Origin of the sequence: Terrabacter sp. NPDC080008 (assembly GCF_040702505.1) — a bacterium.
Classification (GTDB): Bacteria; Actinomycetota; Actinomycetes; order Actinomycetales; family Dermatophilaceae; genus Terrabacter.
This window is the reverse complement of the sequence record NZ_JBFBLC010000002.1, coordinates 55,734-111,736: the sequence shown is the minus strand read 5'-3', so window position 1 is coordinate 111,736 and position 56,003 is coordinate 55,734. Positions and strand designations below refer to the sequence as shown.

Annotated in this window: 51 protein-coding genes, 2 tRNA genes, 1 other RNA gene and 2 pseudogenes (2 of these 56 cut by a window edge); 27 read left to right on the top strand and 29 right to left on the bottom strand. The window is 70.9% G+C overall.

Translation table 11 applies throughout. The annotated features are described in order from the left end of the window. The 3 genes from AB0316_RS06390 to AB0316_RS06380 form a co-directional block, all read right to left on the bottom strand. Positions 1-246: the 5' end (the start) of a pyridoxamine 5'-phosphate oxidase family protein gene (locus AB0316_RS06390; RefSeq protein WP_366271496.1), read on the bottom strand. It extends 246 nt beyond the left edge of the window; the window shows 246 of its 492 coding nt (coding positions 1-246); its start codon is at positions 244-246; its stop codon lies off the left edge, out of view. Between the two features lie 450 nt (positions 247-696). Next, a complete protein-coding gene (locus AB0316_RS06385) occupies positions 697-1,428 on the bottom strand; it encodes a cache domain-containing protein (protein WP_366271494.1) in 732 nt (243 codons plus the stop codon). A 5-nt stretch (positions 1,429-1,433) separates the two neighbouring features. Next, the gene (locus AB0316_RS06380) at positions 1,434-2,186 is read right to left on the bottom strand and encodes a GntR family transcriptional regulator (protein WP_366271492.1); all 753 of its coding nucleotides are present in this window, start codon (positions 2,184-2,186) and stop codon (positions 1,434-1,436) included. Between the two features lie 100 nt (positions 2,187-2,286). On the opposite strand from AB0316_RS06380, the gene AB0316_RS06375 reads away from it, so the two are divergent. The 5 genes from AB0316_RS06375 (at position 2,287) to AB0316_RS06355 (ending at position 6,434) form a co-directional block, all read left to right on the top strand. Then, on the top strand, positions 2,287-3,399 hold the full coding sequence (locus AB0316_RS06375) for an ABC transporter ATP-binding protein (protein ID WP_366271490.1): 1,113 nt from the start codon (positions 2,287-2,289) through the stop codon (positions 3,397-3,399). A gap of 11 nt (positions 3,400-3,410) precedes the next feature. Beyond that, the gene (locus AB0316_RS06370; RefSeq protein WP_366271488.1) at positions 3,411-3,932 is read left to right on the top strand and encodes a hypothetical protein; all 522 of its coding nucleotides are present in this window, start codon (positions 3,411-3,413) and stop codon (positions 3,930-3,932) included. Next, positions 3,932-4,633, top strand: a complete 702-nt coding sequence (locus tag AB0316_RS06365; protein WP_366271486.1) for an extracellular solute-binding protein — start codon at positions 3,932-3,934, stop codon at positions 4,631-4,633. Before AB0316_RS06370 ends, AB0316_RS06365 begins: the two co-directional genes overlap by 1 nt. 132 nt (positions 4,634-4,765) lie before the next feature. Beyond that, the gene (locus AB0316_RS06360) at positions 4,766-5,578 is read left to right on the top strand and encodes an ABC transporter permease (RefSeq protein ID WP_366271484.1); all 813 of its coding nucleotides are present in this window, start codon (positions 4,766-4,768) and stop codon (positions 5,576-5,578) included. Between the two features lie 37 nt (positions 5,579-5,615). Further along, positions 5,616-6,434: an ABC transporter permease gene (locus tag AB0316_RS06355; RefSeq protein ID WP_366271483.1), complete on the top strand. Its 819-nt coding sequence runs from the start codon at positions 5,616-5,618 to the stop codon at positions 6,432-6,434. A gap of 108 nt (positions 6,435-6,542) precedes the next feature. Here AB0316_RS06355 and AB0316_RS06350 read toward each other — a convergent pair whose 3' ends face one another. After that, positions 6,543-6,971, bottom strand: coding sequence for a hypothetical protein (locus tag AB0316_RS06350; RefSeq protein WP_366271481.1), 429 nt, complete (start codon positions 6,969-6,971; stop codon positions 6,543-6,545). Positions 6,972-7,259: 288 nt separating this feature from the next. Between AB0316_RS06350 and AB0316_RS06345 the strand changes: the two genes are divergently transcribed. Further along, positions 7,260-8,144: a PAS domain S-box protein gene (locus AB0316_RS06345; RefSeq protein WP_366271479.1), complete on the top strand. Its 885-nt coding sequence runs from the start codon at positions 7,260-7,262 to the stop codon at positions 8,142-8,144. Between the two features lie 280 nt (positions 8,145-8,424). Here AB0316_RS06345 and AB0316_RS06340 read toward each other — a convergent pair whose 3' ends face one another. Both AB0316_RS06340 and AB0316_RS06335 read right to left on the bottom strand, forming a co-directional pair. Next, positions 8,425-8,994, bottom strand: a complete 570-nt coding sequence (locus tag AB0316_RS06340; protein ID WP_366271478.1) for an IS110 family transposase — start codon at positions 8,992-8,994, stop codon at positions 8,425-8,427. 367 nt (positions 8,995-9,361) lie between these two features. Beyond that, positions 9,362-10,633 carry a hypothetical protein gene (locus AB0316_RS06335; protein WP_366271476.1) on the bottom strand — a complete coding sequence of 424 codons (1,272 nt, stop codon included), beginning with the start codon at positions 10,631-10,633 and terminating at the stop codon, positions 9,362-9,364. Between the two features lie 1,293 nt (positions 10,634-11,926). Here AB0316_RS06335 and AB0316_RS06330 point away from each other — a divergent pair. Continuing rightward, on the top strand, positions 11,927-13,051 hold the full coding sequence (locus AB0316_RS06330) for a PP2C family protein-serine/threonine phosphatase (RefSeq protein WP_366271475.1): 1,125 nt from the start codon (positions 11,927-11,929) through the stop codon (positions 13,049-13,051). Between the two features lie 113 nt (positions 13,052-13,164). Further along, positions 13,165-13,533, top strand: a complete 369-nt coding sequence (locus AB0316_RS06325) for a hypothetical protein (protein ID WP_366271474.1) — start codon at positions 13,165-13,167, stop codon at positions 13,531-13,533. A 136-nt stretch (positions 13,534-13,669) separates the two neighbouring features. Here the strand turns inward: AB0316_RS06325 and AB0316_RS06320 are convergent, their stop codons facing one another. Beyond that, on the bottom strand, positions 13,670-14,851 hold the full coding sequence (locus AB0316_RS06320) for an IS110 family transposase (protein ID WP_366271471.1): 1,182 nt from the start codon (positions 14,849-14,851) through the stop codon (positions 13,670-13,672). A 259-nt stretch (positions 14,852-15,110) separates the two neighbouring features. After that, on the bottom strand, positions 15,111-15,305 hold the full coding sequence (locus AB0316_RS06315; RefSeq protein ID WP_366271470.1) for a hypothetical protein: 195 nt from the start codon (positions 15,303-15,305) through the stop codon (positions 15,111-15,113). A 204-nt stretch (positions 15,306-15,509) separates the two neighbouring features. Between AB0316_RS06315 and AB0316_RS06310 the strand changes: the two are divergent. Continuing rightward, a pseudogene (locus AB0316_RS06310) lies at positions 15,510-15,725 on the top strand (site-specific integrase); the annotation flags it as partial. A 25-nt stretch (positions 15,726-15,750) separates the two neighbouring features. Here AB0316_RS06310 and rnpB read toward each other — a convergent pair. Next, an RNA gene (gene rnpB / locus AB0316_RS06305) (RNase P RNA component class A) lies at positions 15,751-16,146 on the bottom strand. A 119-nt stretch (positions 16,147-16,265) separates the two neighbouring features. Continuing rightward, a complete protein-coding gene (locus tag AB0316_RS06300; RefSeq protein ID WP_366271467.1) occupies positions 16,266-18,065 on the bottom strand; it encodes a SpoIIE family protein phosphatase in 1,800 nt (599 codons plus the stop codon). 66 nt (positions 18,066-18,131) lie between these two features. Between AB0316_RS06300 and AB0316_RS06295 the strand changes: the two genes are divergently transcribed. Beyond that, the gene (locus tag AB0316_RS06295) at positions 18,132-18,530 is read left to right on the top strand and encodes an ATP-binding protein (RefSeq protein ID WP_366271465.1); all 399 of its coding nucleotides are present in this window, start codon (positions 18,132-18,134) and stop codon (positions 18,528-18,530) included. 20 nt (positions 18,531-18,550) lie between these two features. On the opposite strand, the gene AB0316_RS06290 is transcribed toward AB0316_RS06295, so the two are convergent. Next, positions 18,551-18,886: an STAS domain-containing protein gene (locus AB0316_RS06290; RefSeq protein ID WP_366271462.1), complete on the bottom strand. Its 336-nt coding sequence runs from the start codon at positions 18,884-18,886 to the stop codon at positions 18,551-18,553. Positions 18,887-18,975: 89 nt separating this feature from the next. Next, entirely contained in the window at positions 18,976-20,586 is a 1,611-nt protein-coding gene (locus AB0316_RS06285; RefSeq protein ID WP_366271460.1) for a peptide chain release factor 3, read from the bottom strand. 171 nt (positions 20,587-20,757) lie between these two features. Between AB0316_RS06285 and AB0316_RS06280 the strand changes: the two genes are divergently transcribed. Beyond that, the gene (locus AB0316_RS06280) at positions 20,758-21,666 is read left to right on the top strand and encodes a hypothetical protein (protein WP_366271458.1); all 909 of its coding nucleotides are present in this window, start codon (positions 20,758-20,760) and stop codon (positions 21,664-21,666) included. An 87-nt stretch (positions 21,667-21,753) separates the two neighbouring features. Here AB0316_RS06280 and AB0316_RS06275 read toward each other — a convergent pair whose 3' ends face one another. Beyond that, entirely contained in the window at positions 21,754-23,190 is a 1,437-nt protein-coding gene (locus tag AB0316_RS06275; RefSeq protein WP_366271456.1) for an RNB domain-containing ribonuclease, read from the bottom strand. Positions 23,191-23,338: 148 nt separating this feature from the next. On the opposite strand from AB0316_RS06275, the gene yaaA reads away from it, so the two are divergent. Both yaaA and AB0316_RS06265 read left to right on the top strand, forming a co-directional pair. Next, positions 23,339-24,088: a peroxide stress protein YaaA gene (gene yaaA / locus AB0316_RS06270; RefSeq protein ID WP_366271454.1), complete on the top strand. Its 750-nt coding sequence runs from the start codon at positions 23,339-23,341 to the stop codon at positions 24,086-24,088. A gap of 1 nt (position 24,089) precedes the next feature. Next, a complete protein-coding gene (locus tag AB0316_RS06265) occupies positions 24,090-25,184 on the top strand; it encodes an SLC13 family permease (RefSeq protein ID WP_366271452.1) in 1,095 nt (364 codons plus the stop codon). A gap of 181 nt (positions 25,185-25,365) precedes the next feature. On the opposite strand, the gene AB0316_RS06260 is transcribed toward AB0316_RS06265, so the two are convergent. From AB0316_RS06260 to AB0316_RS06225, 8 genes are all read right to left on the bottom strand, one after another. Next, positions 25,366-26,541, bottom strand: a complete 1,176-nt coding sequence (locus AB0316_RS06260) for an O-succinylhomoserine sulfhydrylase (RefSeq protein WP_366271451.1) — start codon at positions 26,539-26,541, stop codon at positions 25,366-25,368. Continuing rightward, complete coding sequence (locus tag AB0316_RS06255) at positions 26,538-26,951, bottom strand: rhodanese-like domain-containing protein (protein ID WP_366271450.1); 414 nt, start codon at positions 26,949-26,951, stop codon at positions 26,538-26,540. Before AB0316_RS06255 ends, AB0316_RS06260 begins: the two co-directional genes overlap by 4 nt. Positions 26,952-26,976: 25 nt before the next feature. Then, entirely contained in the window at positions 26,977-28,014 is a 1,038-nt protein-coding gene (locus AB0316_RS06250) for a reverse transcriptase-like protein (RefSeq protein ID WP_366271448.1), read from the bottom strand. 18 nt (positions 28,015-28,032) lie between these two features. After that, a complete protein-coding gene (locus AB0316_RS06245; protein ID WP_366271446.1) occupies positions 28,033-28,842 on the bottom strand; it encodes a C4-type zinc ribbon domain-containing protein in 810 nt (269 codons plus the stop codon). Further along, positions 28,770-29,666, bottom strand: coding sequence for a Nif3-like dinuclear metal center hexameric protein (locus AB0316_RS06240; RefSeq protein WP_366271444.1), 897 nt, complete (start codon positions 29,664-29,666; stop codon positions 28,770-28,772). The genes AB0316_RS06245 and AB0316_RS06240 overlap by 73 nt, the downstream gene beginning before the upstream one ends. 1 nt (position 29,667) lies before the next feature. Further along, positions 29,668-29,740: transfer RNA gene (locus AB0316_RS06235), tRNA-Val, on the bottom strand. Between the two features lie 43 nt (positions 29,741-29,783). Next, positions 29,784-30,320 carry a peroxiredoxin gene (locus AB0316_RS06230; RefSeq protein WP_366271443.1) on the bottom strand — a complete coding sequence of 179 codons (537 nt, stop codon included), beginning with the start codon at positions 30,318-30,320 and terminating at the stop codon, positions 29,784-29,786. 81 nt (positions 30,321-30,401) lie between these two features. Next, positions 30,402-30,818: a DUF3052 domain-containing protein gene (locus tag AB0316_RS06225; RefSeq protein ID WP_366271442.1), complete on the bottom strand. Its 417-nt coding sequence runs from the start codon at positions 30,816-30,818 to the stop codon at positions 30,402-30,404. A gap of 330 nt (positions 30,819-31,148) precedes the next feature. Here AB0316_RS06225 and aceE point away from each other — a divergent pair, with 330 nt between their 5' ends. The 11 genes from aceE to fabF all read left to right on the top strand — a co-directional run bounded on the left by aceE (position 31,149) and on the right by fabF (position 44,430). Continuing rightward, positions 31,149-33,920: a pyruvate dehydrogenase (acetyl-transferring), homodimeric type gene (gene aceE / locus AB0316_RS06220; RefSeq protein WP_366271440.1), complete on the top strand. Its 2,772-nt coding sequence runs from the start codon at positions 31,149-31,151 to the stop codon at positions 33,918-33,920. A gap of 215 nt (positions 33,921-34,135) precedes the next feature. Continuing rightward, on the top strand, positions 34,136-35,560 hold the full coding sequence (argG, locus tag AB0316_RS06215) for an argininosuccinate synthase (protein ID WP_366271438.1): 1,425 nt from the start codon (positions 34,136-34,138) through the stop codon (positions 35,558-35,560). Positions 35,561-35,597: 37 nt separating this feature from the next. Then, positions 35,598-36,062 (top strand): polyketide cyclase, encoded by a 465-nt coding sequence (locus AB0316_RS06210; protein WP_366271436.1) that lies wholly within the window; start codon positions 35,598-35,600, stop codon positions 36,060-36,062. 61 nt (positions 36,063-36,123) lie between these two features. Beyond that, complete coding sequence (locus tag AB0316_RS06205; protein WP_366271434.1) at positions 36,124-37,098, top strand: ATP-binding cassette domain-containing protein; 975 nt, start codon at positions 36,124-36,126, stop codon at positions 37,096-37,098. Continuing rightward, positions 37,095-38,291, top strand: coding sequence for an ABC transporter permease (locus AB0316_RS06200; protein WP_366271432.1), 1,197 nt, complete (start codon positions 37,095-37,097; stop codon positions 38,289-38,291). The genes AB0316_RS06205 and AB0316_RS06200 overlap by 4 nt, the downstream gene beginning before the upstream one ends. A 9-nt stretch (positions 38,292-38,300) precedes the next feature. Beyond that, on the top strand, positions 38,301-39,008 hold the full coding sequence (locus AB0316_RS06195; RefSeq protein WP_366271431.1) for a class I SAM-dependent methyltransferase: 708 nt from the start codon (positions 38,301-38,303) through the stop codon (positions 39,006-39,008). Between the two features lie 215 nt (positions 39,009-39,223). Next, positions 39,224-40,528: a helix-turn-helix domain-containing protein gene (locus tag AB0316_RS06190; RefSeq protein WP_366271430.1), complete on the top strand. Its 1,305-nt coding sequence runs from the start codon at positions 39,224-39,226 to the stop codon at positions 40,526-40,528. A gap of 46 nt (positions 40,529-40,574) precedes the next feature. Beyond that, complete coding sequence (locus tag AB0316_RS06185; protein ID WP_366271429.1) at positions 40,575-41,504, top strand: ACP S-malonyltransferase; 930 nt, start codon at positions 40,575-40,577, stop codon at positions 41,502-41,504. Between the two features lie 219 nt (positions 41,505-41,723). Further along, a complete protein-coding gene (locus AB0316_RS06180; RefSeq protein ID WP_366272801.1) occupies positions 41,724-42,695 on the top strand; it encodes a beta-ketoacyl-ACP synthase III in 972 nt (323 codons plus the stop codon). Positions 42,696-42,816: 121 nt separating this feature from the next. Beyond that, entirely contained in the window at positions 42,817-43,065 is a 249-nt protein-coding gene (locus AB0316_RS06175; protein WP_142183856.1) for an acyl carrier protein, read from the top strand. A gap of 114 nt (positions 43,066-43,179) precedes the next feature. After that, positions 43,180-44,430 carry a beta-ketoacyl-ACP synthase II gene (gene fabF / locus AB0316_RS06170; RefSeq protein ID WP_366271427.1) on the top strand — a complete coding sequence of 417 codons (1,251 nt, stop codon included), beginning with the start codon at positions 43,180-43,182 and terminating at the stop codon, positions 44,428-44,430. Positions 44,431-44,517: 87 nt separating this feature from the next. On the opposite strand, the gene AB0316_RS06165 is transcribed toward fabF, so the two are convergent. From AB0316_RS06165 to AB0316_RS06155, 3 genes are all read right to left on the bottom strand, one after another. Beyond that, a complete protein-coding gene (locus tag AB0316_RS06165; protein ID WP_366271426.1) occupies positions 44,518-45,735 on the bottom strand; it encodes an RtcB family protein in 1,218 nt (405 codons plus the stop codon). 485 nt (positions 45,736-46,220) lie between these two features. Beyond that, complete coding sequence (locus tag AB0316_RS06160; protein ID WP_366271425.1) at positions 46,221-46,736, bottom strand: DUF3145 domain-containing protein; 516 nt, start codon at positions 46,734-46,736, stop codon at positions 46,221-46,223. A gap of 223 nt (positions 46,737-46,959) precedes the next feature. Beyond that, a complete protein-coding gene (locus AB0316_RS06155; protein WP_366271424.1) occupies positions 46,960-47,301 on the bottom strand; it encodes a non-heme iron oxygenase ferredoxin subunit in 342 nt (113 codons plus the stop codon). Positions 47,302-47,458: 157 nt separating this feature from the next. Between AB0316_RS06155 and AB0316_RS06150 the strand changes: the two genes are divergently transcribed. After that, positions 47,459-47,535 (top strand) — tRNA-Ile (locus tag AB0316_RS06150). Between the two features lie 111 nt (positions 47,536-47,646). On the opposite strand, the pseudogene AB0316_RS06145 reads toward AB0316_RS06150, so the two are convergent. Together AB0316_RS06145 and AB0316_RS06140 are read right to left on the bottom strand one after the other, a co-directional pair. Further along, a pseudogene (locus AB0316_RS06145) lies at positions 47,647-47,763 on the bottom strand (site-specific integrase); the annotation flags it as partial. A 204-nt stretch (positions 47,764-47,967) separates the two neighbouring features. Beyond that, the gene (locus AB0316_RS06140) at positions 47,968-48,903 is read right to left on the bottom strand and encodes a DMT family transporter (protein ID WP_366271422.1); all 936 of its coding nucleotides are present in this window, start codon (positions 48,901-48,903) and stop codon (positions 47,968-47,970) included. On the opposite strand from AB0316_RS06140, the gene AB0316_RS06135 reads away from it, so the two are divergent. After that, a complete protein-coding gene (locus AB0316_RS06135) occupies positions 48,902-50,311 on the top strand; it encodes a PLP-dependent aminotransferase family protein (RefSeq protein ID WP_366271420.1) in 1,410 nt (469 codons plus the stop codon). The two genes, AB0316_RS06140 and AB0316_RS06135, sit on opposite strands and share 2 nt — an antisense overlap. A gap of 80 nt (positions 50,312-50,391) precedes the next feature. Here the strand turns inward: AB0316_RS06135 and AB0316_RS06130 are convergent, their stop codons facing one another. The 3 genes from AB0316_RS06130 to AB0316_RS06120 all read right to left on the bottom strand — a co-directional run bounded on the left by AB0316_RS06130 (position 50,392) and on the right by AB0316_RS06120 (position 52,857). After that, positions 50,392-51,177: a PhzF family phenazine biosynthesis protein gene (locus AB0316_RS06130; RefSeq protein ID WP_366271418.1), complete on the bottom strand. Its 786-nt coding sequence runs from the start codon at positions 51,175-51,177 to the stop codon at positions 50,392-50,394. A 79-nt stretch (positions 51,178-51,256) separates the two neighbouring features. Then, positions 51,257-51,505, bottom strand: a complete 249-nt coding sequence (locus AB0316_RS06125) for a hypothetical protein (RefSeq protein ID WP_366271417.1) — start codon at positions 51,503-51,505, stop codon at positions 51,257-51,259. A 320-nt stretch (positions 51,506-51,825) separates the two neighbouring features. Beyond that, positions 51,826-52,857 (bottom strand): AraC family transcriptional regulator, encoded by a 1,032-nt coding sequence (locus tag AB0316_RS06120; RefSeq protein WP_366271415.1) that lies wholly within the window; start codon positions 52,855-52,857, stop codon positions 51,826-51,828. A 1,965-nt stretch (positions 52,858-54,822) separates the two neighbouring features. Between AB0316_RS06120 and AB0316_RS06115 the strand changes: the two genes are divergently transcribed. Beyond that, positions 54,823-56,003, top strand: partial view of a M23 family metallopeptidase gene (locus tag AB0316_RS06115; protein WP_366271412.1) — the 5' portion only. Its footprint extends 205 nt past the window's final position; only the first 1,181 of its 1,386 coding nucleotides appear in the window; the start codon lies at positions 54,823-54,825; the stop codon falls past the right edge of the window.

Genomic DNA, 56,003 nt, shown 5'->3' with positions numbered 1-56,003 from the left:
GTAGGGCATCTCGTCCGTGTCGATCGACACGGCGACCCGGGCGCCGTCGTGCAGGGCCTTCACCTTCGGCGAGTCGGGCGGCGTGCCGAAGACGATCTCGGTCCCGTTCCAGTGGAATCCGATGGGGACCACCCGGGGCGTCCCATCCGTCCACTGGTAGGCAAGGCGTGCGGGTCCCGGGGACTGGAGCAGCCGTTGTGCGACCTCGTCATTCAGGAGGGCGAGGCTTCCTTGGTGCGTGGTCATGACGACCACTCCTCTCGGTCGGCACGGACGCCTGTTCCCTTCAGGGTCCTACTCAGCAGTGATCGTTGCGAGCGAATCGGCAAAGGAGCCAGGGCCAGAGGGGCGGGTCTGGATGCAGCCGTGACGGGCCGGACAGCTCGCTCAGCTCGACGGCATACGTGCGTGCCGCTCGTAGTGCCGCGTCGAGGCCGGGACTGCCTGTCATGCCTTCGAGCGGTGATGGGGGAAGCTGCTCCCGAGCCGTGACCGTGGGTGGGTCGAAGGGCATGTCCGGCATCATGAGCGGCATGAGGCCCTGGGCGGACCAGGGCACGGCCGGTGAGGACGCCACATCACTTGAGCCCGAATCTCGCCATCTGACGGAGAGTGTCCATGCGGCGAGCCCGCCACGCCGTCCGAGACCGCGCCCGCCGGCGGCGGTTCACGGAAGGGCGGCGCTTCACCCGGGAATCAACGTGGTGTGAGGACGACGAACGGCAGGCCCTCGCACCGGGCGGCACTCCAGTCCGGGTGGTCCAGCGCCTTCGCCTCCAGCCAGGCTTCGATCGGGAGGTCGCGGATCAGGTCACCCGTGACCCATGTCGGATCGGACGACGTGACGACACGACCGGCGGCGTTCACGAGGACGCAGGTTCGGTCGACCGTCGCCATCACGTCGAGCAAGCGCTCCTCTAGCCAGGCAACCAGGACGTCCACGCCGACAACCCCGGCGAACGACCCAGCGACGAAAAGGGGACAGGTGAAGGTGAGGGTGTACTGGTCGGTGCAGAGGTAGTCGACGTAGGGCCCCGTGACGTGCCGACTTCCAGTTTCGAACGGCTTTGCATACCAAGGCAGCTCGGTGTAATCACGAAACCCAACCGCGCGGGGGTCGGTCTCGGCGGCGAGCTTGGTGACGGCGTGCGCCCCCTCCCTGGACTCCACGGTCCACCACTCGAGCCAGTAGGGAGCGTCAGACAGGACGCCCGGAGCGAAGACGGCGCCGGCGCCGGCGACCGGGGTCTGCGGATCAGCGAGCAGTTCGTGACACCGTTGCTCGATGCAGAGGTCGGCGCGTCTCGGGGAGGTGAGCGACAGCGGGGCCTCGAGCAGGACCGCGATGTCGTCGAGCTGGTCGAAGGCCCAGCGTCCGAAGCCCGAGACCCACTGGGCAACGTCCTCGGCATCCTTCGTGGTCTTCATGCGGGTCACCTGGTCCTTCGCGATCGGGTATCGCGGTGCAGGGCCTTCACCGCGTCGAACAGCGCGCTGACATGATCCTCCGCCCGGAACCGGGCTGCCCGGGCGTCACCGAGAGCGACCGCCTCCACGATGGTGTCGTGACCCCGGCGGCTGTCGGCCACGGCCCCGGCCCCGGCCAGCCAGAGCACCGGCCCGATCTCGCGCTGCAGCACCATCTCCTCGCGTGTCAGGCGAGCCGACTGCGCCGTCGCGGCGAGCTCGAGGTGGAAGGTGCCCTCCTGCCGGGCTGCGCCGCTCGGCTCCTCGGCTTCGGCGCTCACGGCCGCCAGGCGACGCAGCCGCTCGACGTCCTCGGGGTCTGCCCGGTCCGCCGCGAGGGCGGCGCAGTGACCGCTGATGGCGCAGTAGTGGTCGACGAGGTCTCGCAGCTCCCCCAGTCCCATGTGGGACAGACGGGCCAGGAGCGCCGCCCGGCCGCCGTCCCGGGGTGCCTTGACGAACGACCCGCCGCCGCGACCGCGTCGCGTGACGATGAGGTCGTCGTCGCGCAGGGCGCTCAGCGCCTCGCGGACGGTCACGGTGGCGACGCCGAACCGGTCAGCCAGGTCGCTCTCGGGCGGCAGCATGCTGCCGTCCGGCAGCAGACCTAGCGCGATCGCCTCTCCCAGGCGGCGGCGTACGGCGTCGGCGCGCCCCTCCGCGGGCAGCGGGGCGAAGACGGCGGCATAGGGCCCCAGCGGTATCGACCGGTCTGCCATCGCCCTCCTAATCAGTTCGGCCTCACCTCTTGCGCTCCAAACATATGGACCCATACCTTTTCCGTCCAGAGGCAAAGAAGCTGACCCCGAAGGAGCCCGAATGTCCGCCAGCACGGCGCCCGGCACGCCGGCCATCCGGCTCAGCGCACTGCGCAAGGAGTTCTCCGGGACGCCGCCCGTGGTCGCCGTGGACGACGTCGACCTCGACATCCGTCCTGGCGAGTTCTTCTCGATGCTTGGGCCGTCGGGCTCCGGCAAGACCACGGTGCTGCGGATGATCGCCGGTTTCGAGCAGCCGACGGCCGGTCGCATCGAGCTCTCCGGCGAGGACGTCACACGGCGTCAGCCCTACGACCGGGACGTCAACACCGTCTTCCAGGACTACGCCCTCTTTCCCCACATGAGCGTCGCCGAGAACGTCGAGTATGGCCTGCTCGTCAAGAAGGTCTCTCGCGCGGAGCGGCGAAGCCGGGTGGCCGAGGCCCTGGACCAGGTCCGCCTCGCCGACCACGGCAACCGGCGCCCGTCGCAGCTCTCCGGCGGTCAACGCCAGCGCGTTGCGCTCGCGCGCGCCCTCGTCAACCGCCCTACCGTGCTGCTCCTCGACGAGCCGCTGGGCGCCCTTGACCTGAAGTTGCGTGAGCAGATGCAGGTCGAGCTGAAGGGCATCCAGCGCGACGTCGGCATCACGTTCCTCTTCGTCACGCACGACCAGGAGGAAGCGCTCACCCTGTCCGACCGGATAGCCGTGTTCAACGCCGGTCGGATCGAGCAGGTGGGCACGGCCCGCGAGGTCTACGAGATGCCTGCCTCCGCCTTCGTCGCCAGTTTCGTCGGCACGTCGAATCTGCTGACGGGCGAAGCAGCCCGCGCCGTGAACCGGCGTGACGGCTCCTTCGCCATCCGCCCCGAGAAGCTCGCAGTCGTGCCGGCCGGCACACCGGCCGCCGACGGTCTCATGAGCGCCGAGGGGACCCTCCAGGAAGTCGTCTACGGCGGCTCCGTCACACGCTACGTCGTGGTCCTCGACGCCGGGGGCAAGCTCACCGCTCTCGAGCAGAACACCGGCACGCGGGCCGACTCCGCGACCTTGCAGCGAGGGGAGCGCGTCGCACTCCACTGGCGGCAGCAGCACGTCATCGACGTTCCCGGGGCGCCCACGCCGGAGTCCACGCCACTCGCGGCACCACCACAGCAATCACTAATCAGATGAAGGAGATCCGCGTGCGCACGTCAAAGAAGTCCCTGCGCGGGACCGTAGGGGTCGTCGCGGCAGTGGCCGTCCTCGCGCTGGCCGGATGCAGCAGCTCCACCTCCGGCTCGCCGGGCGCCAGCGGAGCGCCCGGCGGGATGCAGGTGCCGAACCTCAAGGCCCTCAACAAGCTCGGCACCCCCGAAGGTGAGGTCAACGTCCTCGCCTGGCCCGGTTATGTCGAGAACGGCAGCAACGACCCTAAGGTCGACTGGGTCACCGACTTCGAGAAGTCCTCCGGGTGCAAGGTCAACGTCAAGACGTTCGGCACGTCCGACGAGGCCGTCCAGCTCATGCGCACCGGTCAGTACGACACCGTGTCCGCCTCGGGAGACGCGACCTTGCGTCTGATCGCCGCAGGCGACGTCGAGCCCGTCAACACCTCGCTCATCCCCAACTACGCCGACATCTTCGACTCGCTCAAGATGAAGCCCTGGAACTCGGTGACGGCGTCGCCTACGGCATCCCCCACGGGCGAGGCGCCAACCTGCTGATGTACCGCACCGACCTCGTCAAGCCCGCGCCCGACTCGTGGGGAGCCGTCTTCGACCAGGCCGGCGCGCAGAAGGGCAAGGTCACGGCATACGACTCACCCATCTACATCGCCGACGCCGCGCTCTATCTCATGACGGCCAAGCCCGAGCTCGGCATCAAGGACCCCTACGCCCTCGACGACAAGCAGCTCGCCGCTGCCGTCGATCTGCTCAAGGCCCAGAAGGCGAACGTCAGCGAGTACTGGTCCGACTACCTCAAGGAGGTCCAGGCCTTCAAGAACGGCTCGACGACGATCGGCACGACCTGGCAGGTCATCGCGAACGTCACGCAGGGCGAGAAGGCCAAGGTCGAGGCGATCCTGCCCAAGGAGGGCGCGACCGGCTGGTCCGACACCTGGATGGTCAGCGCGAAGTCGAAGCACAAGACCTGCGCCTACGAGTTCATCAACCACATCGTCTCCCCCAAGGCCAACGCTCAGATCGCCGAGTACTTCGGTGAGGCGCCGGCGAACAAGAAGGCGTGCGCCGAGACCGCAGACCCCAACCACTGCAAGGTCTTCCACGCCGAGGACGAGGCGTACTTCGCCAAGGTGCACTACTGGACGACGCCCATCAGCGCCTGCCTCGACGGCCGCACCGACGTCAAGTGCACCGACTATGCAGCGTGGACCAAGGCCTGGACCGAGATCCGCAACAGCTGAGGCCCGCGGCGCCCCAGCGCTGACCACGGGCCACGGCTGACCCACGACCAGCGACGACCAGCCACGACCGGCCGGTAACCGCCCGACCGGCACGACCGGTCACGAACGACCAACCGCACCGAGGAGGCGACGATGAGACGACGCAGCGGGCTAGCAGCCCTTCTGGGCCCACCCCTGCTGTGGCTCGTCGTCGCCTACCTCGGTGCGCTGGCCGTGATCTTCGCGACGGCGTTCTGGACGACGGACCCGTTCACGAACCTCGTCGTGCGCACGTTCACGCTCGACAACTTTCGCGGGCTCGGCAACTCCACGTATGCCGGCATCGTCGGGCGCACCCTGCTCATCGCGGTGCTCGTGACCGTGCTCTGTGTCGTCATTGCGGTGCCCTTCGCGTTCTTCATGGCGCGGGTCGCGCCGCGCCGGCTCCGCGGCCTCCTGCTCGCAGGCATCCTCGTGCCCCTCTGGGCGAGCTACCTCGTCAAGGCGTACGCGTGGCGCACGATGGTGCAGCCGGGAGGAGTCCTGGCCAGCACGTTCGGGGCCACACCTGGCTACGGCCTCGCCGCGGTCGTGCTGACGCTGACCTACCTGTGGTTTCCCTACATGGTGCTGCCGGTCTACGCCGCGTTCGAGCGCCTTCCAGAGAGCCACCTCGAAGCGAGTGCCGACCTCGGCGGCCGGTCTTTCACGACCTTCCGACGCGTCGTCGTGCCGTCGCTGCTGCCGGCCATCGCCGCCGGGTCGGTCTTCACCTTCTCGCTGTCGCTCGGGGACTACATCGCCGTGCAGATCGTCGGCGGCAAGCTCCAGGTCCTCGGCACCGCGGTTCTCCAGAACATCACCCTGGACCTGCCCTTCGCCGCGGCGCTCGGCACGGCCTCGGTCGTGATCATGGTGCTCTACCTGCTCGCCGTGCGTCGCACGGGCGCGCTCGACAACCTGTGAACGCACATCGTACGGAAGAGATGATGAGGAGGCGGCGATGAGGCTCGGGCGCGGCTCGAAGGTGGCCCTGACGGCGTTCGCGACGGCCGTGCTCGTCGTCGTCTACGTGCCGTTGCTCGTGGTGACGCTGAACTCGTTCAACAGCGACAGGACGTTCGGCTGGCCACCGCCGGGCCTGACGACCCAGTGGTGGCGAGCCGCTCTGCAGGCTCAGGGCCCCCGTGACGCGCTGCTGACGTCGGTGCAGGCCGGGCTCGGCGCGACGGCGATCGCCCTCGTGCTGGGGACGCTGCTCGGCCTGGCTCTGAGCCGATACGACTTCTTCGGCAGGCACGCCGTCTCGATCCTCGTCGTCCTGCCGATCGCGCTGCCGGGCATCGTCACGGGCATCGCGTTGCAGTCGGTCATCCAGAACGTGCTGACCCCGGTCTTTGGCATCGGCGCCGGACTCTTCACGATCATCGTGGGCCACGCGACGTTCTGCATCGTCATCGTCTTCAACAACGTCACGGCGCGACTGCGGCGCCTGGGCGGCTCTCTCGAGCAGGCGTCGGCGGATCTCGGCGCGCGACCGTGGACGACGTTCCGACGGGTCACCCTCCCGCTGCTGCGATCGAGCCTGCTCGCCGGCGCGCTCCTCGCCTTCGCGCTCAGCTTCGACGAGATCGTCGTGACGACCTTCACCGCTGGGCCGGAGAGCCAGACGCTGCCCATCTGGATCTTCAACAACCTCTTCCGCCCCAACCAGGCCCCCGTCGTCAATGTCGTGGCCGTCGTGCTGATCGTGCTCTCGATCATCCCGGTCTGGCTGGCGCAACGGCTGGGCGGTGCTGACGCGGCCGAGAGCCGTCTCTAGCCCAACCGCAATCAGCGCACGGAGCCGCCGCGCACCGGTGGGATGGCCGGATGTACCCCAGATCAGACGCCGAGTAGTGGATGAGTCTGCCGATCCACCTGGCAACCCTCACGACCGGGAGCCTGTCGGCGTGGTCGGGCCAAGTCCGGCAGCAGGCTGCCGGACTTCGAGCTGTTTGCATCCCTGTGCACGGGTGACGATGCGGTCGCCCAATGGAGCCTGGGGCTGCAGGGTGTCGCCCGCAGTCACACCGTCGGTGCCCACGCCGGCGCAAATCTCGTCGGTGCCGATGGTGCGGGCCATCACTTGGTCCACCACCACTCGCGTGGGTGATTCGGTTGCAGTGATGCGAAACTGGCTTGTGCAGTAGCCGGACTCACGCCAGGGAAAGACGACCGTGATGATTCGCTGATCGACGCTCTTCTCGGGGGCGACAACGTACAGCGGAGTGATCGGCGTGGAGTACGCCTCGATGGTCTTGTGCTGCGCCAGCCAGCTCGCGACCGCCATCACCGCGACGAGCAGCACGATGCGCATTGGCGAGGTGGACGAGAGGGACAGCTCCTGGGAGGACCACATCCCTGTACTTCGGGTCTACATCTCCCGTAGCGCCTGATCGGTGCCCCCGACCCGTGGTGAAGCGTCCGATTGCCTCGCCTGGGACTCCGCCCTGGCCATCACCGACGTGCGCGCCGCGGCCCCCAGCATTTGAGGAGCGTCAAGCCTCCGCCACGAGCGTCGAGAGGTAGTCCAAAAGGGGGCCCTCCCTGCAGTCCGGGACTTTCGCCCCGCGACCACGCGAATTGAGGGGTGCAGGCTGGCTTCATGGACACCGAGGCACTCCGTCCGTCTGCCGACGAGTTGCTGCACTCGCTCGGACACGCCGTGATCGCCACGGACACGCAGGGGACGGTGCTGTTCTGGAACGGCGCCGCCGAGCAGCTGTACGGCTGGCCCTCTGCGGAGGCCGTTGGACGTGACATCACCGAGGTGACGGTGCCCGAGCTCTCACGGCAGGCCGCGGAAGAGATCATGACTGCTCTGCGGGAAGGCCGGTCCTGGTCCGGCGGATTCCCGGTTAGCAACCGGAGCGGCCAGGTGCTGCACGCGCTGGTCACCGACAGCGGGGTGTACCGCGATGGCCAGCTGATCGGCATCGTCGGCGTCTCCCTCAACCTGGGCGACGCCGTCCGGCACCTGATGGAGCGCTCCAGCGACGCCGCAGTCCTGATCGACGAGCACCTCGTGGTCAACTACGCCAGCCCAGCGGTCGGCAACCTCTTCGGCTGGCCGATCGAGGAGGTCGTCGGCACACCCATCACCGACCGCATCCATCCCGAGGACCAGCAAGCCTTCGAGTCGCTGCTCGCCACCGACCCGCCCCGGGCCGAGCGGGTGGGTGAGTTCCGGGTCCGCACCGACGGTGCCTGGTCTTGGGTGGAGATAGCCGCGACCGACCTCTACACCCAGCCCGGGCCGCAGGCTCAGGTCTGCAACATCCGGCACAGCCAGCGCCTCGCCCGCCTCGAGGAGCGCGAGCGCATCCTGGAGGCCGTCCACTCCGAGGTGCTCCAAGACCTGTTCGCCGCAGCGCTCGAGATCGACCGCGCGCTGGCGCACGCCACACCCTTGAGCGTGGCCCGGATCCATGCCGCTCGCGACGCTGTGGACCGAGCCATGGAATGTCTCCGCGACGTCCTCAAGTCGTAGTGGCTAGTGCTTGACCCGTCAAAGCGCGGGTCACCTGGGCCGGCGGGTCGGGTGCCTCGACGACAGGTTCCGCTAGGAACTCGACGGCCATCCCCGCTCGGGCCGCCTCTCCCAGCTTCTCGTAAGCGACCGCGGCTCCATTCAGTGGATGAGTCGGCCGATACGCCGGGGATTGCCACCGGCCGATCGGCGTGTGCTGCCGTTGGTGCCCCAGGCCCTCACCCCGCCCCAGCTCATGGCTGACTAGTGCCTCGTGCTGGTGGCCTGATGATGGATGTCGTTATGCCGCAAAGGTGCTCGTGGCCTCCTTCCACGCGGTAGCGCCGTGGGCGGCGATCACCGGGTCCGATGCCCGTTGCCGGGTGACGACGGCGTACAGCTGGCGCAGGATCGCGCCCGCGACGGCGGTCTGGGCTTGGGTCGGGGTGAGCCGGTTGTGTTCCCGGCTGGTCAGGTGGCGGTAGCGAGCGGCGTACACCCGGTTGGTCTGCAGGCATCCCCACACCGCCCGCCATGCGGCGACCCGCAGCTGCGGCCGGCCGGCGCGGGTGACCCGCGCTTTGCCGGTGAACGTGCCGGACTTACGTTTCCGCGGTGCGAGGCCGGCGTGCTTGACGACGGCCCGGGCGGAGGTGAACCGGGTCAGGTCGCCGGTCTGGGCGAGGATCGCCGCAGCCCCGACCGGCGACAGCCCGTCGATGCTGGTCGCTAGCGCGGTCAGGTCGAGCTCGTCGAGCACGGACACCATTCGCGCCTCGACGTCCGTGAGCTTGGATCGGGCCTCGTCCCAGTCAGCAAGGGTCCACTCGATCCGCTCGAACACCGCCGGCCGGTGCGCCAGCCCGGCCAACACGAGGACGAGGACGACGACTGACGAGGCGATTGACGACGACTCGCGACGAGTACTGCGGGCGGCGAGGACTGAGCATCCCTCACGTCCCGGAACCGTCGAGCTCGGAGCGATCGCTGGGCGCCGTGGAGGCCGAATGGCTGAGCTCGCCCGCCGGCGGGTGGCACGCCTCGACTCCGGACATCGTCTGGCCATAGCCGGTCCCTGGCGTGACGGTGGTTGCCTGTCTGACCCGGCGAGTCGGTAGCGGCACGGCGGCACCTTCTGCTCGGGACGGACAGTGACGATGCATGGACCCCCGGTCGGGTGGGTCCATGCATCGTCACGCCACCAGGAACTTCTCGTTCCATGGCGGCCCTGTCAGCCGCTACTGCTTCTTCTCGAGTGCGCTGATGGTGGCCTGCAGGTGGGTCAGGGCCGACAGGCTGGCGGCCTTGGTCGGCGGGGCGGCTCGCAGGGCGGTCAGGGCGTCGTCGATCGCGGAGTCCATGGTGTGCCAGTCATCCGGTGAGGCCGGTTTCATCGCGGCTTCCCCGTTGTCCCAGGCCACCTCGAGGTCCTTGACGCGCGCGGTCGCCGCGGCGAGGTCGCCCTTCCGCGTCTTGGCCGTGACGTCGTCGACGATGACGGCGAACGGGCGCAGGTCACCGATCGGCGAAGTGGCGTCCACCTCGAGGGGCTTGACGTGGGCCGCCTCTCCCTGTCCGGCGGTCGCGGTCGGGACGGCCACCGCGGGAGTGGGTGCCGGTGCCAGTACGACGGCGGCGGCCACCACCGCGACGGCCCCGGCGGCTGCCCAGGCGTAGTCGCGGTGCGGGGCGACTGCCGGCGCCTCGCCCTTGGCGCGGATGCCGTGGCGGGTGGCGTTGACCTGCTCTCGGGCCACGAGCGCGACGATGACGGCCAGGAAGATGAGGCTGGTCAGGCTCGCCCCGAGACCGAGGCCGCCGAAGGAACGGTCCTGGGTGAGCAGGTCACCCAGGGAGGCGCCGAGTGGGCGGGTCAGCACGTAGGCGATCCAGAACGCGAGCACGCCGTTCAGGCCCAGGCGTCGGGCGGCCCAGACGGCGAGGATGAGGCCGCCGAAGATGAGGGCACCGTTGCGGAACCCGAGCGAGAGCGCCTCGGTGGCCAGGTCACCGCCGGCGGTACCCAGCGCGAAGGTCGTCAGGATCGCGCCCCAGTAGTACCGCTCCCGGCGCGGGGTGTCGATGGCCGTGATGGCCAGGGTGCGCTCCTGGCGCCACCACACCGTGAACACCACGGCGAGCACGACGGTGAACACGGCGGTGCTGACGTAGAGGCTGACGCCGAGGGTGTCGGTGCAGAAGTCGGTGATCTGCGTGCCGACGATGCTCACGAGCACGACGGTGAGCCAGTACAGCCATGGGATGAGCCGCCGGGCCCGCAGCTGGGCGACGAGCGCGATCGCGAGCAAGGTCATCATCGCGCCGTCCGTGACCGCGGTGCCCAAGCCGACCTGCACCGCCAGGTAGTCGGCGAACGTCTCCCCGATCGTTGTGGAGAGGATCTTGATGAGCCAGAACGTCGCCGTGATGGCCGGCACCTTGTTGAGCATCGGCGCACTCGCAACAAGGCGCGGGGTTCGCTCGACCGAGGCAGTGGTCGTGTCAGACATGGGTGTCCCTCATGAGTCGTCGGACGGTCGACGCAGAGGCTTCACGACCACACTGAGGCCGCCCTGAGAAAAGGGGCAAAGCGGGCTCCGTGACGTAGGCGCCTGCCCCGTCGTTGATGGCCGCCGAGGTTCGGCGACTCGTGCCGTCGGTGGGCGGAACAGCACGAGGTGTCGGTCGGACGTGGTGCGGTTGTTCGACCACTCCTTCGGTCCTGCCGCATTTGCCTGCTGACCCCGGCCGACGGCGTCCTGTTCATCGCCATGCTTGCCGCGCCCCTCCTGTTCCTACTCGGGCTCGCCGCCGTCGCGCTCATCGCACGGCCGCGCCGCCGCCGGCAGAGGCTGTGCTTTGAGGACGTCCGTCCGGCCGCCCCGCCGACGCGGACGGGCGACTGATCGCCGCTCCAGGTGGAGAACAGCAAGGCCACCGACCCAGAGCCCGTTTATCGCTCATGCCGCCGAGCGGTCGTGCCGATGACGGGACAATAGGGTCCCGTCGCGTGCCAAACGGTCGCAGTGTCTGACGAGCTGATTCCCGAGACGCTGACGCTCGACCAAGCATTCCGCGCCGCATTCTTCATGGGGGACCAGTACCTGTCGCTAGAGCGGCAGCCTGACTCGGGGTTGCTGCTCTTCCACCAGTACCTGCAATCCGACCCCGCCCCCAGCACCAACGGAAGCCCCCTGAGCGGCTGCGGTAGCCAGCGGGCCGGCGACTCGCCGCGCGTCCGGGTGGCCACGGGACGGTCCCCGGGTGGCTCTCAGCCGAACCGAACGAGGTGCTCGCGGTTTTATGGAACGCCGGCATCGGCCTTGGCTCGATCGTCCGCACGCCTGTCACGGCGCCGCACCTGCCGCCCCAGGTTCCGCTCGCCGCCACCCTTGACCTGCCCGGGCGTGCCCCGGAGATGCTGGCCCGGATGCGAGACGGTCAGTCGCCGCCACCCTTGACCTGCCCGGGCGCGCCCCGGAGATGCTGGCCCGGATGCGAGACGGTCAGTCGCCGCCACCCTTGACCTGCCCGGGCGCCGGAGATGCTGGCCCGGATGCGAGGCGGTCAGTTCGACGAGCTGCTGGCCCTTCACGCCCGGTCCTGACGGCTTCAGGCGTCCTCGTGCGATTCGGTGAACATGGTCGCGGGCGCCTGAGACGATCGCTGGGCGATGACGCGTGGTGCGTGACACCGCAGGGGAGGTGGTGAAGACCGCTGGCCACGGCAGACGCGGTGACGTGGGAGCGCCCTGCCCGTGGCTACGTCGGGCATTGGCTGGGGACCTGCTGGAGGGCAGTGGCATGGCGGGATGGGATCGAGAGCCGTGGTGGCGGTGGCTGGATCTTGCGCTTCCCCTGCTGCTGTTGGCTGGGTTCGTCACCGTCGACTCGCTCCTGCCGCCGAGCGTCATCCTCGCCACCGGCTTTTCCATCGCGGGTCTCGTGGCGGCCGCCATCTCCACGGTGCCGCGCACCGCCTTCGTGGCTGCGCTGGCCGTTGTCTGCGCGGGCGTCTCGGGTCTGTGGAACCACAACATCGGTTCGCCCGCCTGGTGGGTGCGCCTTGGCCTGACCACCGGATTCGGGGTAATGGCCGTGATCCTGGCGCGGGTGCGCGTCGGACGTGAAGAGGCGTTGAAGGCGATGACGGCGATCGCCGAGGCCAGCCAGCGCATCTTGCTCCGAGCGTTGCCGTCCTCGGTCCGATCGCTGAGGTTGGCGTCGCGTTATGTGTCGGCCACCAGGGAGGCGTTGGTCGGCGGAGATCTCTACGAGGTCATCGACACACCCGCCGGGGTCCGTGCGATCGTCGGCGACGTGCGGGGAAAGGGATTGGACGCCGTCCAGCTGGCCTTCACCGTGCTGGGGGCGTTTCGACACGCGGCAGTGCGCCAGGAGTCGCTGGAGAATCTCGCCGGCGAGCTGGACAAGGTGGTGAGCGCGGTCGCTGGCGACGAGGACTTCGTGACCGCGATGCTGGTGGAGTTTCATGACGACGGCACCGCCACGGTCGTCAACTGCGGACACTGCGCACCGATCCTGCTGCTCGACGACTCGACGACTCGGGAGCTCAGCCCCACGGACACGCAGCCTCCGTTGGGCCTTGGACCTCGCCCGCATGCCGAGACGGTGCAGGTTCCGGTCGGTGCACGAGTACTCCTGTTCACCGACGGACTCATCGAGGCACGCGACGCCCACGGAGCGTTCTTCCCGTTCGACGCCTATGTCGATCAGCTGCGGCAGGGCAGCCTCGACGAGGCGCTGGACCGCCTACTGACCCGGGTGCGGAACCATACAGACGGTCGGCTGGCCGACGACATGGCTCTGGTGCTGGTCGAGCAGGTCGGCGCACGCGCGTGTGAGCCCGGCTCAAACAGTTCCACTCATTCCGGGCTGGTCCACACCGGCGACGAGCCTGCCCGGTGATGTCGACTACCTCGGTTGGCAAGGACCGGTGGACTGAGGGGGTTCGTCAGCGAACCGGTAGACGGAGACTGACCACAGCGACGTGACCACCTGACGAGAGCGAGGGCGAGTCGATGCTCGCGATCATCCGGGAGCACAACCGGCTCAACGGGTTCATCTTCTCGATCGCGGAGTTCTGCCTCATCGCTGCGCTCCTGCTTCCCTTTGTCGTCTACTACTGGGCCCACCAGCGGTGGTGGGAGGCGGTGATGGCGACCGGCATCGTCCTGAACTGCGTGACCATCAGCCTCACCGCTGTACGCCAACGCGCGCGAGGCGAGCATCAGGTCGGCCTCCGGGCGATGCGTCGGCCGGACCTGCGTCGCCAGGTCGCCCGAGAGCACCCGTCACTGGCCCGCCACACGCTGACCCTCACCCTGTCGGTTCTGGTCCCGTTTCTCGCGAGCGCGTGGGCGCTGGCCGACGTCGCACGCGCCCTCTGACAACCTCTGAGCCCGGAGGCGTCGTTGCCTACGGCTCCGCTCACAACCGCGAGGTCCGGTGGATAGTGAGCGGCCGCTCCCTCGCCCCTGCCGCTGGGGCGACGCTACGCTCGTCCGACTTTGGCTCCCTTCTGTGTCAAGAGGCCTGGTGCAGCGGGGTCGTACGCTTGGTGTTGGCGGGTCCGGGAAGTGACTTGTCCGAAGAGCCGGTCACGGGCTGTGAGCCGGTCGCGCTGGAGTCAGAGCCGTTGCCCGGGTGTCCTCCCGGGCCCGTCACTGCGTGCCGGCTCAGGTCATCGAGCAGGGCCCGATAGACGATGTCGGACAGACGACGTTTGAGGCAGCGCATCGCCTCGTTCGGGGCCTTGCCGGTGGCGACCTTCCGGTCGTAGTAGGCCCGCCCCTCGGTGGTCCGGGTGCGCAGCTGGACGGTGGCCATGATGTGCAGCACCCGGTTGATCTTGCGGTTCCCGCCGCGGGACAGCCGGTGGCGTACGTTGTCGCCGGAGGAGGCGTCGATCGGGGCGGTGCCGGTCCAGGACGCGAACTGGGCCCGGTCCGGGAAGCGGGTGATGTCGCCGACCTCGGCCAGCAGCCGTGCCGCCCCGGAGGGGCCGATGCCGTGCAGGGTCAGCAGTGCGGTGTCGACCTCGGCCAGCAGCGTCAGCAGCTCTTTGTTCGCGGCCTTCTTGCGGGCATAGATCCGCTCGAGGTCGACGACGAGCTTCATCGCGACGCGTTTGCGGGTCTTGCCGGCCACGTCCCGTGGGCGTACCGACGCGAGCAGGCGGCGGGCTTGGGCGGCGGACAGGTCGCGCTTGGCGCCGCCCGGAATCAGTTCCAGCACAAGGGCATGCAGCTGGTTGACCTTGTAGGTGTGTTCCTCGCCGATGGCTCGGCGGCGGTCGACCAGGATCCGCAGCACCTCCCGCTGGGTGTCGCGGACCACCGGCCGCAGCCCGGTCATCCGGGTCCCGACGAGCGCGACCGAGTGCGCGTCGGTGGCGTCGGTCTTGCGGCCCTGACCGGTCGCGAACACCCGCGCCCGAGCCGACAGCTTCGGCGGGACGTCGACGACGTGCTCGCCGGCGGCGATGAGCCGGTTCGCGACGTGTCGCCCGATCCCGTTGCAGCCCTCCACGGCCCACGTCCACTCCGGCCAGGCCTGGACCTGCGCGAGCATCGCGGCGAATCCCTCGACGTCGGTGGTGTACCGGCCGCCACCGAGCACGGTCTCATCGGCCGCCATGACCTCGATCGTGACGCTGCGCTTGTGCGGGTCCATGCCGATCACGACCGGACCTTCCTCGACGGTCATCCCGCTCTCCCTTCACCTCGGACCAGCTAGTTGGTCGAGCGCGGAGGGCACCGCTACTTCCGGCAGCGCATTCCCTTCTTCAGCCCCTCCGGCCCTGCGGTGCCCGAGCCGGCGCATGCCAAATGAGAGTCACGACCCAAAGGAAGGACAGCCGCTGATGAGAGCGACCAGCCGGGCACCTGAACCGAGCCTGCGCAGACACCGGTCCTACCGTCAATGAAACAAGTAGCCGCGGAGCGCGCGTCGACCGTGTTTGCAATCAGGTCAGTCGGATGAGCTTGATCCCGAGCTCCTGCCCAGGGTTGTGCAGATCCACCAGGTGGATGTGCTGATCGGGCTGTAGCTCGTTCCTCAGTTCGTGGACGCTGACACCTGGTAGGAAGTCTTGCTCGGTCACGGCAAACGCTTCGGATTCCCGCGCCACACCGTCCACCACCGTGGACGGAACGTCCACTCCTGCCGCCGAGCGGTCCTGCCGACGTCCGGTTTCGGTTCACCCGATCGCCTCATATGACAGGGCGGCCCGGCCGCCTGGAGCCCGCCTCTTGTTGAAGGAAAGTGACCACCGCCTCCGTGGCGAGCCGCAAGGGCGGAATGGTGAAGGAGCGCACACCGGTGGCGCGCTCGAGCGAGATCCTGAGTCGTAGCCACAGCCCAAATCTCTGCGTCTGGACCACCCAAGTCCCAGGCCAGCGTCCGCGTCGTCCCGCTGCCGGGCGTCGTCGCGGACGCTCTTGAGGCGCACCTGCAGAGCTACCCCTCGCGCACGCTCGTCTTCACCAACAACGTGGGTGCCCCGCTGCGCCGGTCGGCGTTCTGGACGGAGTGGAACCGTGCCCTCAAACAGGCCGGAGTGCCGGCCATCCGCTTCCACGAGCTGAGGCACAGAGGCCTGAAAGTGGATGAGTCGGCCGATACGCCGGGTTCTGTGCCGCTCCCCCGTTGCCAGGGAGGCGGTGACGGCCATCCATCTAGACCGGCCATTGCTGGCCGGCTCGAGCGTCCTACCCGCGCACTCGACCGGGCCGGCCTCCCCGACGCCCGAGGGCGTCGATCATGCGCTGTCTGGACTTGCCCCGGGTGGGGTTTACCGAGCCGCTCCAGTCACCTGGAGCGCTGGTGGTCTCTTACACCACCGTTTCACCCTTACCGGCTGCCGAAGCGGCCGGCGGTCTGTTCTCTGTGGCACTGTCCCGCGGGTCACCCCGGGTGGCTGTTGGCCACCACCCTGCCCTGTGGAGCCCGGACGTTCCTCGGCAGGGCCGAGGCCCTGACGCGACCGTCTGGCCGACTCATCCGTGGCCCAGCATAGAGGGCTTATGCCGTCCGCCGCGTCAGCGTCCCCGTGGCCTCATGTGCCCGGCACCGACCACGACCAGCAGACCGCGGTCCCGGGCCGACCGGCCGAGCGCAGTCAGACCATGCGACGGAAGGCGAGCACGGCCACGTCGTCGTGGCGGTCCGGGTCGGACACGACTTCGGCGAGCGTCTCGAGCACCACGTCGAGGTCGGTGTCGTCGTCGAGGCCGGTCAGCAGCTCCTCGGACGCCGCCTTGAGCCGGGACAGACCCGTCTCGATGCTCTCGCCCCGCCGCTCGACGAGCCCGTCGGTGTAGAGGAGCAGCACGTCGCCCACTCCGAAAGACGTGTGGGCGGCGTCGCGTGGCACCTCGCCGAGCCCGTGCACGGGCGAGCCCAACTCGGTGAGGAAGCGAGCACGACCCTCGTGGACCAGCAGCGGCGGTGGGTGTCCGGCGCGCACCAGCGACACGTCGTCGTGGGCCGGGTCGAAGAGCAGGTAGACGCTCGAGGCCATCTGGGTCGGCGGATCGGCCGACATGAAGCGGTCCATCGCCCGGGCCAGCGCCTCGGGCTGGGGGTCCTGGGTCGCGAGTACCTTCGCGGCGGACCGCATGTACGAGCCTGCGACGGCCGCGTCGACCCCTCGTCCCATCACGTCGCCGAGCACGACGACGACCCGGCCGCCGGGCAGGCCGGTGACGTCGTAGTAGTCGCCGCCGACGTCGGTGCGCCCCGACTGGCGGTAGACCGTCCCGACCTGCCAGCCCTCGAGCTCCGGCAGGTCCTGCGGCAGCAACGTCGCCTGGAGCACCGCTGCGACGCGCCGGGTCTGCGAGTAGAGGTCGGCGTTGTCGATCGCGAGGCCCGCGCGACGGCCGAGGTCCTCCGCGAAGGCCACGTCCTGTGGTGTGTAGTGCCGACCCGACTCGGCCGAGACGAAGCTCAGGACGCCGAGCGCCCGGTCCTTGGCGATGAGCGGAACCGACATGGCGCTGCACAGGCCGAGCTCTCGGGCCAGCCGCAGGTGCTCCTCATCGTGTGCCGCTGCTACGAGCATCGCGTCGGTGATCGACTCGACGAGCAGGCTCTTGCCCGTGCGCACCACCTCGGCCGCGCTACCCGGACGGTCCGGGTCGGGCGGCCACCGGGTCTCGAGCTCCCGGGCGAGCTGCACCTTGGCCGGGTCGACGTGAGCGAGCGCGAGCGTACGGAGCACGCCGTCGTCGACCAGCTGGACCGAGCACCAGTCCGCGTGGGCGGGAACGGCCAGCGAGGCGACCTGCCGCAACGTCTGGCGGTAGTCGAGCGAGGTCGCGAGCGCCTGCGAGGCGTCGGCGAGGAACTGCAGCTGCGCCGTTCGTGCGTGGCTCTCCTCCTCGGCGCGCAGTCGCAGCATGGTCTGCGCGCAGACGTCACTCAGCACCCCGAGCACCCAGAGCAGGTCCGGGTCGACCGGGCCGACCCGACCGTCGAAGCGGAAGCCGAGCGCACCGACGGCCTCTCCGCTGGCACGCGAGATGAGCGGGAAGGTCACGGAGGAGCGCTCCGTGCCGTCGTCGAGCTCGGGGTAACGCGCCAGCAGGTCGGCGCGGCTGTGGATGCTCACGACCCGGTTGGTCCGCACGGCCTCGGCCAGGGGCGAGCGTTCGGACAGGATCAGGTCGTCCCAGTCACGCGCGTCCGCAGGACTCATCCCGTGCGTTGCGATCGTGCGCAGGTGCGACTCTCCGTCGCGGACGGCCAGCACCGAGCGGGAGGCGCCCATGACCGTCGACGCCCGCTGGGTGATGGTCTCGGTGAGGTCCGACATGGTCGTGGCGGCCGCGACCTGGGCGGCGATCCGTGCGAGCGCCGCGAGGCGCGGCGACACGACGCTGCGGTCGGCTTCCGGCGTCTGCCACGGCACGTTCATGGCCACATCTTGGCAGCCGGGCCCCGCAAACGCCCATGGATGGACCAGAAGTGGGAGCATGCAGCTGTGACAGGATCAGCGAGCGCTTCCGGCAGGGAGCTCAGTCGGGTCGAGTTCGGTCCCGACGACCTGCGCCGAGTGCGAGAAGTCGTACGCGCCATCGCCGGTCAGCGCATCCCCGACCGTGCCGACAACGCGGTGCTCGCCGTGCACGAGCTGGCCGTCAACAGCATCGTCCACGGCGGCGGCCACGGGGTGCTCCGGATCGCCGAGACCGAGGACTCGCTGGTGTTCACGGTCGAGGACGACGACGGCTCCGAGACGATTCCCGAGCTCGCCCCGGCGGGGCCCTACGCCACGAGCGGTCGCGGCCTCTGGATCGCCCAGCGCCTGAGCGACGAGCTGGTCATCGACACCCGCCCCAGCCACACCCGCGTGCGAGTCCACCTCTCGCTGGTGTCCTGACCCGCTGCGTACGCGCCCCGTCAGCAGGCGACCGGCACGACGTCGATGACCTGGTCCAGGCTCATGAGCCTGACCAGCTGCAACGGCATGCCGGTGCACACGAGCTCCAGGTGCCCACCGTCCTCGACCACCCGCCGGTGGAGCCCGATGATCGCGCCCAGACCCGAGGAGTCGAGGAACGTGACGCCCCGGAGGTCGACGACCACCTTCTGGCCGGTGGTCACCTTCTCGAACGCCCGGCGCAGGTCGGGCACGGTGTAGGTGTCGATCTCGCCGGCCAGGCGCACGGTCGTCACGCCGTCGGAATGTGTGACCTCGGCATCCACTGCGCTTCCTCCCTGTTGCGGCGTCGCCATCCCACGTTAGGCGTTCATGACGCTCCGTGGGTGGAATGTCGGCGACTCGGGGGCGGAGCAGGCAGAACGTTCTCCGGTCGGGCCTCGGATCAGCCGAAGATCGGGGTGAGGCTCTCGGCCGGCAGGTCCCTCTCGACCGAGGCAAGGCGCCACTTGTCCGCGAACACCGCCACCCGCACGCCGTCGGAACGGGTGAGCACCTCGGCCCCGCTGCGGCTGTCCACGACGGGAACCGCGGCGGCGGTCACGGCGCGTGCCACCGAGTAGCCGAGTGACTCCAGCCGGATGGCCGCCCCGAACTCGTGCTCCATCCGGTGCTTCGCCACGTCGAACTGCATCGGACCGACGGCGGCCAGCACGGGAGCCTGAGCACCACGCCGGTCGGAGGTGAGCACCTGCACCACGCCCTCCTCACCGAGCTGCTCGATCCCGCGGCGGAACTGCTTCTGCTTGCCGGTGACGGCGGCCCGGGCCACCGCGAAGTGCTCGGGGGCGAAGAGCGGGATGCGCGGGAAGGCGACCTTCTCCTCGGCGAACAGCGTGTCGCCGACCCGCAGGGCGTTGGCGTTGACGAGGCCGATGACGTCGCCGGGGAACGCCTCGTCCAGGGTCGAGCGGTCGCGCCCGAAGACGCTCTGCGCATACTTCGTCGCGAACGGCCGCCCTGTCTCGGCGTGCGTCACCACCATCCCTCGGGTGAAGCGGCCGGAGCAGACCCGCACAAAGGCGAGCCGGTCGCGGTGGGCGCGGTCCATCCCGGCCTGGATCTTGAAGACGAACCCCGAGAACGGCGCGTCGACGGGTCGCGGGGCGCCCGACTGGTCCGGGCGCGCGCCCGGCGCGGGAGCGAGCGCCACGAGCGTGTCGAGCAGCTGGCGTACCCCGAAGTTGAGGACCGCCGAGCCGAAGAGCACGGGCGAGGCGGCGCCCGAGAGGAACAGCTCGTGGTCGTAGCCGTGCCCCGACGACCGCAGCAGGTCGTACTCCTCGACGGCGTTGGTCCAGGTCGAGCCGAGCAGTGACTCGGCCTCGGCCGCGCTCATCCTCGTCGTGATCGCCTCGGTGGCCCCGCCCGGCGTACGCGTGAACTGCACGAACTCGCCCGTCGCACAGTCGAGCACCCCGTGGAAGTCGCCGGCGACGCCGACCGGCCATGTCAGAGGCATCGGGTGCAGGTCGATCCGGGTCGTCAGCTCGTCCATGAGCGCGAGCGCGTCGAGGCCCGGCCGGTCCCACTTGTTGACGACCGTGATGACCGGCACCCCGCGGGCCCGGCACACTTCGAAGAGCTTGAACGTCTGCGGCTCGATGCCCTTCGCGGCGTCGACGAGCATCACGGCGGCGTCGACCGCCGCGAGCACCCGGTAGGTGTCCTCTGAGAAGTCGGCGTGGCCGGGGGTGTCGAGCAGGTTCACCACCGTGCCCTCGTAGGCGAACTGGAGCACCGCGGAGGTGATGGAGATCCCGCGGTCCTTCTCCATCTCCATCCAGTCGGAGACGACGCCGCGCCGGTTGCCCTTGCCGTGCACGGCACCGGCCTCGCCGATCGCGTGCGCGTGCAGCGCGAGCGCCTCGGTGAGGGTCGACTTGCCGGCGTCGGGGTGCGAGATGACGGCGAACGTACGCCGTCGGGCCGCCTCCGCGACGAGCTCGGGAGCGTGGGCGGTTGCCTGCGGGGTGGCGAGCAGAGTGGTTTCCATGGTCCTCCAGTGATCGCCCCGAGTCTGTCACCGCACCGGCCAGACCTCCGCATCGGACCGGGAGGGCCCCTGTGCGGTGGGTGACCTGAGTCACCAAGGGAGCGAATCGCCAACTATCGTCGGAAGCTGTTCGTTCTCCCTCGGAACACGACCGCAACCGACTCCGGGACCATGACGCACCACCCAGCTGACGACCTGACCACCCGCCGCACCGGCGCCTCGCCCGACCCGGACCCGGACGCCCCGGAGGGCGCCGACCCCGACCGGCGAGCCGAGTCACGGGCCGAGCCACGAGCCGAGTCACGGGCCGAGCCACAGCCCCGGGCCAGGCTGCTCGACCTCTCCCTGAGCCAGCTCGTGGCCGGATCCATGGCGGCGGCCACGGCAGCAGCGCTCGGCTCCCGCCTCGGCGTCGCCGGCACCATCACCGGCGCCGCGGTGGCGAGCGTCGTCTCCGCGATCGCCGCGAACGTCTACACCAACTCGATGGCCCGTGCCCGCGAGGCCGTCGTCGTCGTGCGCTCGCGCCGGCTCGCCGACGGTCGCGTCGTCCAGGTGGCGACCGAGACGGTGGACACCCCGCGCGACCCCGACCGCGGTCCCGGCTGGTGGCGGCGGCTCGACCGCGCCACCACACGCCGGCTGCTCCTGATGGCCGGTGCGGTCTTCCTCCTCGCCGCCGCCGTCGTGGTCGCGCTTCAGCTCGTCACGGGTGCCCCGGTGACCGGGACCGACATCGGCACCCGCACCTCGGTCGGCCGCACGCCCTCACCCAGCACGCCGGCCTCCACCCACACCCGCCCGGCCTCCCCCACGACGCAGGCGACCGACGGTCCCACGACCGCCACGACCGGCCCCTCCTCCGACTCCACCGGCGGCCCCACCGGCGGCTCGGTCCCGGCGACGACGCCCGCAGAGCCCCTCGCCACCTCGGCGCCGCCCTCGGCGCCCGCGGCCTCGAGCACGGCACCGGACCTCACGGGCACCCCCGCGCCACCGGTCGGCCAAGGCGGTCAGGACGCCCCCGGCGCCGCCGGGGGCGCAACGGCTCCGCCCGCCGCCGGGCCGACCGCACCCTGACGCCCGACAGCTCCCCGACGACTCACCCGACGGGCGAGCGGACGTGGCGGGACGGCATACGTCCTCGGTCCACGCCAGGCGGGAGCCTCAGGCGACCGTGAGCGTCACGGAGCCCGTGGTCACGTCGGCGGCATCGACGCGGACGGTGACGGTCTCGCCCGCCGTCGCGTGGCCGCCGGCCTTCGCCACGACCGCGAGGTCGATGAGCTGCACGACGACGCCCTTGTCGTTCTCGTCGACGACGACGGCCTCGAGCGTGCGCCCGAGGTAGGGCCGCAGCTCGGCTGCCTCCACGGCGTCGGTGCAGGCGCGCTCGACCCCGTTGGTGCGCCGGTCGGACGTCGCCATGATCTCGGGGAGGGTGGGCAGGGCCTCGCGCACCCACTGCGGCACGTCCTCGCCCGAGGAGAGCGCCTCGCACACGACGAGGCCGAAGCGGTCGACGAGCCGGCGCAGCGGCGCGGTCACGTGGGCGTACGGGTTCGCGACGGCGGCGTGCAGTGGCTGCTCGGGCACCGTCCCGTCGAAGGGGGTGTAACCCGCGCCGCGGAAGAGCGCCGTGGCCTCGTGGATGAGCGCGAGGTGACGCGGGTCGGTGCGGTCGAGCGAGCGAAGGAACTCCCCGTACGCGAGGTCCTGGGGCCACGCGACGCCCGCCGCAGCTGCCTGGCGACGGAAGCGCGCGAGGTCCCGCGGCTCGGGGGGCGGCATCGTGCGCAGGATGCCGATCTTGCCGCGGAGCATGAGCTCGGCCGCACCCATGCCCGTGAGCAGGGAGATCTGGGCGTTCCAGTCCTCGGCGGCGAGCACGGGGCGGAAGGAGATGCGGAAGCGGCCGTCCTCGTCCTCCTCGACCTCCTGCTCGGGCATCGGCAGGCTGGCCCCGCCGCGCTTCCGCTCGAGCTCGACACGCTTCTCGCCGACCTCCTTGAGCAGCACGAGACACTCCTCGGCCGTGCCGGCGTCGACCTCCTTCTGCACCTGCTCGTAGTCGTAGCGCCGCACGCTGCGCACCATCGCCCGGTAGACCTGAACGTCCGTCCCCTCGCCGTCGGCGGCGAGGGTGATGTCCCAGACGAACGCCGGGCGCACCTGGTCCGGCAGCAGGCTGGCGGCACCCTCGCTCAGCTCGGTCGGGTGCAGCTGGATGCGCTCGTCGGGGCAGTAGACGGTCTGTCCGCGACGGCGCGCCTCGGCGTCGACCGCTCCCCCGGCGCGCACGAAGGCCGGCACGTCGGCGATGGCGTAGCGCACCCGGTAGCCCTCGCCCCGGCGCTCGATCGACATCGCCTGGTCGAGGTCCATCGAGCTGGGCGGGTCGATCGTGACGAACGGGACGGCGGTCTCGTCGCGCTCGGGCAGCGCCGCCGCACCGGCAGCAGCGGCGGCCTCGGCGGTCACCTCGGGCGGGAACCGGTCGGGGACCTCGAACTCGCGCCGCACCGCCTCGAACCGCTCGACGAGCTGCTGTGCCACCCCGCCGGGCTGCGGCGCCGGGCGGAAGACGATGTGTCGATTGGCCATGGCGTCACCCTATGCACGGCGACCACACAGCGGGGGTGGCGCGCCCGCGCAGCGCATTCGGAGCTGCGCGGGCCGCCCGCCGGCCGCCGCGTGACCGACACGCGGGAGCAATCGGACATCGGTCCGCCGGTTGCCTAGGCTGGCCTCCGTGCTCATCCTGCTCCCGCCGTCCGAGGGCAAGCTCCCACCACGGCGCGGACGCCCGCTCGACCTGTCCTCCCTCTCCTTCCCGGAGCTGACCCCGCTGCGCGAGTCGGTCGTCGAGACGGTCGCCCGCCTCAGCACGGAGCCCGACGCCGCGACGCTCCTCGACGTCAACCCGAACCTCGTCGACGACCTCGAGCGCAACACGCGGCTGCTCACCGCGCCGACCGCGACCGCCGCGCACGTCTACAGCGGGGTGCTCTACCAGGCCCTCGACCTCGAGTCCCTCGACGCCGCCTCGAAGCGGCGCGCGAACCGTTGGATCGTCGTCGTCTCGGCCCTCTTCGGCGCCGTGCGGCTCCCCGACCGCATCCCTGCCTACCGCGTCAACATCTGCAGCACCCTCCCGGGCGTGGGCCACCTCTCGCGCGAGTGGCGCCGCGAGGTGTCCGTCGCGCTCGAGACGGCCGTCAAGCCGCGCGAGCTCGTCGTGGACTGCCGGTCGAGCACGTATGCCGCCGTGTGGCGTCCCACGGGTGAGCACGCCGAGCGCTGGGTGCAGGTCACGGTCCCCGGCGCCTCGCACATGGCCAAGCACACCCGCGGCCTCGTGGCGCGCCAGCTCGTGCAGGCGGAGGCGCCGCGCACCCCCGAGGCCCTGGCCGAGCGCCTGTCCGACCGCTTCGAGGTCGAGCTGACTCCCCCGGCCCGGGCCGGACGCCCCTGGCAGCTGGCCACCACCGCGAGGTCCTGACGTGCTCGCGAGCCTGGGCCAGCTCGTCGAGCGGGTCACCCCGATCCTCGTCTTCCTCGTGGCGATCACGGTCGTCGCGGAGATCTGCGACCTGTCGGGGCTCTTCGACGCCCTGGCCCACCGGGCGGCGCGAGCGGCGCGGGGCCGGGTGGTCCTGCTGTGGCTGCTCATCGTCGGGCTTGCGGTCGCGTGCACGATCCTGCTCAGCCTCGACACGACCGCGGTGCTGCTGACGCCGGTCGCCATCACGGTGGCGCGGCAGGTGCGTGCCCCCGCGCTGCCCTTCGCCATGACGACGCTGTGGCTGGCCAACACCGCCTCGCTGCTGCTGCCGGTCTCGAACCTCACCAACCTGCTGGCCCTGCACCCTTTCCAGGGGTTGGGCGTCGGCACTCTCGGCTACATCCGCCTCATGGCGCTGCCGGCGGTGACGGCGATCCTGGCGACGGTGGCGGTGCTGTGGTTGCTGCACCGCCGCGACCTGCGCGACCGCTACTCGACCCCGCCGCCGGCCGAGCCGCACGACCGCGTCCTGATGCAGATCAGTGGTGGCGTCTGCGTGCTGCTGGCCCCTGCATTCGTGGTCGGGATCCAGCCGGCCCTCGCCGCCCTGCCCGCGGCCGTGGTCCTGCTCGCCGCGACGTACTGGCGCGCCCCCGAGCTGCTCCGGCGCATCAAGCTGCCGTGGCTCACCGTCATCGGCATCTGCGTGCTCTTCGTCGTCGTCGACACGGCCCTGCGCCTGGGGCTCGAAGCCTGGCTGCGCACCGTCGTCGGGCACGGCACCTCGCTCGCGGACCTGCTCCGCGTCAGCGGCATCGGCGCCCTGACGTCCAACGGCATCAACAACCTGCCGGCCTACCTAGCACTCGAGCCCACCGTGACGGACGCGCCGCACCGCCTCGCGGCGCTGCTGGTCGGGGTCAACGCCGGCCCGATCGTGACCATGTGGGGCTCGGTCGCGACCCTGCTCTGGGCCGCCCGCTGCCGCTCGGCCGACCTCGCCGTCGAGCCCGGCCGGATCGCCCGCACCGGTCTGCTGTGCGCCGTCGTCGCCGTGACCGCAGCCACCCTGGCACTCGTCGCGACCCCCTGACCCCGCGCCACGGCATACGCTCCCGCTGGTTCACCTTCTGTCGGTTCGAGGTGATCCTGGCGGCATCCGGTCGCCGCGATCACCTCGAACGGTCCCGAGTTCCGGCCGGTTCGAGGTGATCCTGGCGGCTCTTCGCCCCCGGGATCACCTCGAACCGCAAGGGAGGGACGGCCCGGCCGGGTCAGCCGAGGGCGCGGGCCAGGTCGTCGACGAGGTCGCGGACGTCCTCGAGCCCCACGGAGACGCGCAGGACGCCGTCGGTGATGCCGACGGCCTGCCGGGCCTCCGGCGCGAGCCGCCGGTGCGTCGTCGTCGCGGGGTGGGTGATGAGCGACTTGGAGTCGCCGAGGTTGTTGGAGATGTCGATGATCTCGAGCGCGTTCATCAGCGCGAAGGCCTCGTCCTTGCCCCCGTCGAGCTCGAAGGTGACGACGGTGCCGCCGGCGGCCATCTGGCGCCTGGCCAGCTCGTGCTGCGGGTGCGACTCGAGGAACGGGTGCACGACCCGAGTCACCTTCGGGTGCGACTCAAGGAACCGCGCCACCTCCAGCGCACTCTCCGCCATCCGCTGCACCCGCAGCGACAGGGTCTCGAGGCCCTTGACGAGAACCCACGCGTTGAACGGCGACATCGACGGTCCGGTGTGGCGCATGAGGTTCTGCACCGGCCCGTCGATGAACTCTTTCGGCCCTAGCACCGCGCCGCCGAGCGTGCGGCCCTGGCCGTCGATGTGCTTGGTGGCGGAGTAGACGACGATGTCGGCGCCGAGCTCCAGCGGCTTGGAGAAGACCGGCGTGCCGAAGACGTTGTCGACGACCACCTTCGCGCCGGCTGCGTGCGCCAGCTCGGTCACGGCTGCGACGTCGACGAGCTCCTGCATCGGGTTGCTCGGCGTCTCGAAGAAGACGGCGGTCGTCGGCTCGGACAGCGCCTCACGCCACTGGTCGAGATCGGCGCCGTCGACGAAGACGGTCTCGACGCCCCACCGCGGCAGGATCTCGTCGAGGATGACGAAGCACGAGCCGAAGAGGGCGCGGGAGGACACGACGCGGTCGCCCTTGCCGAGCAGTGCAGCGAGCGCGACGAAGACCGCCGACATCCCCGAGCCGGTCGCGAAGCAGGCCTCGGCGCCCTCGATCTGGCGAAGCCGCTCCTCGAACATCGTGACCGTCGGGTTGCCGTAGCGGGAGTAGACGAAGCGGTCGACGTCGCCCGTGAAGGCGGCCTCGGCGTCCTCGGCCGTGCGGTAGACGTAGCCGGACGTCAGGAAGATCGCCTCGGAGGTCTCGTCGAACTCGCTGCGGGACAGGCCTCCCCGCACCGCGACCGTGTCGGGCCGCCAGTCAGTGCCGCTCATCCCTGCACCCACGGCAGGCCCGCGACCTTCCAGCCGGCCACCGTGCGGTGTCGCGACTCGTCGTGCGGTCCCTCGAACCCGTGCAGGATGTTGTGCGCGCTCGACCAGCCCTGCTCCGTGGCGGTCGTCGCCGCGGAGACCGATCGGACGCCCGAGCGGCACAGGAAGTAGACCGGGGCGTCCTTGGCGACGCCCGCCGCCTCCAGCTGCGAGGTGAAGCGCTCGTTGACCCGGCCGTCGGGGTAGCTCTGCCATTCCAGGAGCACCGGCTCCTTGCCGATCGGGGCGAGGTCCGGCAGCCCGACGTAGGACCACTCGGCCCTCGTCCGCACGTCGACGAGCACCGCTCCGGGCTCGTCGCGCAGCGCCGTCCACGCCTGCTCGGGGGTCACGTCACCGGCATAGCTCATGCCCCCGAATATCGCACAGCGTCCGTCAGGCGAGATGGTCGGTCCGATTGGTGAAAGCCACGGAGGCCGATCCGTCCTCCCAGACCTCGACCGCGGTGAGGCTGCCCGGCGCCGTCGCGAGCGCCCAGAACCGGTCAGGCGGCGTGCCGAGCACGTCGGCCAGCACCGACAGGACCCCCCGCCGGGTCGTCACGGCCACCACGGTGCCACCGGACGCCGCGAGCGAGCGGTATGCCGTCCGCACCGTCTCGTCACCGACCGCGCCGGGTGCCTCGCCCGACCACTGCGCCGACGTCGACGCCGACGAGCCGAGCACCGAGGCCACCTCGCTGGCGACCTGGGCGGCGAGGGCCTCGTCCGAGCCGACCACCGAGGCGGAGGGGCCGACCAGGCGCCGCACGGCGGCGACGATCCGGGGAGTGGCCGCCTCCTCTATCGGTGTCTGCACGAGCAGGAGTCGAAGCGGTCCTCCACCGGTGGCGTGACCGGCAGCCTGCCCGGCAGGACGGTCCATGGTCGACGCCGACCCGACGTCCTTCCCGACGTCCTTCCCGTCTGCCGACCCGGCGATCGCCCCGGTCGTGCCCTCGGTGCTCTCCTGCGTCAGCACGCGGTGGACGCTCTTGCCGTCCATCGCGTCGTTGCTCAGGGCGTCGGCGTCCTTGTTCTTCTCGCGCGGGATCCACTCGAAGTCGACGCTCCCACCGGCCCGGGAGATCTGGGTGCACAGCTCGCGCGCCTCGAGGGCCAGACGGCGCATGTCCTCGTGCTTGATCTTCCAGCGTCCGGACATCTGCTCGACGACGAGCTTGGAGTCCATCCTGACGCGCACCCTGGCGCCCGCGTCGATGTCGAGGACGGCCCGCAGGCCGGCGAGCAGCCCGGAGTACTCGGCCACGTTGTTGCTGGCCGTGCCGAGGGGTTCGGCGAGCTCGACGAGCACCCGGCCGGTGGCCGCGTCCCGGACCAGCGCGCCGTAGCCGGCGACACCGGGGTTGCCGCGGGAGCCGCCGTCGGCCTCGACGACGAGTCGGCGCGCGCCGCCTCCGGAGGCGCCGCTCACCAGCGGCTCACCGACCGGTCACAGGCCGGACTCGCCCGTGCGGATCATGATGCGCCTGCACTCCTCGCAGCGCACGACCTCGTCCTCGGGGGCGTTGCGGATGCGGGCGAGGTCGACGTTGCCGAGCTCGAGCCGGCAGCCTCCGCACCGGCGGTGCCGCAGCTCGGCGGCGGCCATCCCACCGCTGCTCGCACGGATCTTCTCGTAGAGCGCGACCAGCTCCTCCCCGACGCCGGCCACGATGTCGGCGCGGCCGGAGCCCACCGTCACCGCCTCCGCGTCGAGCTTGGCCAGCGCAGCGTCGCGCTCGCCCTCCAGCGCCTGGACCCGCTCGACGAGCTCGACCCGGCGGGCCTCCAGCTGCTGCACCTGGGCCGTCAGCGTCTCGGACCGCTCCATGACCTCCAGCTCGAGCTCCTCGAGCTCGGCCTGTCGCCGCGCGAGCGACGTCAGCTCGTGCTGCAGGGCCTGCAGGTCCTTGGCGCTCCCCTGCCCGGCGTCCAGGCGAGCCTGGTTGCGGGCGGCGCGGTCGCGCACGAGCTGGACGTCCTGGTCGGACTTGACCAGCTCGCGCTGCACGTCGCCGGCGGCGGTGCGGGCATTGACGATCTGCGTCTCCAGCGCCTGGAGCTCGCGGCGAGCGGCCCCGACGGCCGGCGTCTGCGGCAGCGTCGCCTTGGCGTGCGCGATCTGGTCGAGGCGCGTGTCGATGGCCTGCAGGTCGAGCAGGCGCAGCTGGCGGAACGGGTCGGCTTTCAGGACACACCTCCGGTTGGGGGGACCGCGCGGGCTGGCCGCGCGGCATTCGCACCGACGACGAACGTCCACGGCTCGGTGCGGATGGCTGAGACTCTGGTCTCGACCCTAGTCGCTGTCGCCTGCTCCCCGAGCCTCGCCAGCAGACGCCCGCGGCAGCTCTGGAGCCACAGCGACTCGGTGGCCCAGTGCCCGGCGTCGACGAGGTAGGGACGCCCGCCGCGGGCCTCCTCACGCGCCTCGAGGACCGGGTGGTGGCGCAGGTCGGCGGTCACGTAGACGTCGGCGCCGCTGGCGCGCACGTCGCCGAAGCGGTCGTCGCCCGACCCGCCCATGACCGCGACCGTCCGCACGGACCCGTCCGGGTCACCGCTGACCCGTATGCCGCCCGCCGTCGCCGGCAGGGCCGTGGCCACCGTCTCGGCGAACTCGGCGAGGCTCACGGCGGAGGCGAGCCGGCCCACCCGGCCGGCACGGTCGTCGGAGAGGGGTCGCTGGTCCACCAGGCCGAGGGCGTCTGCGAGCACGCTGGAGACGCCGGGATCGGCGACGTCGGCGTTGGTGTGCCCGACCCAGAGGGCGACACCGGCCCGGACGAGCGCGGTGACCGAGGCGCCCTTGGCGCTCGTCGTCGCGACCGAGTGCACGCCGCGCAGCAGCAGCGGGTGGTGCGTCACGAGCAGGTCGGCGCCCCACTCACGGGCCTCGTCGATGACCGCGAGGGTCGGGTCGAGCGCGAGGAGGATGCGGCGTACGGGCTGGTCGGGCTCGCCCGTGACGAGGCCGACGCGGTCCCAGTCCGCTGCGCTCTCGAGGGGGTAGAGCGACTCGAGCGCCGCGACGACATCGCGCAGACGCAGGTCGCGGGAGTCGAGGTCGGGGGCGGGATCGTCCACGTGGGCCCGGCCGGGCTCGAACCGACGACACCCGCGGTGTAAACGCGGTGCTCTACCAACTGAGCTACAGGCCCCTCACGCGCCGGTGGACGACAGGGCGTCACCGACGGGCGGCGGTCAGCCTACGGCATCGGGCGAGCCGGCGCGGAGGCTCGCCAGCGCCTCCCGGTAGGCCGTGAAGTCGCGACCCTGCCCGATCTCACGGACCTCGCTCCAGACGACGATCCCCGACCGGTCGACGAGGAACGTCCCACGCAGGGCGAAGCCCTCCTCCTCGTCGAGCACTCCGTAGCGCCGGGCCACCTCGCCGTGCGGCCAGAAGTCGGACAGGAGCGGGAAGAAGTGGCCCTCGGCGTCGGCCCAGGCGCGCAGGGTGTACATCGAGTCGCACGAGATCGCGAACACCTGGATGTCGTCGTCCTGGAAGTCCTCGAGCCCGTCGCGGATCTCGCGCAGCTCGCCGCGGCAGATCCCCGAGAAGGCCGCCGGGTAGAAGACGACGACCGCGTTCTTGAGGCCACGCACCGCCGAGAGGCTCACGTCGACGCCGTACTGGTCGACGAGGGTGAAGTCGGGGGCCGGCTCGCCGACGCCGAGCGGCGCGGACGACTGGACCGCCCGGGCGCGGGAGTCGGTCGGGTGCGCGTTGGTCATGGCCGCAAGTGTGACATCACCGCACGAGACCGCGCGCCACCCTCGACAGCCCCGCAGAAAGCCAGCTTCGAACGGGTGCCATCAGCGCCGGGGACCCTTGGGCGGCATGAGCCGAGTGGCCGCCCAGTCGGCCGCGACGTTGACCTGGCCGCCGGTGATGAGCCCGGCCGTGGAGGCGGCCTCCTCGACCACGCTCGCGTCGACGTGCCCTGGACGTCCGGCCTTCGGCGTCAAAAGCACGATGAAGCCCTGGTCGAAGAGCTTCGTCAGCCCGTCCACCATGAGGTCGACGAGGTCGTCGTCCCCGTCGCGGTACCAGATCATGACTCCGTCGGCGCCGTCGTTGAACTCCTCGTCCTCGAGCTCGCTGCCGACAAGGTCCTCGAGCGCGAACCGCAGGTCGTCGTCGACGTCGTCGTCATAGCCGAACTCCTGGATGACCTGCCCCTTGGCAAATCCGAGCTTGCTGAAGGACGCCGCTCCCGCGGTCTCGCTCACTGTCACCGGTCCCTTCGATCGTCGCTGGCTGGTGGCGCTGTCACGCCCTGTCGCCGTAGTGGGTGCCACGACATCAGTGCATCGGCTCCGACGCTATCGCGCAAGGTGGACTCCGGAGGGGACAACGCCCACGCCGCGCCAAACCCGGCCTCGGTCACCGGCCGAGGGGGACGGCATACGCCCTCTCGCCGGAGGCGACCGCCCAGCCGAGCGCGTCCGCAGGGAGGACCCAATTGTGATGGCCGCCACCCTTGGGTAGAGGATGGATGGGTGCAGCGACGTGGCCGACCGGCCGCGGGCGCCGCCTCGCGACGAGAAAGGACCCACGACGTGGCATCCGAGGCCGGACCGATCCTCAACGGCATCCCCAGTCAGCTCCCGGACATCGACCCGGACGAGACGCAGGAGTGGATCGACTCCCTCGACGCCGTCCTCGACGAGAAGGGCCGCACCCGCGCGCGCTACATCATGCTCAAGCTCATCGAGCGTGCGCGCCAGCAGCAGGTGGGCGTCCCGTCCCTGACGGCCACCGACTACATCAACACCATCCCGCCCGAGCGCGAGCCGTGGTTCCCCGGTGACGAGGAGACCGAGCGCGAGATGCGCCGCTACATCCGGTGGAACGCCGCGGTCATGGTCCACCGCGCGCAGCAGCCCGGCATCGGCGTCGGCGGCCACATCTCCACCTACGCGAGCGCCGCGACGCTCTACGAGGTGGGCATGAACCACTTCTTCCGCGGCAAGGACCACCCCGGCGGCGGCGACCAGGTCTACTTCCAGGGCCACGCCTCCCCCGGCATGTACGCCCGCAGCTTCCTCGAGGGCCACCTGACCGAGGCGCAGCTCGACGGCTTCCGCCAGGAGAAGAGCCACATCGTCGACGGCAAGATCCAGGCGCTGCCGTCCTACCCGCACCCGCGGCTGCTCCCCGACTACTGGGAGTTCCCGACGGTGTCGATGGGCATCGGCCCGATGAACGCGATCTACCAGGCGCAGTTCAACAAGTACCTCCACAACCGCGGCATCAAGGACACCAGCCAGCAGGACGTGTGGGCCTTCCTCGGCGACGGCGAGATGGACGAGCCCGAGTCGCGCGGCCTGCTGCAGCTCGCGGCGAACGAGGAGCTCGACAACCTCAACTTCGTCATCAACTGCAACCTGCAGCGCCTCGACGGCCCGGTCCGCGGCAACGGCAAGATCATCCAGGAGCTCGAGGCCTTCTTCCGCGGCGCTGGCTGGAACGTCATCAAGGTCATCTGGGGCCGCGGATGGGACCCGCTGCTGGCCGCCGACCGCGACGGCGCCCTCGTGCACGTCATGAACACCACGAGCGACGGCGACTACCAGACCTTCCGCGCCAACGACGGCAAGTACGTCCGCGACCACTTCTTCGGCCGCGACCCGCGCACCGCCAAGATGGTCGAGGGCTGGAGCGACGACCAGGTCTGGTGGGACCTCAAGCGCGGTGGCCACGACTACCGCAAGGTCTACGCCGCGTACAAGGCGGCCCGCGAGCACACCGGCCAGCCGACCGTCATCCTCGCCAAGACCATCAAGGGCTACAGCCTCGGCTCGCACTTCGCCGGCCGCAACGCGACGCACCAGATGAAGAAGATGACGCTGGACGACCTCAAGGCCTTCCGCGACAGCCTGCGCATCCCGATCACCGACGAGCAGCTCGAGGCCAACCCCTACCAGCCGCCGTACTACCACCCCGGCGCCGACAGCGACGTCATCAAGTACTCGATCGACCGGCGCCAGAAGCTCGGCGGCACGCTGCCGAGCCGCCGCGTCGACTTCGAGCCGGTCAAGCTGCCCGGCGACGAGGCGTACGCGCAGGTCAAGAAGGGCTCGGGCAAGCAGGAGGTCGCCACGACGATGGCCTTCGTCCGCCTGCTCAAGGACCTGCTGCGCGACAAGGAGTTCGGCAAGCGGGTCGTGCCGATCATCCCCGACGAGGCGCGCACGTTCGGCATGGACGCGTTCTTCCCGACGATCAAGATCTACAACCCCAACGGGCAGAACTACACGCCGGTCGACGCCGAGCTGATGCTCGCCTACCGCGAGAACGAGTCGGGCCAGATCCTGCACCTCGGCATCAACGAGGCCGGCTCGCTCGCCGCGTTCACGGCTGCCGGCACGTCCTACGCGACGCACGGCCAGCCGATGATCCCGGTCTACGTCTTCTACTCGATGTTCGGCTTCCAGCGCACGGGTGACTCCATCTGGGCGGCCGCCGACCAGATGACCCGCGGCTTCCTCATCGGCGCAACGGCCGGCCGCACGACGCTGACCGGCGAGGGCCTGCAGCACGCGGACGGTCACAGCCCGCTGCTCGCCTCGACCAACCCGGCCGTCGTGCACTACGACCCGGCGTACGCGTACGAGATCGCGCACATCGTGCAGGCGGGTCTCGAGCGGATGTACGGCGAGGGCAAGACGCCCGAGGAGTCGAACGTCATCTACTACCTCACCGTCTACAACGAGCCGCTGCAGCAGCCGAAGGAGCCCGACGACGTCGACGTCGAGGGCATCCTGCGCGGCATGCACAAGATCGCCCCGGCCAACACCGAGGGCTGGACGCACGAGGCCCCCCGCGCGCAGATCCTCGGGTCGGGCGTCGGCGTGCCGTGGGCGCTCGAGGCCCAGCAGCTGCTCGCCGACGACTGGGGCGTGGCCGCCGACGTGTGGTCGGTGACCTCGTGGAACGAGCTGCGCCGCGATGGCCTTGCCGCCGACGAGCAGGAGTTCCTCTCCCCCGACGCCGAGAAGCGCGTCCCGTGGGTCACGCAGTGCCTCCAGGGCACCGAGGGCCCGGTCGTGGCAGTGTCGGACTACATGCGGGCGGTCCAGGACCAGATCCGCGAGTGGGTCCCGGGCACCTACGCCACGCTCGGCGCCGACGGCTTCGGCTTCTCGGACACCCGCCCGGCGGCGCGCCGCTTCTTCCACATCGACGGCCCGTCGGTCGCCGTGCGGACGCTGCAGCTGCTCGCCAAGGAGGGCAAGGTCGACGCCGACGTCCCGCGCCGCGCAGCCGAGAAGTACAAGCTCGACGACGTCACCGCCGGCACGTCCGGCAACGCGGGCGGCGAGAGCTGAGGCTCCCCCGCTGACGTATGCCGTGTGGCCCGGTCCCTGCCCAGGGGCCGGGCCACATCCGCGCGGACGACGCCCTCCCCCGCAACACACCGTGAAGGTCACAACCCACCCGAATCGGATCCCGGTGAGTTGTGAGTTGCACGGTGTGTTGCGGGCTGGGGTCCACGGCATAGGCGATTGGATAGGTATGCGCGGCTGTGCATATACTTGCATTCATGTCCAAGGTCCTGACCTCGCTCCCCGTCGGTGAACGTGTCGGCATCGCCTTCTCCGGCGGTCTCGACACCTCGGTTGCTGTCGCGTGGATGCGCGAGAAGGGCGCCGTGCCCTGCACCTACACCGCCGACCTCGGGCAGTACGACGAGCCCGACATCGACTCCGTCCCCGGCCGCGCGGGCCAGTACGGCGCCGAGATCAGCCGCCTCGTCGACTGCAAGGCCGCGCTCGTCGAGGAGGGCCTGTCGGCCATCGCGTGCGGCGCGTTCCACATCCGCAGCGGCGGCAGGACCTACTTCAACACCACTCCCCTGGGCCGCGTCGTCACCGGCACGCTGCTCGTGCGGGCCATGCAGGAGGACGGCGTCTCGATCTGGGGCGACGGCTCAACGTTCAAGGGCAACGACATCGAGCGGTTCTACCGCTACGGCCTGATGGCCAACCCCAGCCTGCGCATCTACAAGCCGTGGCTCGACGCCGACTTCGTCACCGAGCTCGGCGGCCGCCACGAGATGTCCGAGTGGCTGACCGCGCGTGAGCTGCCCTACCGCGCGAGCGCCGAGAAGGCGTACTCCACCGACGCGAACATCTGGGGCGCGACCCACGAGGCCAAGACGCTCGAGTTCCTCGACGAGTCGATCGAGGTCGTCGAGCCGATCATGGGCGTCAGGTTCTGGGACCCGTCCGTCGCCATCGAGACCGAGGACGTCACGGTCCGCTGGGAGCGCGGGCGTCCCGTCGCCATCAACGGTACGGAGTACGCCGACGCCGTCGCCCTCGTCGACGCCGCCAACCGCATCGGTGGCCGCCACGGGCTCGGCATGAGCGACCAGATCGAGAACCGCATCATCGAGGCCAAGTCCCGCGGCATCTACGAGGCCCCGGCCATGGCGCTGCTGCACATCACCTACGAGCGGCTCCTCAACGCGATCCACAACGAGGACACGGTCGCCAACTACCACGCCGAGGGCCGCAAGCTCGGCCGCCTCATGTACGAGGGCCGGTGGCTCGACCCGCAGGCGCTCATGGTCCGCGAGTCGCTGCAGCGCTGGGTCGCCTCCGCGGTCACCGGCGAGGTCACGATCCGCCTGCGTCGCGGCGACGACTGGTCGATCATCCGCACCGAGGGTCCGGCCTTCAGCTACCACCCCGAGAAGCTCTCGATGGAGCGCACCGAGGACGCCGCCTTCGGCCCGGTCGACCGCATCGGCCAGCTGACCATGCGCAACCTCGACATCGCCGACTCCCGCGCCAAGCTCGAGCTGTATGCCGCCCAGGGCCTGCTGGGTGCCGACGCCCGCGACCTCGTGGGCGAGCTCACCCCCGGAGGCGCCGCGGCGATCTCGGCCAACCCCGCCGCCGTCGACGTGGATGAGCAGGACGACGCCCTCGACCGGGCGGCGATGGAGTTCGGCACCGACTGATCGAGGCGCGTCGAGTCCCGGCGGGTAGGGACCCTGCATGACCGAATCCCACACAATCACCGTCCAGCGGAACATCGACGCCTCGGCCGCCGACATCTTCGAGGTGCTCAGCAACCCGAAGCGGCACGTCGAGCTCGACGGCTCCGGGTTCGTGCGTTCCGACGAGAAGGCCGAGCGGATCAAGCAGGTCGGCGACGTCTTCCGCATGAACATGGCCGGCGACCACATGGGCGGCGAGTACCAGACGGACAACACCGTCTCGGGCTACTCGCACAACGCCCTGCTCGCCTGGAGGACCGCCCCTGCCGACACCCCGCCGCCCGGCTGGGAGTGGATGTGGGAGCTGACGCCCGAGGGCCCGAACTCGACTCTGGTGTCGCTGACGTATGACTGGAGCCGCGTCACCGACAAGGAGATCCTGCAGAAGGTCAGCTTCCCGCTCGTCGAGAAGACCCAGCTCGAGGACAGCCTGGGCAACCTGGCCTCGGCCGTCGCCGGCTAGCGCGGCGCTCGCGTCCCCCGAACGGGGCTGCTCCACTGCCGGCCGGGGTTAGCGTGAGGGTATGGCCCTCGAGGTCCGCGGCGTGGCGTACTCCTACGGCGACCGGGTGGCCCTCGACGGGGTCGATCTGGAGGTGACCCCGGGCGTCCTGACGGGACTGCTCGGGCCAAACGGTGCGGGCAAGACGACCCTCATGCGCATCGTGCTCGGTGTGCTGGTCCCGGACCGGGGCGACGTGCGGCTCGACGGCGCCCCGGTCGACAGCGCGGTCAGGCAGCGGTGGGGCTACATGCCCCAGGAGCGCGGCCTCTACCCCGGGATGCCGGTCGGCGAGCAGGTCGTCTACTTCGCCCGGCTGCACGGCCTCTCGCGGGCCGATGCAACCGCACGCGCCCGGGCCCTGCTCGACGAGCTCGGCATGTCCGAGCGCTGGGACGAGCGCACCGACAAGCTCTCGGGCGGACTCCAGCAGCGGCTCCAGCTGGCCACGGCGCTCGCCCACGAGCCGGACGTCGTCGTGCTCGACGAGCCCTTCGCCGGCCTGGACCCCGTCGCCGTCGCAGACCTGTCCGACAGCCTCCGGCAGCGGGCGCGAGCCGGCTGCACCGTCCTCTTCTCCAGCCACCAGCTGGACCTCGTGCAGAACCTGTGCGAGGACATCGTGATGGTCGACGAGGGACGGATCGTGCTGCGTGGACCGCTGGCCTCTCTGCGGGCGGCCTCGAGCGGGGTGCAGCTGCGGGTCAACGTCCGCAGCCGCGACCGGCGCTGGCTCGACCGCTTCGCCGGCGCCACGGTCGTCAGCGAGGAGGCCGACGAGGTCCGCATCGCCATCCCGCACGGCACGGACCCGCTCGAGGTGCTCGACGCGGCACGGGCCGCGGGCCACGTCGACGACTTCGGGCTCGACCTGCCCTCCCTCTCGCAGCTCTTCCTCGAAGCGGTGACGCCCGGGTCGACCACGGCCCCGGCGGCCTCCTCGAGTGCCACCGGGTCGAGGATGCCCGCCGGCGCCGCTGACGGGAGCGCCCGATGAGCTGGCGGCACGGCATGGGGCTCGTCTACGGCCGCAGTCTGCGCGAGCAGCTGCGCTCCAGGACCTTCAAGATCGTCACGACCCTGCTCCTGCTGCTCTCCGTCGCCGCCGTCGTCGTCCCGAGGCTCATCTCCAGCGGCCCGACCACCTACACCCTCGTGACGGTGGGGCGGGCGCCTGTCACCCTGACCACGAGCGTGACGGCCGCCGCCCGAGCCGGCGGCTACCGGACGGCATACGTGCAGCGCTCCAGCGAGGCGGGCGTGCGGGAGGCCGTGCAGCACGGCGACGCGACGGTGGGCCTGGCGGGCAACCGGATGTACGTCGCCGAGCGCAACGCCGGCGCCTTCCCCGGCATCGTGGCGCAGTCGCTCGTCAGGCTCGAGACGGCACGCGCGCTGGCCGGTTTCGGCCTGACAGCCGAGCAGGTGGCGAGCCTGGCCTCCATCCGTCCACCCGAGCAGGTGATCGTGGCGGCCGCGCAGAACCAGAGCCGAGCCAACGTCGGCTACGCGGTCGGGCTCGTGCTCTACCTCGCCCTGCTCTTCAGCGGCCAGATCATCGCCATGGCGGTGGCGACCGAGAAGGCGACCCGGATCTCGGAGGTGCTCCTCGCGGTCCTGCGGCCCAGCCAGGTGCTCGTGGGCACCGTCCTGTCCGTCGCCACGGTCACCCTCATCCAGCTGATCGTGCTGTCGGTGCCGATGCTCGTCGGCGCCTCGGTGACCGGCTCGTCCTGGCTTCCGGCCCTGGCGGCACCGGACGTCGCCCTGGCTCTGACGTGGTTCGTCCTCGGGTTCGGCCTGTTCGCCTTCCTGTATGCCGCCGGCGGGGCGCTCGTCGACAAGGTGACCGAGGCGGGGGCCGCGGTGCTGCCCGTCACCGCACTGATCATCGGCGGCTACCTGCTCGGGGTGGTCGTCGTCCTGGGCAACCCGGGGTCGGCCCTCAGCGTGGCGGCGTCGATCTTCCCGCTCACCGCGCCGCTGACCATGCCCATCCGGTGGGGCACGGGCGACGTGCCCACCTACCAGCTGCTCCTCGCCCTCGTCTTGACCGCCGTGGCCGGGCTCGGCTGTATCTGGCTGGCCTCGACCGTCTACCGGCGGGCCCTCGTCATCACCGGGCACCGCGTCCGACCGCGCGAGCTCCTGCGGCGTCGCCCGACTCCCGGCGGCAGGCGTTCCGGATAGTCTCCGCGGATGCGCGAGATGACCGAGCCGGCCGCCGTCGGGGAGCAGTACGCCAGCACCGAGAGGCTCGAGACGCGCCGGGGCGTGTGGGGGCCGGGCCCCGAAGGTGTGTCGCCGGTCGACGTGCTCCGAACGCTCGTCGTCTCCTCGGGTGCTCGCCGCGTCCTCGAGGTCGGCTGCGGCACAGGTGACTTCGCTCGGTCGGTCCTGGACGCCGCGCCCGGCGTCGACTACGTCGCGACGGACCTCTCCCCCGCCATGGTGAAGGCCACCCGCGCGCTCGGCGTGACGTCCGAGGTCGCGGCCGCCGACGCACTGCCCTTCGCCGACAGCTCCTTCGACGGCGGCGTCGCCGCGTGGATGCTCTACCACGTCCCCGACCTGGACGGCGCGCTGGTCGAGCTGCGCCGGGTGCTCCGAGAGGGCGGCTGCCTGCACGTCGTCACCAACGGCCACGAGCACCTGGGCGACCTGCTCCGCGAGGCCGGCGGCGAGCCGCTGGTCACACAGTTCATGTCGGAGAACGCGACTGAGGTCCTGCGCCGGCACTTCGAACACGTCGTGCAGCGGGACGTGGAGACCCGCGCCACTTTCCCCGACCACGCCACGGCCCGCGCCTACCTGGCCACCTTCGCTCCGGACCTCGCCGACGCCCTCCCCTTCTTCGAGGGCGAGCGGACGTATGCCGGCCGCACCGCCGTCCTGTCGGCCCACTGACTCGCCGGCCCGGACTCAGGCAGGTCGCCGGGTGGGTGCCCGTTCGCCGCGCGGATGCGCTTCCCGCACAGGGGTGCGCGTTGGAACGCGCATCCCTACGACGATTCCCCACTTCTGGCACGACCGCGCACCCCTGCGCGCTCGACGGCAGCCGCGAGGCGGCGGTTTGTGAACGGCATACAAAGTCCCTCGCGCAACGGCCCTAGGCTGGCGACGTGACCGACCAGCGGCAGCACCCGAGTGAGGCGACGTCGCGTGCCGTCGAGCGCAGCGCCGGTGAGCTCGCGACCCTCGCCTCCCAGCGGATGGAGGAGCACCTCCGGTGGTACCGCGAGCTCTCCGCCGAGGAGCGCTCGCAGGTGGGCCTCGTCGCCCAGGCCGGCATCTCGCAGTTCATCGCGTGGTTCCACCAGGAGGAGGGGCACGAGCCCTCGGCCATCTCCATCTTCGCCAACGCGCCGCAGGAGCTCACCCGGTCGGTGAGCCTGCGCCAGACCCTCGATCTCGTGCGCACCGTCGTCGACGTCGTGGAGTCGCGCGTCGAGAGCCTCGCGGGCCCCGGCGACGAGCAGCTGCTGCGCGAGTCGGTGCTGCGCTTCTCCCGCGAGATCGCGTTCGCCGCCGCCGAGGTGTATGCCGGGGCCGCCGAGGCCCGAGGCGCCTGGGACGCCCGGCTCGAGGCGCTCGTCGTCGACGGCGTGCTGCGCGGCGAGGCCGACGAGTCGATGCAGTCCCGGGCCAGCGCGCTCGGGTGGGGAGACGTCGCCGACGTGACGTTCGTCGTGGGGACCACTCCCACGGCCGCCGGCGGTGCGGTGCCGGCGGTCGACGACCTGCGCCGCTCGGTGCGCCAGCACGGCGTGGAAGCGCTTGCCATCGTGCAGCGCTCACGACTCATTGCGATCCTCGGCGGCACCCGGGACGCGCTCCGCGTGGTCAGCGCCGTAGCGGACTGCTTCGGTCCCGGGCCGGTCGTGCTGGGCCCGACGGTGCCGCACCTGTTCGCCGCCGGCCGCTCGGCACGCGCGGCCCTGAGCGGGCTCTCGGCGGCCGCCGCCTGGCCCGAGGTGCCCCGCGTCGTCGAGTCGGACGCCCTGCTGGCCGAGCGCGCCCTGGCCGGTGAGCCGCAGGCACGGCGCCTGCTCGTCGACCGTGTCCACCGCCCGCTCGCGGCTGCGAGCCACTCCGCCCTGCTGACGACCGCGACGGCATACCTCGAGAGCGGCGGGGCGCTGGAGGCCACGGCCCGCACCCTGTTCGTCCACCCCAACACGGTCCGCTATCGGCTGGGACGCATCTGCGACGCGACGGGCTACGACCTCACGGTGCCGCGCGAGGCGTGGACCGTGCGGATCGCCCTGTCGCTGGGGCGCCTGGCCGCAGCGGGCGCCTCCTCACCCGCGACCCCACCGGCAGCGGCGAGCAGGTCAGGGCACGGTGGGTCGCCCACACTGCCCTCCATGCGCCCACCCCGCCTCGGCTTGGAGGAATCCTCCAAACTATCCGGAGCGACTTCGTGACATTCGACGGCGGGATCGACCGCCTCGACCGGGAAGGGTTGAAGGCGTGCTAGCGATCGTGTGCCCCGGACAGGGCTCCCAGACCCCCGGCTTCCTCACCCCGTGGCTCGAGCTCGACGGCGTCCGCGAGCAGCTGACCGCCCTGGGGCAAGCCGCAGGGCACGACCTCGTCGCCCACGGCACCGAGTCCGATGCCGAGACCATCAAGGACACCGCGGTCGCGCAGCCTCTCATCGTCGCGGCCGGCCTCGTCACCGCGTCCGCGCTCTTCCCCGCGCGAGAGCAGCTCGACGCCACCGGCGCCGTGCTGGCCGGCCACTCGGTCGGTGAGCTGACCGCGGCGGCCCTCGCCGGCGTGGTCACCGACGAACAGGCCATCTCCCTGGTGGCCACCCGCGGCCGCGCCATGGCCAAGGCGAGCGCGGTCACCCCGACGGGCATGGCGGCTGTCCTCGGCGGCGACCCCGACGAGGTCCTCGCCGCCCTCGAGGCCAAGGGCCTGACCCCGGCGAACGTCAACGGCGGTGGCCAGGTGGTCGCCGCCGGCACCCTCGAGCAGATCGAGGCCCTGCAGGGCGAGCCACCGGCCAAGGCACGGGTGATCCCGTTGCAGGTCGCCGGCGCCTTCCACACCTCGCACATGTCGCCGGCCGTCGAGTCCCTCGCCGCAGCGGCCGCCGACGTGACACCGTCGCAGCCCCGCCTGCGCCTGCTGTCCAACGCAGACGGAGCCGTCGTCACCGACGGGGCGGACGCGCTGCAGCGTCTCGTGCGCCAGGTCAGCAACCCGGTGCGCTGGGATCGCTGCATGGAGACGATGCTGGCCCTCGGCGTGACCGGCCTGATCGAGCTCGCCCCGGCCGGCACCCTCGTGGGCCTGGCCAAGCGGGCCATGAAGGGCGTCGAGACCCTCGCGGTCAAGACGCCCGACGACCTCGACGCCGCCCGCACCCTCGTCCAGACCCACACGGCCTGATGGCGCACGGCCCCTGACTGGCGCCGCGACCCCCGCAGGGGCACGCTCGGGGCAGGTGCTGCCCGACGGTGACCCCGTCGTCGCACTCGCCGAGCGCCGCTCAACCCACCTGAACCCTCACCCTCGAGAAGGCCTCACGTGACATCCCCCAGCACCGCGCCGACGCCCAAGGGCACCGGCACCCTCGTCGACACCGGCGCCCCGCGCCACTCACGGATCATGGGCGTGGGTGCCTACCGCCCCGCGCGCGTCGTCATGAACTCCGAGATCGTCGACAAGATCGACTCGAGCGACGAGTGGATCCGCGAGCGATCCGGCATCATCAGCCGCCACTTCGCCGCCGAGGACGAGAGCGTCATCGACATGGCCGAGGCCGCGTCGCGTCAGGCGCTCGAGCACGCCGGCGTGGCGCCGGAGCAGATCGGCTTCGTCCTCATGGCGACCGTGACGCACCCCTACCAGACGCCCGCGGCCGCTCCCGAGCTCGCGGCGCGCCTCGGCTCCACGGCGCCGGCCATCGACATCTCTGCCGCCTGCGCCGGCTACTGCTACGGCGTGGCCATGGCGAGCGACATGGTCAAGGGCGGCTCGGCCGACTACGTGCTCGTCGTCGGTGTCGAGAAGCTCAGCGACTTCACCGACCCCTACGACCGCGGCAGCGCCTTCATCTTCGGCGACGGCGCGGGCGCGTGCGTGATCGGCCCGAGCGACACCCCCGGCATCGGTCCGACGGTGTGGGGCTCCGACGGCACGCAGCGCGACGCGATCACGCAGAAGCAGGCGTGGACCGACGTCCGCGAGTCGTGGCAGGACGCCCAGGCCGACAAGGCGGTGTGGCCCGCCATCGGCATGGCCGGGCAGACCGTCTTCCGGTGGGCGGTCTGGGGCATGGCCCCGGTCGCCCAGCAGGCGATCGACAAGGCCGGCATCAAGGCCGACGACCTCGACGCCTTCATCCCCCACCAGGCCAACATCCGCATCATCGACGCGATGGTCAAGCAGCTCAAGCTGCCCGCCGACATCCCCGTGGCGCGCGACATCGTGACGACAGCCAACACCTCGGCCGCCTCCATCCCGATCGCCACCACGCGCATGCTCGCCGAGAAGGAGATCCCGAGCGGCGGCCTGGCCCTGCAGATCGGCTTCGGCGCCGGGCTCGTGTATGCCGCCCAGGTCGTCGTGCTCCCCTGAGCCCTCCCAGCCGGGCAGTCCTCGCACTCCCGCCGGTCCCGACGGGTCATTCGGGCCACGGAACGACCACCGCAGAAGCCCCCGCAACACCACACCACACCACACCACAAGGAGTAGACAGATGGCTCAGTCCGAGCAGGAGATCCTCGAGGGTCTTGCCGAGATCGTCAACGAGGAGACCGGCCTCGACACCGCGTCCGTCGAGATGGACAAGTCCTTCACCGAGGACCTCGACATCGACTCCCTGTCGATGATGACGATCGTCGTCAACGCCGAGGAGAAGTTCGGCGTGCGCATCCCGGACAGCGAGGTCAAGAACCTCAAGACCGTCCGCGACGCCGTCACCTACATCGCCGGCGCCCAGTCCTGAGGTCCCGGTAGCCACCGGTCGGCGCCCGGACGCCCGGGCGCCGACCACCGGGCACCAGCCCACCCGCTCGTCACCCCTCGCACCACCCGATCCCACCCAGAGGAGCACGTCACCATGACGTCCAATCGCGACCGACGCGTCGTGGTCACCGGCCTCGGTGCCACCACGCCCCTCGGCGGCACCGCCACGGAGACGTGGGAGGCCCTGCTCGCCGGCCGGTCCGGCGCCCGCACCATGGACTTCGACTGGGTCGCCAAGTACGAGCTCCCGGTCACCTTCGCCGCCACGATCCACACCACGCCCGACCAGGTCCTCACCAAGGTCGAGACCCGTCGTCTCGACCCGTCGAGCCAGTACGCCCTCATCGCCGCCCGCGAGGCCTGGGCCGACGCCGGCAAGCCCGAGGTCGACCCGGAGCGCCTCGGCGCGGCCATCGGCTCCGGCATCGGCGGAGTCTGGACGCTCCTTGACCAGTGGGACAACCTCCGCGAGAAAGGCCCCCGCCGGGTCTACCCGCTCGCCGTTCCCATGCTCATGCCCAACGGTCCGGCAGCCGCGGTCTCCCTCGACCTCGGCGCGCGTGCCGGAGCCCACACCACCGTCAGCGCCTGCGCCTCCGGTGCCGAGAGCATGGGCTACGCCATCGACATGATCCGCACCGGCCGGGCCGACGTCGTGGTCGCCGGCGGCACCGAGGCCGCCGTGCACGCCCTGCCCATCGCCGGCTTCGCCGCCATGCAGGCGCTGTCGACCCGTAACGACGAGCCGGAGAAGGCCTCGCGCCCCTACGACACCGGCCGCGACGGCTTCGTCCTCGGCGAGGGCGCCGCCGTGATCGTCCTCGAGTCGGAGGAGCACGCCCGGGCCCGTGGCGCGCGCATCTACGCCGAGCTCGCGAGCGTGGGCATGTCCGCCGACGCGCACCACATCACCGCACCGGAGCCCAACGGCTCGGGCGCCTCACGCGCCATGCAGTATGCCGTCGAGCGCGCCGACCTGTCCCTGGCCGACATCGTCCACATCAACGCGCACGCGACCTCCACCCCGGTCGGTGACGTCGCCGAGTACAACGCCATCAAGCGGGCGTTCGGCGACCACACCGAGAACCTGTCGGTGACGGCGACGAAGTCGATGACGGGCCACCTGCTCGGCGCCGCAGGTGCCCTCGAGGCCGTGATCACGATCCAGTCGATCCACAACCGGCTCGTGCCGGCCACGATCAACCTCGACGACCAGGACCCGGAGATCCCGCTCAACGTGGTCACGGGCGAGGCGCAGAAGCTGCCCGACGGCGACATCGCGGCGCTCAACAACTCGTTCGGCTTCGGCGGCCACAACGTCGCCCTCGCGATCCGCAGCATCTGAGACGCGACGCACCCGCACCTCACGAGGCCCCTCGACCGGATGGTCGAGGGGCCTCGTGCATGGCCGCGCCCGGCTTGCGCCGGCGCCTCAGCCCTTGACGCAGAGCAGCGTCGTCAGGCGTGTGACGACCTCGACGAGCGGGCTGGGCCCTCGCGTCTGGGCGGCGATGACCGACTCGAGGTCCTTGTAGGCCGCCGGGATCTCGTCGATCACTCCCGCGTCCTTGCGGCACTCGATGCCCGCCGTCTGCGCGCGCAGGTCCTCCACGCTGAACCGTCGCTTCGCGGCGTTCCGCGACATGCGCCGGCCGGCGCCGTGGCTCGCCGAGTTGAACGAGGCCTCGTTGCCCAGCCCGCGCACGACGTAGGACCCCGTGCCCATCGACCCCGGGATCAGCCCGAGGTCGCCCGCCCCGGCCCGGATGGCCCCCTTGCGGGTCACGACGACGTCGACCCCCTCGTAGGTCTCCTCCGACACGTAGTTGTGGTGGCAGCGCACCGGCTCGTCGAACACGACGTGCGGGAAGTGCCGCGCCACGACCTCACGAGTCGTTGCCATCATCACCTCACGGTTCAGCAGCGCGTACTCCTGGGCCCAGTAGAGGTCGTGCAGGTAGGCCGCCATCTCCTGCGTCCCGGCGAGGAACACCGCGAGGTCACGGTCGGGGAGGCCGAGGTTGTGCTCGAGCGTCTTCGCCGTGGCGATGTGCCGCTCGGCGAGCTCCTTGCCGATGTTCCGCGAGCCCGAGTGCAGCATGAGCCACAACCGCCCGTCCCCGCCCTCGCACAGCTCCCAGAAGTGGTTGCCCGAACCGAGCGAGCCGCACTGCGCGAGCGCCCGCCCCTGGCGGTCCGAGATCGCAGGCGCGCGCAGGTCGCCGAACCGCGACATCAGGCCGTCGAACCTCGCGCTGAGGGCTGCGTCGCGCCGGAGCACCGGAGCCGTCCCGTCGTGGGCGTTCCAGCCGACCGGCAGCACGGCCTCGACCGCGGCACGGAGCGGCCCGAGGTCATCGGGCAGGTCGGCGGCAGTGAGGTTGGTGCGGACACCGGTCATGCCGCAGCCGATGTCGACGCCGACAGCAGCCGGCGACACGGCATCGCGCATCGCGATGACCGAGCCGACGGTCGCGCCCTTGCCCAGGTGCACGTCGGGCATGACGCGGAGGCCGTGGACCCACGGCAGCCGGCTGATGTTGCGCAGCTGGTCGAGCGCGGCGGGCTCGACCTCGTCGGGGTCGGCCCACATCAGGGTGGGAGCCTGCGCGCCCGGGAGCGCGACAGGAAGGGTGGTCATGGCCGTCATCCTTTCGTCGGTCGGACGGTCGTCCGGACAGGTGGGAGGGCTCGAGCCCCGCGGCCGTATGCCGGGTGGCGCGGTCACCGGGAGCCGGCCACCCGGCATACGGCATGCGGCATACGGCACGGAGCAGGCAGGCCTCCCGGGCAGAGGAAGAGCCGCCCTTCGGGTTCATCCCGGGACGGCTCGTGGGCTGGGCGCGCGAGGCGCGTCGCGTCAGCGAGTTCGCAGCAGGGGATGCCGTTGCAGGGGGCGCCGATAGCAGTGCGTGCCGAGGAGGGCGTAGCGCTCATCGGCGAAGCACGCGATGCGCTTCGCTTCGAGGACGGTCCCCTCGGGCATGACTGGTCCTTCTCGGTCGGGCGATGTGGCTGTCGGGCGGCGAGACGGGTCGCGCGCAGGATCGATGATGGCAGCGCGGGCGCCCTCGCGCCCACGGGTTTTCCGCGCTCCTGCATCCCGCGCCCTGCCTGTGCGCGGTTGGGCCTTGGTCAGCCCACCTTGTGCAGCCAGCGGACGGCGACGCCGTCCCCGGCGTAGCGGAAGACCTCGAGCTCCTCGTCCCAGGGCACCCCGAGCAGCAGGTCGATCTCGTCCTGCAGGGCCTCGGTGTCACCGCGCGTCCGCAGGATCGCCTCGCGCAGCCGGTCCTCCTGCACGACGGCGTCGCCCGAGGCCGACGTCATGGCGTGGTGGATGCCGAGGCTGGGCGTGTAGGACCACCGCGCGCCGTCGCAGCCGGGCGACGGGTCCTCGGTCACCTCGAAACGCAGCCCGTCCCAGCCACGCAGGGCGCTGGCCAGGGAGGCGCCGGTGCCGGCGGGGCCGGACCAGGAAAGCTCGGTGCGCACCAGCCGGGGCGCGGCCGGCTGGGGGATCCAGTCGAGGGAGACCGGCTGGTCGAGGACGGCCTCGACGGCCCAGGTGATGTGCGGGCACAGCGCGGCCGGGGCCCCGTGTACGAACAGGACCCCACGTGTCGTGGTGCGCGGCATCGCCACAGACATCCGAACCTCCTGAAGTTGCAGGGACGTCTTCCCCAACGCCTGCTTGCTCAGGTGTTCCGGCGGTCTGCTCGGTGGTGCCGATCACGCGTGCTCGACGGCGAGCACCCGCTCATTGTGCACCATCAGGCACAGTCGCACCAGCAGTCCCACTGGTCGATATGCCAGTTTCGTGGCCCGGCGCCCTGCCGGCACCCTCGCGGCTGCGCTGGAGGGCGCCCAGCCCTCAGGACGTGGCGGGCACGCCCGGGAAGAGGTACACGTCGTCGCCGCGGAGCTCGACTCGGTGCGTCTGCACGGGCTTCGTGGCCGGGAGACACATCGGGCGCCCGTCGGCCAGGCAGAAGCGGGTCGCATGCAGCGGGCACTCCACCTCGCCGGCCTCGACCCATCCTTCAGCGAGCGAGGCGTCCTCGTGGGAGCACGTGTCGTCGAGGGCGTAGTAGGTGCCGTCGTCGTCGCGGAACAGGGAGATGGGTTCGGCCGTGCCGGTGAGATCGGTCTCGAGCACGAGCGCCTCACCGGGCTCCACGTCGCCGACCGCGGCCACCCGGATGCCGTCACCCATGCTGTTCTCCTCCTCGTGCCGGGTCTCGTGCCCGGCGGTGTCTGGTCCCCCGCGAGCCTAGAGGGTGGGCTCGATGCACTGCGGGCCACCCACACCGGGGCGCAGCCGTGGCCCGGCTAGACTCCGTGCCGACCTCGTCGCGCTCGCGACGGAGTCCGGGGCAGTAGCTCAGCCGGTCAGAGCAGCGGACTCATAATCCGTCGGTCCAGGGTTCAAGCCCCTGCTGCCCCACCACACGTTCGCGCAGTTCAGATGGCATCGCTGGCATCTGGTCGCCTCTCCTTCGGCCTCGGCAGGGTCGCGGGGCGCATCTGGGGCACAAGCCCGTGGGGGGCCAGGGCGGCCCACGGCGTCGAGGTCGTCACCGAAGAGACCGGCGTACACGTCGAGTGTCATCGCTGCTGATGCGTGCCCCAGCATCTGCCGCACCGCCTTCACGTTGGCGCCCGCGGCGATCGCCACCCTCGTATCGGCGAGGCGACCGATCGCACGGAGATCGTGATGTCGGTGGCTGAACTCGGGGGCGTCGGCGCGGAGGCAACCGATGCGTTGTTGTCCCACGCTCGTTTGCTGTCCGACAAAGAGCGAGGTGACGTCCTGATCTGCCGTGGATGGTGAGCCGATCGTGTGAATGTGGTGCAACCACCAGCCCGGTCTGGTGGTGCATCACCTCGCCTTCGGGCCCATGCGCGCACGGACCGCGAGACGGGCGCAGGCGATGACGACCAGCCCGCCCATCACCGTGGGCCAGGTCAGCTGCTCACGCAGGATCAGCGCCGCCCACAGGATGCTCAGGACCGGCTGCACCAGCTGCACTTGGCTGACCCGAGCCATCGGCCCGATGGCCAGCCCGTGGTACCAGGCGAAGAAGCCCACGTACATCGACACCACGCACAGGTAGGCAAACGCGAGCCACTGCACCGGCGTCCCGACCGGGGCCCCGTCCAGAACCGAGACCACGGTCAGGACGATCATCAGCGGTGCGGAGAGCACCAGCGCCCAGGACACCGTCTGCCAGGCGCCGAGCTCACGCGCGAGCAACCCGCCCTCGGCATACCCGACCGCGGCCGCGAGGACGGCCCCGAAGAGCAGCAGGTCCGAGCCGTGGAGCCCACCCAGCCCGCCGTCCTGCAGCGCCGCGAAGACGACGACGGCCCCGGCACCGAGCGCTGCGAACATCCAGAACGAGCGCGGCACCCGCTCCTTGCCGCGCATCACCGCCATCGCCGCGGTCGCCGCCGGCAGCAGCCCGATGACGACGGCCCCGTGTCCAGCCGGCGCGGTCTTGAGCGCGTACGACGTCAGCAGGGGGAAACCGGCGACCACCCCAGCGGCCACGATCGCCAGCCGAGCCCACTGCCGCCTGTTCGGCCGCACCTGCCGAGTCACGGCCAGAGCCACGGCGGCCAAGGCCGCAGCTACGACCGCGCGCCCCGCCCCGATGAACAGCGGCGACAACCCGTCATGAGCCGCGACCCGGGTGAACGGCACAGTGAAGGAGAAGGCCGTGATCCCGACAAGCCCCCACCTGAGACCGGACCTCGCCGGACGGTCCGATAGCGGTGCCGATTGCCGCGCGATAGCGCTACTCTGTGGCGTCATGGGCAACGATAGCGCAGGGCGGATCGAAAGCGCCTTGCGTTCGTGGGCCGGGACCGCGCCGCCCGGGGCGCGACTGCCCTCGACCCGTGCCCTGGTCGCGCAGTACGGCGCCAGCCCGGTCACCGTCCAGAAGGCACTTCGCAAACTGAGCGCGCTCGGGATCGTGGAGACCCGCCCCGGAGTCGGGACCTTCACCCGCTCGGTCCGGCCCGGGAGCCCGGCCGACTTCGGCTGGCAGACCGCTGCCCTGGGCACGCCGCGCACCCGGGCCGGGGCGTTGTCCTCGACCCAGCGCGCCTCGGTTCCCGACGCCATCCAGCTGCACTCCGGCTACCCGGCGCGGGAGCTGCTGCCCGAACGGCTGGTGCGGGCCGCCCTCATCCGTGCCGCCCGGACCGACGCCGCCCTGACCCGCACCCCCGCGAGCGGCCTGCCCGCGCTGCAGGCCTGGTTCGCCAGCCAGGTCGCCGCCGCCACCCCACCCGGGCTGGCACCGCCGTCCCCGCGCGAGGCCCTGATCATCGCCGGCAGCCAGAGCGGGCTCAGCTCCATCTTCCGCGCCCTGGTCGGCCCCGGCCAGCCGCTGGTCATCGAGTCACCCACCTACTGGGGCGCCATCCTCGCCGCCGAACAGGCCGGCGTCGTCCTCGTCCCGGTCCCCAGCGGCCCGGTCGGACCCGAGCCTGAGGAGGTCGAGCGTGCCTTCGCCCTCAGCGGCGCGCGTGCCTTCTACGCCCAGCCGAACTTCGCCAACCCGACCGGGGCACAGTGGTCCCGCGAGACGGGGCAGGCCGTCCTGGACATCGTCCGGGGGCGCAACGCCTTCCTCATCGAGGACGACTGGGCCCACGACCTGGGCATCGACACCGACCCCGCTCCGCTCATCGGACACGACCATGACGGGCACGTGATCTACCTCCGGTCGCTCACCAAGAGCGTGTCCCCCGCCATGCGCGTCGCTGCCGTCATCGCCCGCGGCCCGGCCCGCGACCGCATCCTGTCCGATCGCGCCGCTGAGTCCATGTATGTCAGCGGCCTGCTGCAGAGCGCCGCACTCGACGTGGTCACCCAGCCCGGCTGGACCACCCACCTGCGGGCCGTGCGCCAGCAGCTCAAGACCCGCCGCGACCTGCTTGCCGAAAGCCTGCGCGACGGGGCACCAGACGTGGACCTGCACCAGCTCCCGCCCGGTGGACTCAACCTCTGGGCACGGCTGCCGGACGGCACCGACGTGCACCACCTGGTGCGCGAGTGCGAGTCACGCGGCCTGATCATCGCTCCCGGGACCGAATGGTTCCCCGCCGAACCGTCAGGCCCCCACATCCGGCTGAACTACTCCTGCGAAGACCCCGCCCGTTTCCCCGACGTCGGGCGCATCCTCCATCAAGCCATGAGCCTCGCCCGCTGACCCAAGTAGTCACCACGTCCTGCCCTGCCCCCGAGGGTGACCCGCACCGCTGAGCGGACGATCGAACCGGACAGGGGGCTTCAGAGCTCGATGTGGCCCTCGAGGTAGAACACGCACGAGCCGTGCAGCTGCACCCGGTCCCCCTCGAGGCGGCAGGTCAGCTCCCCGCCGCGCCGCGACGCCTGGTACGCGAAGAAGGTGTCCTCGCCCGTCCGTGCCGCCCAGAACGGCACGAGCGCGCAGTGTGCTCCGCCGGTCACCGGGTCCTCGGGGATGCCCTTCGCGGGTGCGAAGTACCGGCTGACGAAGTCGTGTGTGCCATCGCCGGCGGCGGTGACCACGACCCCGGTCCGGTCCAGACGCGCGATCGCGGCGAGGTCGGGTTCGAGGGACCGGACGTCGTCGGCTGCGGCGAGCAGGGCGAGGTAGTTGTTCCCGTCCATCGCCGTCTCCACCGGTGTGACGCCGAGCGCGGCCGACAACGCCGGCGGCGGTGGCACGGCGCGCACCGTGCGAGCCGGTAGGTCCATCCGATACGCGGTGCCCTCGCGGGAGACCGTCAATGGCCCGCTGGCGGTGTCGAACACGACGCTGTCGCGGCCGGGCTCGAGGCGCTCGACGACCACCGCGCCCGCCGCCAGCGTCGCGTGCCCGCACAGTGGTACCTCCACCGCCGGTGTGAACCAGCGCAGCCGGTACCGGCCCTCGGACGGCACGACGAACGCCGTCTCGGCGAGGTTGTTCTCTGCGGCCACAGCCTGCAGCAGAGCGTCCTCGAGAAACCGGTCCAGCACCACGACGGCGGCCGGGTTGCCGCTGAAGCGGCGAGTCGTGAAGGCGTCGAGCTGAAAGATCGGGACCCGCATGGCCGCATCGTAGGAGACGGCGCCGTCCGCGCCTCAGGGGCGCCCGAAGGACGCGCGGCCGCCAGGGGGCGGGGGCGTGTCAGTCCGCGTCCTCGGACGGGTTCGGTGCGGCGCTCAGGTACTCGCGTTCGTCGACGACGACCTCCAGGCCCTGGTCCGGGAAGGCGGGCATGTGAGCGCGGCCGTGGTGCGCGCACCACAGCAGGTCCAGACCAGCCCTGTCGGTTGTCTTCAGCCACGCTTGGGCGTCGCAGCGGTCGCATCGGTCGGCAGCGGTCAGCTGTCGCAGCGTCGTGTCCGGGGCGGGCGGGAGGGTGGCGGCGCTCATGGCGCTCCTTTCGTCAGGAATGTCAGAGGTCTCACCGCGGAACCGTCAAGGGCGACACGTGCGAACGCGTGCCGCATCCCTGGTCCCAGCCAGGTGAGCCGTCGGGCAATCTCGGGGGCACTTTCGTGTGTCCTTTGCTGTCGCGGGGCCTCGGAACGACCAGGCGGTCGCTTGCAACAGGAGCAACAGCGCGACCGCTTGCGCTCTTCGAGCGTAGAAAGCAGTACCGGGACCGCACTACACCGAACCGGACGCATGCTTGTCAGATGGGGACACCCCCCTCGCAGGTCGGTTCGTGCAGCCGTTGGTTCGCGCCGACCCTAACCCCGGGAGACCTTGCGCCAGTCCCGGGCCGTCATGCCGAACCGGTGCTTGAACCATCGGCTGAACGCGGCGGGTGTGTCGAATCCGAGCAGGTAGGCGATCTCCGTGAGTGGCTGGCCACCGCTGCCGAGGTGGCGCTCGGCCATGGCGGCCCGCGCGTCGTCCACGATGGCGGTGAACGTGGTGCCCTCGGCGGCCAGGTGTCGCCGCAGGGTGCGAGGATCCATCTGCAGGGCCTTGGCGACGGCGGTGAGCGAGCAGTGCCCAGAGATCAGCAGCAGCTCGACCAGCTCGGTGACCCGCGTCGTAACGCTCGGCCCTCTGCGGGCGACGGCGGTTTCGAGGAACTGTCGTGCGTAGGGTCGTAGCAGCGGGTCCGAGAGCCGGTTCGGGTTGGCGAGATCGCGGGTGCGCAGGGTCAGGCCCGCGAAGGGCTGGTCGAAGTGCACGCCGGGGCCGAACGCGTGGAGGTAGGCGCTGACGTCCGCCGGAGCCGAATAGGGGAAGTGCGCGCCGAGGGGGCGCCACGCGTCGTCCGCGCCCGCCCGGATGACGCCGTTGAGTGCAGCAACGGCGAAGGTGGTGGCCTGCCCCAAGGGCGCCGGCACCCCTAGTTCGAGCCACAGCCGGACGGTGACGGTGCCCTCGCTCTCGTCCAGGTGCATGCGCAGGGCCTCGTTGTACGTGACCACGTGCTGCGTCAGGACCTGTAGGACATGTCGCAGGTCCGGCTCCTCGCGCACCGCGATGCTGATCGGTCCGAGAGTCGCCAGGCGCCGCCGGTCGCCGAGCAGCACCGCGAAGTCCGGCCGGCCCGAGAGCTTGGCGGACAGGTCCAGCAGCCGCACGGCGCGTTTGGCTGGCAGCCAGGACGTCGGATCCTGCAGGTCAGCCAGAGCCAGACCCACCTGCGCGAGCAAAGCCGGCCCGTCGAGGCCTAGGGCCCTGGCCAACTCCAGGTAGCCGTCGAGCGTCGCGGCGCGGATCAGCGGCTGCACCGGCCCACCCCGCGATGGGAGTGTCCCCATATGACAAGCATGCGTCCGGTTCCGTGTAGTGCGGTCCCGTCGAGCCTTCTACGCTCGAAGACGTTGCAATCGCATCGCTGGGTCACTCCCTGAACCCAGCGACGCTCGAAGAAACGTTGCAGCCGCGTCGCTGGGTCATCCCGTGAGCCCAGCAGGAGGCCCCCAGGTGCCCCCTCCCCTCTCGGGGGCCTCCCGCGGGTGCACGTCCGCATGCGCGGAAAGCCCATGAGGTCGCGCTGTTGCCTCTGTTGCCGGCGCCCGCTCGGTCGTTCGGCAGACCCTCGAAAGGAAAGGACGAGCATGAAAGCACTTCCCGAGATTGCCCGCGATGGATACCAGCGGCGTCTGTCCCGCCTCGCCGGCCTGGCCGCGCTCTCAGAGCCCCGGCACGGCGAGCCCACGGCCACGACCTTCAGCTGAGCAGGAGCGCTGCGCATGAACACCGTGCACGACATCGAGTCCTGCACCCGCCCCCACTGCCCGTGGGAAGCCGACGGACCCAACGCGAGAGCCCTCGCTGACACCCACCCGCACGACACCGCCACTCGCACACACCCCACCACCCGATGCGCCCACGAGGGCTGCACATGACTGGCAGGCCCTACACCAGCCCCGACGGCATCGAGGTGTGGTGGCCGCCCGCCGCACGCCAGCGCCGCGACCGCCCGCCGGAGGGAACCGCGGATCCCGCGGACCGAGACCGATCTGAGCAGCCGGCAGCTGCCGGCGAGCGGATCGAGCCATACAAAGAAGCTTTGGCGTGGCTACGATCCGAACTCGGAGGCCCGCCCGGGTTGTGGCAGGCCGCATATGCGATGGTCATGGCGGCCGCCGACGCCGAGCACGCCAGCCTTCGAGCCGACCGAGACGGCTGGAAGTGCCTCGCCTTCCAGTACGAGATGGCAGCCACGACCGCCCGGTCGCGCACCACGTTGTGGCCGGAGGCCACGCCCCCCTCGTCAGAGTCTGGCCGCCGCTGAAGGCTCGGCACAGGAGCCGTGGTCACCGATGCCCCATCGACGTGTGCTCGAACGGATCTCTCGGACATGCCGACCGCCTCACCCTGAACGACTCGTGATCCCGCCGGTCCAGGGTTCAACCCCCTGCTGCCCACTCATGCGTGCGCGCGCCACGGACCGCCGCGGACGAGGAACGGCCGGCGGGTGGGATCCCGCCGACCGTCCTGGGCCGAAGGTCCGTGCACGGCCCGGTCGGCATCCCGACGGCGTTGGGGGTGGACACGGGGCCGGGGGTGGGAGGTTGGGCCACGTGCGCGTCGACCGGAGTCGCACCGTCAGGAGGAGGCGTGACGACCCTTCTCCCGAGAAGGGGCCGTGACGGATCCAGTGACTAGTCTGCACCCCGGCGGCTCCAGAGCGGCGCGAAACGTACACATCCGGCTAATCCGATCTGCACGCCTCGCGCAGTCTCGGCCGCTTTGCGCGCTTTGCCCGAAATGGGCATGAAGATGGGTCCTGCCGACTCCCCCGGCAGGACCCATCTGCGTACTCCCCCACCCGGCCCGGTCCCCCGACCGGTCCCCCCTGCCGTGCTGGCCCGACCACGCCCCCCGGCTCCGGTCGGCCTCCTCCCCAGCGATCCTCACTCTGCCCCGGGCAGTGCAAGAGCGGGGTGGTCGAGTCGGAGGGGTTTGTGCAAGTTTCCCGCAAGGGAAGGGTCGGCACACGCCGTGACAGGCCGGGCAGGTGCCTCATCTGTCACAGGCGTCACTGATCTCGTACCTTTTTCCGGGAAGCACCCCTGCGCGGGGGGCCCGCCCATATGGTGAAAGAGACCGGTCGAACCAGCTCGCGCAGCCGCGTGCAGAGCGGGCGCGAGAGATCGTCCGGTCGCGGCGGAGCGGTCTGCCGCACAAGGTCCGATGGTGACGTTTCGCCTCGAGGGGGTGGCCCGCAGGTGCGTACAGCCGATCAGCGACGTGGTCCGCTCGTTCTGAACATCAGGATGAGCGGCCGTCTCGTTCCGTTCGCAGCAGCGCTGCTGCTCTTCGCCCTGCTGCCCTTTCTCGGTGGCAGCGCCGCCACACCACCGACGGCCACCGTCGTCCTGGCCGCCGGCACGCCGGCTGCCGTGCAGGACGCGGTCCAGGCGGTCGGTCAGGCACGTGACCAGCTGGCGGTGATGGACAGCGACGGGGGCACCGCTCCCGCCGGGGACGCCCTCTCCTCCGCGATGGGCGGCGGCCTCTTCCTCTTCCCTGCCATCAGCCTCTCGCCAGTCACCGCAGACGCGCTGGTGGCGCCACTGACCGGTATGCCGTTCTTCATCCACCCCGTGCCGGGCCCCGAGACCTCGCCCTTCGGGCCGAGGATCCACCCGCTCCTGGGGCGGCCGATGTTCCACACCGGCATCGACCTCGCCGCCGCGTGCGGCACCCCGGTCCACGCAGCAGCCGACGGCACCGTCATCTACGCTCGCGTGTCGCCCTCTTGGGGCCTGCGCACGATCATCCAGCACAGCCCGACGGTCAAGACCGCCTACGGCCACCAGTCGACGTTCTTCGTCACGGAGGGCCAGAAGGTCAAGCAGGGCCAGGTCATCGGACTCAGTGGGACGACCGGCTGGTCCACGGGCTGCCACCTGCACTTCGACGTCATCGTCAACGACCGCTACGTCGACCCCGCGCCCTACCTCGGCTTCCCGCCATCGGACTCGGCCTCCGTGCCGTTCAACGCCGTCCCCGGCGTCGTGATCGCACCGGGCACCGTCGTCGCGACGACCGTCGAGGACGGCGACGTGCCACTCTCCGCGGCGAGCGAAGCACCCGCTGCACCAGCAGCGGCCGCGCCGGTGACCGACGAGCCCGACTCCTCGAGCCCGCCGGCCGGAGCCAAGCCCCCGGCTGCCTCCAAGCCGCCGGCCACGCGCCCCACCGTCTCCGCAACCGCGCCGCACCCGACGCCGGGCACGCCCACGCCCAGCACGACGACACCGGGCACGACGACACCGAGCACGACACCGAGCACGACGACGACCGCGCCGACGACGAGCCCCACCACGAGCCAGCCGGCGACGCCGAACCCGCCGACGAGCACGACAGCACCGACGACTCCACCGGCCACCACGCCGGCGACGACGACTCCGCCGGCCACGACGACTCCGCCGACCACGACCCCGGCGAGCCC

Bases quoted from the DNA above. Each gene is read 5' to 3' on its own strand.
- AB0316_RS06140 (WP_366271422.1), bottom strand. From the start codon at position 48,903: ATGACGCCACAGAGTAGCGCTATCGCGCGGCAATCGGCACCGCTATCG.
- AB0316_RS06320 (WP_366271471.1), bottom strand. From the start codon at position 14,851: ATGACCGTCGAGGAAGGTCCGGTCGTGATCGGCATGGACCCGCACAAG.
- AB0316_RS06285 (WP_366271460.1), bottom strand. From the start codon at position 20,586: ATGGAAACCACTCTGCTCGCCACCCCGCAGGCAACCGCCCACGCTCCC.
- AB0316_RS06385 (WP_366271494.1), bottom strand. From the start codon at position 1,428: ATGAAGACCACGAAGGATGCCGAGGACGTTGCCCAGTGGGTCTCGGGC.
- AB0316_RS06365 (WP_366271486.1), top strand. From the start codon at position 3,932: ATGTACCGCACCGACCTCGTCAAGCCCGCGCCCGACTCGTGGGGAGCC.
- AB0316_RS06195 (WP_366271431.1), top strand. From the start codon at position 38,301: ATGCGCGAGATGACCGAGCCGGCCGCCGTCGGGGAGCAGTACGCCAGC.
- AB0316_RS06155 (WP_366271424.1), bottom strand. From the start codon at position 47,301: ATGGGTGACGGCATCCGGGTGGCCGCGGTCGGCGACGTGGAGCCCGGT.
- AB0316_RS06360 (WP_366271484.1), top strand. From the start codon at position 4,766: ATGAGACGACGCAGCGGGCTAGCAGCCCTTCTGGGCCCACCCCTGCTG.
- AB0316_RS06330 (WP_366271475.1), top strand. From the start codon at position 11,927: ATGGCGGGATGGGATCGAGAGCCGTGGTGGCGGTGGCTGGATCTTGCG.
- AB0316_RS06345 (WP_366271479.1), top strand. From the start codon at position 7,260: ATGGACACCGAGGCACTCCGTCCGTCTGCCGACGAGTTGCTGCACTCG.
- AB0316_RS06200 (WP_366271432.1), top strand. From the start codon at position 37,095: ATGAGCTGGCGGCACGGCATGGGGCTCGTCTACGGCCGCAGTCTGCGC.
- AB0316_RS06350 (WP_366271481.1), bottom strand. From the start codon at position 6,971: ATGCGCATCGTGCTGCTCGTCGCGGTGATGGCGGTCGCGAGCTGGCTG.
- AB0316_RS06120 (WP_366271415.1), bottom strand. From the start codon at position 52,857: ATGGGGACACTCCCATCGCGGGGTGGGCCGGTGCAGCCGCTGATCCGC.
- AB0316_RS06230 (WP_366271443.1), bottom strand. From the start codon at position 30,320: ATGACCAACGCGCACCCGACCGACTCCCGCGCCCGGGCGGTCCAGTCG.
- AB0316_RS06325 (WP_366271474.1), top strand. From the start codon at position 13,165: ATGCTCGCGATCATCCGGGAGCACAACCGGCTCAACGGGTTCATCTTC.
- AB0316_RS06380 (WP_366271492.1), bottom strand. From the start codon at position 2,186: ATGGCAGACCGGTCGATACCGCTGGGGCCCTATGCCGCCGTCTTCGCC.
- AB0316_RS06160 (WP_366271425.1), bottom strand. From the start codon at position 46,736: ATGTCTGTGGCGATGCCGCGCACCACGACACGTGGGGTCCTGTTCGTA.
- AB0316_RS06135 (WP_366271420.1), top strand. From the start codon at position 48,902: ATGGGCAACGATAGCGCAGGGCGGATCGAAAGCGCCTTGCGTTCGTGG.
- AB0316_RS06210 (WP_366271436.1), top strand. From the start codon at position 35,598: ATGACCGAATCCCACACAATCACCGTCCAGCGGAACATCGACGCCTCG.
- AB0316_RS06165 (WP_366271426.1), bottom strand. From the start codon at position 45,735: ATGACGGCCATGACCACCCTTCCTGTCGCGCTCCCGGGCGCGCAGGCT.
- argG (WP_366271438.1), top strand. From the start codon at position 34,136: ATGTCCAAGGTCCTGACCTCGCTCCCCGTCGGTGAACGTGTCGGCATC.
- AB0316_RS06335 (WP_366271476.1), bottom strand. From the start codon at position 10,633: ATGTCTGACACGACCACTGCCTCGGTCGAGCGAACCCCGCGCCTTGTT.
- AB0316_RS06355 (WP_366271483.1), top strand. From the start codon at position 5,616: ATGAGGCTCGGGCGCGGCTCGAAGGTGGCCCTGACGGCGTTCGCGACG.
- AB0316_RS06175 (WP_142183856.1), top strand. From the start codon at position 42,817: ATGGCTCAGTCCGAGCAGGAGATCCTCGAGGGTCTTGCCGAGATCGTC.
- fabF (WP_366271427.1), top strand. From the start codon at position 43,180: ATGACGTCCAATCGCGACCGACGCGTCGTGGTCACCGGCCTCGGTGCC.
- AB0316_RS06180 (WP_366272801.1), top strand. From the start codon at position 41,724: ATGGGCGTGGGTGCCTACCGCCCCGCGCGCGTCGTCATGAACTCCGAG.
- AB0316_RS06375 (WP_366271490.1), top strand. From the start codon at position 2,287: ATGTCCGCCAGCACGGCGCCCGGCACGCCGGCCATCCGGCTCAGCGCA.
- AB0316_RS06275 (WP_366271456.1), bottom strand. From the start codon at position 23,190: ATGGCCAATCGACACATCGTCTTCCGCCCGGCGCCGCAGCCCGGCGGG.
- AB0316_RS06130 (WP_366271418.1), bottom strand. From the start codon at position 51,177: ATGCGGGTCCCGATCTTTCAGCTCGACGCCTTCACGACTCGCCGCTTC.
- AB0316_RS06290 (WP_366271462.1), bottom strand. From the start codon at position 18,886: ATGGCGACGCCGCAACAGGGAGGAAGCGCAGTGGATGCCGAGGTCACA.
- AB0316_RS06255 (WP_366271450.1), bottom strand. From the start codon at position 26,951: ATGAGCTATGCCGGTGACGTGACCCCCGAGCAGGCGTGGACGGCGCTG.
- AB0316_RS06300 (WP_366271467.1), bottom strand. From the start codon at position 18,065: ATGAACGTGCCGTGGCAGACGCCGGAAGCCGACCGCAGCGTCGTGTCG.
- AB0316_RS06125 (WP_366271417.1), bottom strand. From the start codon at position 51,505: ATGAGCGCCGCCACCCTCCCGCCCGCCCCGGACACGACGCTGCGACAG.
- AB0316_RS06260 (WP_366271451.1), bottom strand. From the start codon at position 26,541: ATGAGCGGCACTGACTGGCGGCCCGACACGGTCGCGGTGCGGGGAGGC.
- AB0316_RS06280 (WP_366271458.1), top strand. From the start codon at position 20,758: ATGACGCACCACCCAGCTGACGACCTGACCACCCGCCGCACCGGCGCC.
- AB0316_RS06205 (WP_366271434.1), top strand. From the start codon at position 36,124: ATGGCCCTCGAGGTCCGCGGCGTGGCGTACTCCTACGGCGACCGGGTG.